Source organism: Duganella aquatilis (assembly GCF_009674565.1).
Lineage (GTDB): Bacteria > Pseudomonadota > Gammaproteobacteria > Burkholderiales > Burkholderiaceae_D > Rugamonas > Rugamonas aquatilis.
Genome location: NZ_WKJL01000005.1, coordinates 54,621 through 111,832 on the forward strand (window position 1 = coordinate 54,621; position 57,212 = coordinate 111,832).

The window sequence follows — 57,212 nt, forward strand, 5'->3', positions numbered from 1 at the left end:
GGCTTCGGCCGCGAGGGCCAGTACGCCGGCAGGCGCCGGCTGCGCGGCCGGGAACAGCGCGTCGTGATTGCGTTCGATCAGGCCCGTGTCCAGATCGGCAGTGGCGAAGGCCTGGCCTTCCACCAGGCGTTTCAGGAAGGCGATGTTGGTGCTCAGGCCGACGATCTGGTACTGCGCCAGCGCCTGCGCCATGCGGGCCAGGGCCTGCTTGCGGTCCGCGCCCCAGACGATCAGCTTGGCGATCATCGGATCGTAGAACGGCGAAATCGCATCGCCTTCGCGCACGCCGGAATCGATGCGCACCGCCGCCGGCGTCGCACCGCCAAGTTCAAACGCGACGGCGTCCGGCGAGCCCAGATGGCGCAGCGTGCCGATCGACGGCAGGAAGCCCTTCTCCGGATTTTCGGCGTAGATGCGCGCCTCGATGGCGTGGCCGTTGATGGCCAGTTCGTGCTGCTGCTTCGGCAGCGGTTCGCCGGCCGCAACGCGCAGCTGCCATTCAACGAGGTCGGTCCCGGTGATCATCTCGGTCACCGGATGTTCCACCTGCAGGCGGGTGTTCATCTCCATGAAGTAGAACGTGCCGTCCTGGTTGGCGATGAACTCCACCGTGCCGGCGCCAACGTAGCCCACGGCGCGCGCGGCGGCAACGGCGGCTTCGCCCATCGCCGCGCGGCGTTCGGCCGGCATGTTCGGCGCCGGCGCTTCTTCCAGCACCTTCTGGTGACGGCGCTGCACCGAGCAATCGCGCTCGAACAGGTAGATGCAATTGCCGAGCGTATCGGCAAACACCTGGATTTCAATGTGACGCGGACGCTGAAGGTATTTCTCCGCCAGCACCTTGTCGTCGCCAAAAGAACTGATCGCCTCGCGCTTGCAGGACGCCAGCGCCTCCTTGAACTGCGCCGAGTTCTCGATGACGCGCATGCCCTTGCCGCCGCCGCCGGCCGATGCCTTCAGCAGCACCGGGTAGCCGATCTTGTCGGCCTGGCCGTGCAGGAAGTCCGCGTCCTGCTGCTCGCCGTGATAGCCCGGCACCAGCGGCACGTTGGCCTTTTCCATCAGCGACTTGGCCGCCGACTTGGAACCCATCGCGCGCATGGCCGATGCAGGCGGGCCAATGAACACCAGGCCCGCTTCGGCGCAGGCGTCGGCGAATTCCGCATTTTCCGACAGGAAGCCGTAGCCGGGATGGATGGCTTGCGCACCGGTGGCCCTGGCGGCGGCGATGATCTTGTCGCCGCACAGGTAGCTTTCCTTGGCGGCGGCAGGGCCGATCGGCACCGCTTCGTCGCAGACGGCGACGTGCTTGGCGTTGGCGTCCGCTTCGGAGTACACGGCCACGGTCTTGATGCCCATGCGGCGCGCGGTAGCGGCTACACGGCAGGCGATTTCACCACGGTTGGCGATCAGAATTTTTGTAAACATCGTCTCTCTCTTGACAGCTTATTTGATAAATTCGCTGGAAGTTTTTTTATGGTGATGCTGTGTGAAGCTTGCTTTTAGCAGCCGCACTTCTCTTTTGGTGCGGAGTCCAATACGGCGCCGCGGGTTTTCAGACCCAGTTTTTCCAGCAGCGCGCGGTCGTCGTTCGCTTCCGGATTGTCAGTGGTCAGCAGCTTGTCGCCGTAGAAGATCGAATTGGCGCCGGCCATGAAGCACATCGCCTGCACCGCTTCGCCCAGCTCGCGGCGGCCAGCCGACAAGCGCACGCGCGCCTTCGGCATGGTGATGCGCGCCACGGCAATGGTGCGCACGAACTCCAGCGGGTCCAGGCGGTCCATGCCATACAGCGGCGTGCCTTCCACCTGTACCAGGTGGTTGATCGGCACCGATTCCGGATACGGATTCAGGTTCGCCAGCTGCGCGATCAGGCCGGCGCGCTGGTCGCGCGATTCGCCCATGCCGACGATGCCGCCGCAGCAGACTTTCAGGCCGGCTTCGCGCACGTGGCCGAGCGTGTCCAGGCGGTCCTGGTAGTCGCGGGTCGAGATGACGTTGTCGTAGAACTCGGGCGCGGTGTCCAGGTTGTGGTTGTAGTAGTCCAGGCCCGCATCCTTCAGGCGCTGCGCCTGATGCTCTTCCAGCATGCCCAGGGTGGCGCAGGTTTCCAGGCCCAGAGCCTTCACCGAGCGTACCATCTCTTCGACCTTGTCCATGTCGCGGTCTTTCGGGCTGCGCCAGGCGGCGCCCATGCAGAAGCGGGTGGCGCCGTTGTCCTTGGCCTGCTGGGCCGCATCGAGGACGGTCTCGATGTCGAGGATCTTCTTGGCTTCGACGCCGGTGTCGTAGCGCGCGGCCTGCGGACAGTAGCCGCAGTCTTCTTCGCAGCCGCCGGTTTTAATCGACAGCAGCGTCGCCAGTTCCACGTCGCCGTCCGGGAAGTTGGCGCGCTGCGTTTGCTGCGCGCGGAACATCAGCTCATTGAACGGCAGCTCGAACAGCGCCAGCACTTCTTCGCGCGGCCAGGTGGCGGCCGGTGGCAGGGTGATGGCCGCCGTCGGGCGGTGCAGGGAAACGACTTTCGGTTCTTGCAGGGTATTCTGGGACATCGTGATTCCTTCTTCGTTCAAATTGGGTTTGGCAGCGGCCAGTGAGGCAGCTGCGTAAAATCGATATGGTCCGCGGCCGCTTCGGCGGTCGGCTGTTCCAGGCGCGGCACGCGGCCCAGCAGCGGCGCGGGAATGCGCTGCGCCAGCGCGGCGACGTTTTCGTCGGCGAAGGCCATGTCGGCCTGGGTTTCGTTCGCCACCCAGCCGACGAGCTTCAGGCCGCGCGCCAGGATGGCTTCCACCGTCAGCAGCGCGTGGCTGATGCAGCCCAGGCGCAGGCCGACCACCAACACCACCGGCAGCGCCAGTTGCTCGGCCAGGTCGGCGGTGTCGAATTCGTCGTTCAGCGGCACGATGAAGCCGCCCACGCCTTCCACCACCACCGCATCCGATGCGGCGTTGATTTCCACGTAGGCAGCCAGGATCGGCACCGGCGAAATGCTGATGCCTTCCAGCTCGGCGGCGATGTGCGGCGCGGCCGGTTCCCTGAACAGGAACGGCGTGGTGATCGACTGCGGCAGGTGGACATTGCCGGCGGCGGCCAGCTGGTCGCAATCGTCGTTGTGCCATTTGCCGTCGCGCAGTTCGGCGCCGGCGGCCACCGGCTTCATGCCGCAGGCGCGCACGCCGCTCTGCACCAGGGCGTGCAGCATGGCGGAGGAAATCAGCGTCTTGCCGATTTCGGTGTCGGTGCCGGTGACGAAGCAGTTGAAGCGCGGCGGTATGCCGCCGCCTGCCGCCGCCGGCTGCGTTTGTGGAGCGATTGCTAACACTGGGTCGTCCAGACTCATGCCGAATCCCTTTCCAATGTATTCAGTGCTGCGATTAATTTGGCCACTTCCGTGCTGGTATGCCCTGCTGAGAGAGTCACGCGCAAACGCGCGGTGCCTGGCGCCACGGTCGGCGGACGAATCGTGCCTACCCACAGGCCCTGCTCGTAGAGGGCTGCACCGGCGCGCATGGTTTCGGCATTATCGCCGATCAGGACAGGCTGGATCGCAGTCTTCGAGGGCAGGCGCCGCCAGCGCTCAAGGCGCAGGCCTTCATCCAATTGTGCCACCAAAGCCTGCAAATGAGCGCGCCGTGTGGCGCCTTCGTCGCCTTCCAGCAGATCGAGGCTGGTCAGCAGGGCGTGCGCCAGCGCCGCCGGCGTGGCGGTGGTGAAGATATAGGGACGGGCTTTCTGGATCAGCGTTTCAATCACCGTTTCATGCGCGGCGACGAAAGCGCCGCCCACGCCGGCCGCCTTGCCCAGGGTGCCCATGTAGACCAGGTAGGGCGAGCGCAGGTTGAAATGCTCCAGCGCACCGTGGCCCCTGGGGCCCAGCGTGCCGAAGCCGTGGGCGTCGTCCACCACCAGCCAGGCGTTGTGCTGTTCGCACAGGGCCAGCAGCGCGGGCAGCGGCGCCAGGTTGCCGTCCATGCTGAACACGCTGTCGGTGACTACGACCTTGGTAGCGGCGTTGCTGGCCTTGAGCAGGGCTTCCAGGGCTTGCAGATCGGCGTGCGGGTAGATGTGGGTTTTCATGCGCGACAGGCGCGCACCATCGATCAGCGAGGCGTGGTTCAGCTCTTCGGAGAAGATTTCCGCCTCGCGGTCACCCGCGGTCAGGCCGGTGATGACGGCCAGGTTGGCCATGTAGCCGGTGCAGAAGGTGATGGCGCGCGGCGCTTCCAGATGGTCGCCGATGAATTCCACCAGCCGCTCTTCCAGCATCGCGTGGGCGCGCACATGGCCGCTGATCAGGTGCGAGGCGCCGCTGCCGACGCCGTAGATCGCCGCGCCTTCCTGCAGCGCGAGCTTGATCTTGCGGTGGTTGGCCAGGCCCAGGTAGTCGTTGCTGCAAAAGGCCAGCAGTTCGCGGCCTTCCACCAGCACGCGCGGTCCGCATGGCGAATCGACCGTGCGGCGCTTGCGGATCAGCTGCTTGTCGTCCAGCGCTTGCAGCTGCTGACTGAGTTGTTTGAGCAGTTCCATCGTCAGCCCGCCAGCACTTTGTTGAACACCGCCAGCGTGTTGGCGGCCAGGCCGTCGATTTCCTCATCGCTGAGGATATATGGCGGCATCATGTAGACGGTGGAGCCGATGGGACGCATCAGCAGTTCGTGCTCGGTCGCGGTGGCGAAGAAGCGGCGCGAGAAGTCCTTCGGCGCGTCGATGGCGTCGAACGCCCAGATCATGCCGCGCTGGCGGAAGTTGCGCACCTGCTCGTGCTGCGCCAGCGGTTGCAGCGCGGCGGTCAGGCGCGCGGCCTTGATCTTGTTGGCGTTCAGTACATCGTCTTCTGCGAAGATCTGCAGCGTCGCCAGTGCGGCGCGGCAGGCCAGCGGATTGCCGGTGTACGAGTGCGAGTGCAGGAAGCCGCGCGTGACGTCGTTGCTGTAGAAGGCCTGGTAGATCTCGTCGCGCGTCATCACCAGCGACAGCGGCAGGTAGCCGCCGCTGATGCCTTTCGACAGGCACAGGAAGTCCGGCCACACGGCGGCCTGTTCGCAGGCGAAGAAGGTGCCGGTGCGGCCGCAGCCAACGGCGATTTCGTCGAGGATCAGGTGGACGTTGTGCTTGTCGCACAGCGCGCGCACCAGTTGCAGGTACAGCGGATCGTGCATCGCCATGCCGGTGGCGCATTGCACCAGCGGCTCGATGATGATGGCAGCGATCTTGTCGGCGCGTTCGGTGAACAGGCGCTCGACATCGGCGGCGGCGCGGCGCGCGACATCCTGCGCCGTCTCGCCGTCGGCGGCCTGACGCGCATCCGGCGACATCACGGTCTGCGAGGCGCGCAGCAGCGGGCCGTAGGCGTCCTTGAACAGTGCGACGTCGGTGACAGCCAGCGCGCCGATGGTCTCGCCGTGGTAGCTGCCCTTGAGGCAGACGAATTCCTGCTTGTCCGCGCGGCCGTTGTTGCGCCACGAGTGGAAGCTCATCTTGAGCGCGATTTCAACGGCGGAAGCTCCATCGCTGGCGTAGAAGCTGTGGCCCAGCACATGGCCGGTCAGCGCCGACAACTTCTCGGACAGTTCGATCACCGGTTCGTGCGTGAAGCCGGCCAGCATGGCGTGTTCCAGCGTATCCAGCTGGTCTTTCAGCGCGGCGTTGATGCGCGGATTGGCGTGGCCGAACAGGTTCACCCACCAGGAGCTGATCGCGTCCAGGTAGCGGCGGCCTTCATGGTCGTACAGCCACGCGCCCTTGCCCCGGCTTACCGGGATCAAAGGGACGGTTTCGTGGTGCTGCATCTGGGTGCACGGATGCCATACGCTGCGCAAGCTGCGTGCTACCCAGTCGCTTTGTGTATTCAATTCCAAAACTGCTCCATTAATTCAACCAGGCGGACTTGCGCTTCTCCAGAAACGACGCCACGCCTTCGCGCCCCTGGTCGGAGGCGCGGATTTGCGCGATGCGCTCGGCCGTATCGGCCAGCAGCGCATCGTTGACGGGTTGCCCGACCACGTCGCGCACCAGCAGTTTGGCCTGGCGCACGGCGTTCGGACTGTTATTGACCAACGCCTTGACGATCTCCGTCACCTTGGCGTCGAGCGTCTCCGTACTCACTACTTCGTGGGCGAAGCCGATGCGCAGCGCTTCCCGCGCGCCAAAACGCTCGGCGGTCAGGAAGTAGCGGCGCGAGGCGTTCTCGCCCATCGCCTTGATCACATACGGCGAAATGGTGGCCGGGATCAAACCCAGCTTCACTTCGCTCAGGCAGAAATTCGCTTCTTCCACCGCGACGATGATGTCGCACGCGGCGACGAGGCCCATGCCGCCGGCGTAGCAGTCGCCCTGCACCTTGGCCACCACCGGCTTGGGGCACAGGTAAATCGTGCGTAGCATTTCCGCCAGTTGCAGCGCGTCGGCCTGGTTCTCGGCGTGCGTGTAGCCTGCCATTTTCTTCATCCAGTTCAAATCGGCGCCGGCGCAGAAGGCCGGGCCGTTCGCCGCCAGCACAATCGCGCGCAGCGCGTCATCTTCGCCGAGTTCACTGAAGGCCTGCTTAATTTCAGTGATGGTGGTCTCGTTGAAGGCGTTGCGCACGTCCGGGCGGTTCAGCGTGACGGTGGCGACGTAGCCTTCACGGCTAATGCTCAGGGTTTCAAAAGCCATGATCAATCCTTGGAGGTGATTTCGGTCGGCATGCCGACGGATTTCAGGAAGCGTTCCGTGTCCGGCCACCAGATGGCGACGCCGTCCGGGCTGGCGCTCATGCCATGCGCGTCCTTCTTGAACGGGCCGTAGGCCACCAGCTGCGCCTTGCCGCCGGCGCCGGTGTAGGCCTTGTACATGTCGGACGCCAGCTGCGGACCGAAGTGCTTGTCGTTGGCGCCGTAGAACCAGATGCTCGGTATGGTGCTGGTCGCGCCCCACTGCCTGAAGGCCGACACCAGCGCGCCCTGCCAGTCGCAATGCGAGCGGCTGTTCACGCCGCCGGCGAAGTTGATGATGCCGCGCACGCCGTGGATCGGATGGCTGCCGGCGGCAATCGCCGTCAGGCCGCCGTGCGACTGGCCGGCGAGGATCACGTGTTCCTGATCCGCCCACGGCTGCTTCATCACATACTGCATGGCGAAGAACAGCGAGTTGGCCTGCTGCTCGCCGTTGTCCTTGGCCTCGCAATGCGAGTTGACGTAGGTGCCGCCCGAACCGGCGAAGCCCATGCGCATCGGGATCACCACCGCGTAACCGCGCTTGACGAATTCCTGGCTGATGACCGGGAAGGTGGCACGCTTCTGCAGATGGGCGTCGCCGCCGTCTTTGCCGTGGTTCATGAACAGTACGGGGAAGGGGCCGGCGCCCGGCGGCTTGTAGATGGTGGTTTGCAGCGTGATCTGCGCACCGCCGATATCGGCGGGTACGGCCACGACCTGTTCGGGCAACATCATCATGGCTACATCCGGAAGACACCGAACTTGGTGTCTTCAATTTCCGCGTTGAGCGCGGCGGACAGGCCGAGGCCCAGCACCGTGCGCGTGTCGGCTGGATCGATCACGCCGTCGTCCCACAGCCGCGCGGTGGCGTAGTAAGGGTGGCCCTGATGTTCATACTGTTCCTTGATCGGCTGCTTGAACGCGGCTTCCTCTTCCGCCGACCACGAACCGCCCTTGCCTTCGATGCCGTCGCGCTTCACTGTCGCCAGCACCGACGCCGCCTGGTCGCCGCCCATCACCGAGATGCGCGCATTCGGCCACATCCACATGAAGCGCGGCGAGAAGGCGCGGCCGCACATGCCGTAATTGCCAGCGCCGAAGCTGCCGCCGATGATGACGGTGAACTTCGGTACCGCGGCCGTCGCCACCGCCGTCACCATCTTGGCGCCGTTGCGGGCGATGCCTTCGTTTTCGTACTTGCGGCCGACCATGAAGCCGGTGATATTTTGCAGGAACACCAGCGGGATCTTGCGCTGTGCGCACAGCTCGATGAAGTGCGCGCCTTTCAGCGCCGATTCGGAGAACAGGATGCCGTTGTTGGCGATGATGCCGACCTTCATGCCGAAGATGTGGGCGAAGCCGCACACCAGCGTGGTGCCGTAGCGCGCCTTGAATTCATCGAACTCGCTGCCGTCGACGATGCGGGCGATGACTTCGCGTACATCGAACGGCTTGCGGGTATCGACCGGGATCACGCCGTACAGCTCCGACGCCGCATAGGTCGGCTCCACGGCTGCGCGCAAGGCGCCCTGCTGCGGCTTGGTGCGGTTCAGATTCGAGACGATGGTGCGCGCCAGCGACAGCGCGTGCAGGTCGTTCTGCGCCAGGTGGTCGGCCACGCCGGACAGGCGCGTATGCACATCGCCGCCGCCCAGGTCTTCCGCCGTCACCACCTCGCCGGTGGCCGCCTTCACCAGCGGCGGACCGCCGAGGAAGATGGTGCCCTGTTCCTTGACGATGATGGATTCGTCGCTCATCGCCGGCACGTAGGCGCCGCCGGCGGTGCAGGAGCCCATCACCACCGCGATCTGCGGAATGCCCTTGGCCGACAGGTTGGCCTGGTTATAGAAGATACGGCCGAAGTGGTCGCGGTCCGGGAACACGTCGTCCTGGTTCGGCAGGTTGGCGCCGCCCGAGTCCACCAGGTAGATGCACGGCAGCTTGTTCTGGTCGGCGATTTCCTGCGCGCGCAGGTGCTTCTTGACCGTCATCGGATAGTAGGTGCCGCCTTTGACGGTAGCGTCATTACAGACGATGACGCATTCCTGGCCGGCCACGCGGCCGATGCCGGTGATGATGCCGGCCGATGGCGCGGCGTCGTCATACATGGCGTAGGCCGCCATCTGCGACAGTTCGAGGAAAGGCGTGCCGGGATCGAGCAGCATCTGCACGCGGTCGCGCGGCAGCAGCTTGCCGCGCGCCACGTGCTTGGCCGAGGCCGCTTCGCCGCCGCCGAGGGCGATCTTCGCGACCTTGTCGCGCAAATCGTCGACGACGGCCTGCATGGCGGCGGCGTTGGCCTTGAAATCCTCGCTACGAGGGTTGAGCTTGCTTTCGATTTGCGGCATGGTTTTTCCTTTGCGTGTGGTCTCGCACACGTCGTAATGATTTATTCTGGAAAACTACCGTCAACGTAAAACCAGCGCAGGCCGCCTTCGGCCGGCTCGCGGACGAAATTGCTCACTTCGTGCAGACGCTGCGCCCGGCCATTGATCTTGAACCGGGCGACGAATTCCACCGTGTCCTGGGTAAGATCAGGTGCGTCTGCTTTACGTTGACGTAAACGTAAAGCAGATTTTACCTCAAGTCCCAGCCACTGTACTTTTTCCTCGTCGCTCATGATCGCTTCGGTCGGACGGGTGCTGGCGTGCCAGGTGGCCAGCAGGTAAGGCTCGTTGCGCTGGCCGTAGGCGGTATAGCGCGAGCGCATCAGTGCTTCGGCGGTTGGCGCGATGGCCGCGCCGGCTATGTAGGGGCCGCAGCAAGTGGCAAGCGAAGGGCCGCCACAGGGGCAGCCGGCGGGCGCGGTGGACTTCTTGGACATGGGCGGAAACAGTCTGGGCTGGTGGTGCAAACCCCGCATTATCCGCCAAATAGGCGCATTCCGCCGGGTCCGGAGTTACGCTACTTGTAGAAATATTGTTGCTTCATACCTTGGAAGGCGTACACCGTTTACCGCATCGCTATTACACTAGCGGAGTGAGGAGAATTGAATGAGCCAGACCAGTTTTGAATTCAAGGCGGATGCCAACGACAGTTCGCCGTTGTACATGCAAATTGCCCGTAAATTGAGCGACGATGTGCTCAATGGCCGCTATCAGGTGGATCAGGCGCTGCCGTCGGAACGGACCTTGTCGGAACTGTTAAACGTTTCGCGGGTTACTGCGCGCAAGGCGATCGACCAGCTGGTGGACCAGGGATTGGTGGTGCGCCGCCGCGGATCGGGCAATTATATTGCGCCGCGCATCGAGCAGCCGCTGTCCAACCTCACCAGTTTTTCGGAGCAATTGCAGCAGCGCGGCCACATTCCGGGATCGCGCTGGCTCAAGCGAGCGATTGTTACACCAACGCCGGAAGAACAACTGAGCCTGGGCCTGTCGCCGTATTCCAAGGTGGCGCGGCTGGAGCGTCTGCGCCTGGCCGACGACGTGGTGATGGCGTACGAGGTGTCGGTGCTGCCGCAGACGGTGCTGAACGACCCTAACGCGGTGGGCAACTCGCTGTACCAGTATCTGGACAGCATCAACAAGGCGCCGGCGCGGGCCTTGCAGCACATCCGCGCGATGAATGCGTCGGCCGACCTGGCGGCGCAGCTGGGCGTGCCCGAGGGGCAGGCGGTGCTGTACATTACCCGGATCGCCTACCTGGATTCGGGCGAGGCGATGGAGCTGACCCATTCGTATTGCCATAGCGACCATTATGATTTCGTGGCGGAGATGCGTCGCGCCAACTGAGTCTGCCCATGCTCAAGACTGAACGCCCGAGTACTCAGCACAGCCAACTGGACCTTTACTCGGTGGAGGAGCTGGTCGATGTGCTGGTGGACGACCAGGCGCTGGCGGCGCAGGCCGTTAAGGCGGCCTCTTCCAGCATCAGCGCGGCCGTGACGGCGATGGCGTCGCGCATCGCGGCGGGTGGCCGGCTGGTGTACGTGGGCGCCGGCACCTCCGGGCGGCTGGGCATATTGGACAGCGTCGAACTGCCGCCAACCTTTTCCTGGCCGCCGGAGCGGGCGATGTCCTTGCTGGCCGGCGGTCTGGGGGCGATGTTCCAGGCGGTGGAAGGCGCGGAGGACGACCGCAACAAGGGCGCCGCCGATCTGCGGCTGCTCTATCCCAATTTCAACGATGTGATCCTGCTGTTGGCCGCCTCGGGCACTACGCCGTATGTGCTGGGTGCGCTGCAGGCGGCGCGCACGGTGGGCGCGCTGACGATCGGCATCGCCAACAATCCCGGTACGCCGCTGATGGTGGGCGCCGACATCGGCATCTGCCTGGACACCGGCGCGGAAGTCATCTCCGGCAGCACGCGCCTGAAAGCGGGCACGGCGCAAAAAATCGCGCTGAACACGCTGAGCAGCGCGCTGATGGTGCGGCTGAACAAAGTCTACGGTAACCTGATGGTGGACCTGCAAGCGACCAACGCCAAGCTGATCGAACGCGCCGTCCGCCTGACCGTGCACGCCACCGGCGCCGACGCCGAAGCCGCGCGCCAGGCGCTGGAGCAATGCCAATACCAGGTCAAAGTCGCCATCATCATGCTGAAAAAAAGCCAGACCGCCGCCGACGCCCAAGCCCTGCTCGACCACCACACCGGCAACCTCCGCGCCGCCCTGAAATAAATCCGGGGTCAGTTCTGCCAATCGCACACGAGCTCATGTACCAATGGCAGAACTGACCCCGGAGTGAAAGGTTTTATGAAGCAACAACGTAGTGCGTGGACCTGGGTGCCGAGTGTGTCGTTTGGACAGGGGGTGCCGTATGTCGCGGTGATGATGCTGTCGACGGTGATGTACAAGAATCTCGGCATTTCGAACGCTGATCTGGCGTTTTATACGGCCTGGCTGTATCTGCCGTGGGTGGTGAAGCCGTTGTGGTCGCCCATCGTGGAGCTGTTCGGCACCAAGCGGCGCTGGACGGTGTTGATGCAGCTGGTCGGCGGCGCCGGCCTGGCGGCGGTGGCGCTGACCTTGCATGCGCCGGATTTCTTCCGCTGGACCCTCGTCATCTTTTGGCTGATGGCGTTTTCTTCCGCCACGCACGATATCGCTTCCGATGGCTTTTACATGCTGGGCTTGCCGACCCAGCGTCAGCAGGCGGCCTTCGTCGGCGTGCGCAGCGCGTTCTACAAGCTGGCGATGATCAGTGGGCAAGGCGGGCTGGTGTATCTGGCCGGCGAGCTGATGAAGTCTACCGGCGATCCGGTCCACGCCTGGTCGGCGGTGTTTGCGCTGATGGCGGCGCTGTTCCTGGCGCTGTGCGCCTATCACCAGCTCATGCTGCCGCGCCCGGAGGCGGACCGGCGCCACGTCACCGGCGCGCTGTGGCAGGACTTTGTCCACACTTTCCGCAGCTTTTTCCAGAAGCCGGAGATCGTCACCACGCTCGGCTTCCTGCTGCTGTACCGCCTCGGCGAGGCGCAATTGCTGAAGATGGCGGCGCCCTTCCTGCTCGATCCGCGCGCCAAGGGCGGTCTCGGCCTCAGCACTTCGGATTTCGGCCTGGTCTACGGCACCATCGGCGTGTGCGCGCTGGTGCTGGGCGGGCTGGCCGGCGGCGTGGCGGTGTCGCGCTTCGGCCTCAAGCGCGCGCTGCTGCCGATGGTGTGCATCATGCACGTGCCGGACCTGGTGTTTGTCTACCTGGCCACGGCGTTGCCGGACAATCTGATGCTGGTGTCGCTGTGCCTGGCGGTGGAGCAATTCGGCTACGGTTTCGGCTTTGCCGCCTTCATGCTGTACATGGTGCTGGTGGCCGACGGCGAGCATAAGACCGCGCATTACGCCATGTGCACCGGCTTCATGGCCCTCGGCATGATGTTGCCGGGCATGGTCAGCGGCTGGATACAGCAGCAGCTTGGTTATCAACATTTCTTCATCTGGGCCTGTATTTCGACCTTGCCGGCCTTTGTGATGGCCGTCCGGGTGCGCATTCCTGCTGAATTCGGTCGTGAATAGCCATTACAATACGTTCTCAACTGATGCGGAGAGTGGTTTTGGTTTTTAATGCGAAGAAGCGGCTGACCTTGTCGGTCGGTGTGGCGGCTGGCGTGGCGGCGCTGCTTGAGGGATGTTCCAGTACGCCGTCCGCGCCGGCGCCCGACGCCGGCACGGCGTCCGCGCGTCCGCCGGAACCATCGCCACGGCCGACGCCTGGCGGTCCGGTCGCGGCTGCCGCGCCGTCCGATCCCAACATGCCGCCGCCGGCGCCGCGCGAATTCCGCGCCGCCTGGGTGTCCACCGTGGCCAATATCGACTGGCCCAGCCGCAGCAACCTGACGACGGCCAAGCAGCAAACCGAAGCCCTCGCCATCCTCGATCGCGCGCGGGCCATGAATTTGAACGCCATCGTGCTGCAGGTGCGCCCGAGCGCCGATGCGATTTATCCGTCCGAGCTGGAACCGTGGTCGGAATTCCTCACCGGCCAGCAGGGCCGCGCACCGGCGCAGCCGTGGGATCCGCTGCAGTTCTGGATCGAGCAGGCGCACGCGCGCGGACTGGAACTGCATGCGTGGTTCAATCCCTACCGCGCGCGCCATGCGACGGCCAAGTCGCCGCTGGCCGCCAACCATATCGGCCGCACGAAGCCGGAGGTGGTCAAGCCTTACGGCCGCTATCTGTGGATGGATCCGGGCGAAGCCGCCGCCTCGCAGCACACGCTGGATGTGGTGCTGGACGTGGTGCGCCGCTACGATATCGACGGCGTGCATATCGACGACTACTTCTATCCATATCCGATCGATACGCCGAATGCGGCCGGGCCGGAAGGCGTGGCGCTGGACGGCGGCGTCGGCGCCAAGCAGGAACTGGAGTTCCCGGACCAGCTGTCGTGGCAGCGCTATCTGCTGGCCGGCGGCACGCTGGACCGCGCGCACTGGCGCCGCCAGAACGTCAACTCGCTGATCGAGGCGATGTACCTCGGCATCCGCAAGGAGAAGTCGTGGGTGCGTTTCGGTATCAGCCCGTTCGGCATCGGCCGCCCGGATCGCCGGCCGGCCGGCATCATCGGTTTCAGCCAGTACGACAAGCTGTATGCGGATGCGGAACTGTGGCTGGCCAACGGCTGGCTCGATTACCTGGCGCCGCAGCTGTATTGGCCGGTGGCGCAGGCGCCGCAGGCCTTCGATGTGCTGCTCGATTACTGGCTGGCGCAGAACACGCGCGGCCGCCACGTCTGGCCCGGCCTGTACACCAGCCGCATCGACAACAGCATCAAGGCCTTCGCGCCGGAGGAAATCGTCAAGCAGATCGGCGTCACGCGCAGCCGCAGCGGCGTGCGCGGCCACCTGCACTTCTCGATCGCGGCGCTGATGGAAAACCGCAAGGGCATCACCGATCAGCTGAAAACGCAGTCGTATCAAACCGCCGCGTTGACGCCGCCGACGCCGTGGCTGGGCGCCGATGCGCCGGCCGCGCCGCAGGCGGCCACGCGGCGCGAGGGCAATGGCGTGGCGCTCAAGCTGTCCGCCAGCGCCGGCAAGCCGGTGGCGCATTATGCGATCTGGTCGCGCTACGGCGCCGAGTGGCGCTTCGCGGTGGCGCCGGCATCGCGTCCGGTGCTGCTGCTGGCCGACGATGCGGCGGGCGGCGCGGCGCAGGCCGTGGTGGTCAGCGCGGTCGACCGGCTGGGCAATGAAAGCGAACGTATTAACGTCTATAACGTGAACCTACGGAGCTGATGATGAGCGATCTCGGTCTGGGCATCGATGCAGGTGGCACGCAAACCCGCTGGGCGCTGGCCGATGCGGCGGGCGCCATTGTGGCCGAGGGCAGCGTCGGCGGCATGTCGGCCACGCAGATGGGCAGTACCGCCGGCCGCGATGCGGTGCGCGGCATCTTCGCCATGCTGGCCACGCAGGTGCTGGCGGCCGGGCAGCCGGTACGCGTCTGCGCCGGCCTGACTGGTTTTGACGGCGTCGGCACGCAAGCCACGCAGCTGCTGGCGGAGGTGCTGAAGCTGGCGCCATCGGCCATCAGCATGCGCAACGACGTGGAGATTGCCTACCTGGACAGCTACGCGCCGGGCGAAGGCTATCTGGTCTACGCCGGCACCGGCTCCATCGCCGCGTGGATCGACACCGACGGCCAGTTCCACCGCGCCGGCGGCCGTGGCGTCACGCTGGATGATGGCGGCGGCGGTTTCTGGATCGCGCGCGAAGCCATGCGTCACATCTGGCGCCTGGAGGACGAGCATCCTGGCGTGTGGCAGCAATCGGCCATGGCGCGCGCGGTGTTTGCGCAGATCGGCGGCAGCGACTGGGCCTTGTCGCGCCAGTTCATCTACGGCCAGGATCGCGGCGCCATCGGCAGTCTGGCGCTGGCTGTCGCCGCCAGTGCCGATGCCGATCCGGTGGCGCGCGCCATACTCGAACAGGCGGGCCGCGAACTGGCGCGCATCGCGCTGGCGCTGGTGGGCCGCTACGGTGCGCGGCCGATTGCGCTGGGCGGACGTGCGGCGCATCTGCATCCGCTGATCGCGCAGAGCATGCGCGCGGCGCTGCCGGCCGAGCTGTCGCTGACGCCGCGCCACACGCTGGCGCACCACGCGGCGGCGCGGATTGCTCTACACTCCCATCATTGAATCGATTGCCGAGGCTACCCATGAAGATTGTTCCGCTGCTTGCCCTGACTGCCTTGGTGGCTGGTTGCGCCACGGCGCCACCGCCGGCCGCGCCGCGCTTCGACCATTCGCAGACCGCGCGCGGACAGAGCGATCGCATCAAGTACATCATCGTTCACTACACGGTGAGCGACACGCCGCGTTCCGTCAAGACGCTGACCACCACCGACGTCAGCGCGCATTATCTGCTGACCGATACGGAGCCGCCGTTCTTCTACACGCTGGTGGACGAGTCGCGCCAGTCGAACCACGCGGGCTACAGCAGCTGGAAGATCTACAACCAGCTCAACTCCGCGTCGATCGGCATCGAGATCGTCAATCCGGGCTTCAAGGAGACGCCGGAGGGCCGCGTGTATGCGCCGTTCAAGCAGGCGCAGATCGATCAGCTGATTTTGCTGTTGAAGGATATCGTCAAGCGCCACAATATCGCGCCGGGAAATATCCTCGGCCACAACGAGATCGCGCCGCAGCGCAAGCAGGATCCGGGGCCGCTGTTCCCGTGGAAGCAGCTGGCCGATGCCGGCCTGATTCCGTGGCCGGAACCGAGCCGCGTGGCTGCGCGCCTGCCGGGCTTCCAGGAACAGCTGCCGGAGGTGACGTGGTTCCAGCGCAAGCTGGCGGACCATGGTTACGCCGTGCCGCAGAATGGCGAGCTGGATCAGGCTACGCGCAATGTGATCTCGGTGTTCCAGACCAAGTACCGCCCGGCGCTGTATGACGGCACGCCGGATGCGGAAACCGCCGCGCTGCTGGATGTGCTGACCACGCCGATTCCGGCCTTGCCGGCTGCGCCGGCGACACCAGCGCCGGCCGCTCCCGCCGAGTAGCAGCACACCGACCGCCATGAACGCGCCGACCGTCCCCTGCGAAGCGATCCACGGCCATCCTGATTTCCGCCGGCTGGACAGCATCGCAGGCATCGCGGTCGACCTGCGCTACGCCACGGCCGACAATTTCGTCGGCCGCGATCTGTACTCTCCGCTGGATTGCCACTGGCTGCACAAGCATGCTGCCGCCGCGCTGGAACAATCGGTCGCCTGGCTGGCCGCGCACAAGCCGGAATACACGCTGCTGGTGCTGGACGCCCTGCGTCCGCAACGCGTGCAGGAGCAGCTGTGGACCACACTGCAAGGCACCGATCTGCTGGCCTACATCGCCGAGCCGGCGCGCGGCTCGATCCACTCCTTCGGCATGGCGCTCGATCTCACGCTGCTGGATGCGCAAGGCCGTGAACTCGACATGGGCACCGGCTTCGACGACATGAGCGAACGCTCGCATCCCGCGCTGGAAGCCGACATGCTGGCCGCCGGCGAACTGAGCGCGCAGCACCTGGACAACCGCCGCTGGCTGCGCGACGCCATGCTGCACAACGGCTGGCATGGCATCAACACCGAATGGTGGCACTTCGATTGCGGCGACCGTCTGCACGTGCGCCGCCACTACATGCGCGTGCTTTAGTTCTTCTCCAGCTGCGCCATGATCTCCTGCGCCGCCTTGACGCGCGCCGGGATCGGATAGTTTTTGTTCGCCAGGATGACGATGCCGATTTTCTTCTCCGGCACAAACGCCACGTAAGCGCCAAAGCCGCCGGTGGCGCCGGTCTTGTTGTACCAGGTGTTGTCCGAGGCCGGCTTAGGTGGCGTCAGCAGTTTCACCGGATTGGCTTCGCGGCTCATCTTGTTGGAATTGCCGGCCTGTAGCATTTCCGGCGACACCGGATATGGATACTGCTCCCAGCCCAGTCCCTGCACCATGCCGCCGATCTGATAGTAGCCCACATGCGTGCCTTCGATGGCACGGCGCAGCGTCGCATCCAGATGTCCAGGATCGATATTCGCCTGCACGTAGCGGATCATGTCCGACACGCTGGAACGTACGCCGTAGGTCTGCGCCGAGAACAGCTCGGGGCCCATGCGCACCGCCTTGTTCTCCTGGTTGTAGCCCCAGGCGTAGTTGCCGACCGCGTTTTGCGGCATGCGGATGTAGGTGCCGTTCATGCCCAGCTTGGGCAGGATATCCTTTTCCAGCACATCTTCCGGATTGCTCTTCAGCGCCAGGCCGGCCAGGTAGCCGAACATGCCCAGGCTTGGATTGGAATACTCGCGGATCTTGCCCGGCGCCGCCTTCGGCTTGAACTTGCCGTAGTAGGCCAGCATGCCGGCTTCGTCGTCGGTCACGCTGTCCGGGAATTGCAGCGGCAGGCCGCCGGCGGTGTAGGTGCCGAAGTTGAGCACCGTGGCCTTGTCGAGCGCCGTGCCTTTCAGCTTCGGCACGTAGCGGCTTGGATGATCGTCCAGCGACAGCTTGCCCTGCACCAGCGCATACGAAGCCACGGTGGCGGTAAAGGTCTTGCTGACCGAGCCCAGTTCGAACAGCGTCGTCTCGCTCACCGGCGTGCCGGTTTCCTTCGAAGCGAGGCCATAGCTGAAGAACGCAGGCTTGCCGTTGACCGTGACGGCGACGGCGATGCCCGGCACGTCGTACTCCTTCATGATCGGCTTGATGGCCTGATCGACTACCGTTTGCAGGTCGGCGGCGCCGGCGACGGATGTGCAGCAGCATGCTGCGATGGCATAGGCCATGCGGCTCAGTGTAGACAAGATGTCTCCTTGGGTGGGTGGTGGTTAAAGCGTGTCGAGTTGCGTGGCGACGTCGCGCAGGAAGGCTTGCCTGGTGCGCAGGCCGGCGTAGGCTTCCTGTCGGTGGTCCAGCACCATGCGGGCGAACACGATGGTGCGCGTGCCCTTGGTGGCCCAGCCGACGTACCAGCCGTACTGGCGGGTGTTGTCGTCGCGGCCGTCGGCCAGCACCGGAGAGGCGGTGCCGGTTTTGCCGGAAATGGTCCAGCCGTTGTCCAGCGCTTGCGGATTCAGGATGCGGGCCGTCATCTCGTAGGCGTGGGCCGATACCGGCAACTGGCGGTTGACGATCTTGCACAGGAAGTCGACCTGCTCGTCCGGCGAAATCGCCAGCGAGGAGGCGATCCACGACTGCATCAGGCCATTGTGCTTGCCGGCGTCGCCGGAGACGTCGCGGTTGCCGTAGCCGAAGCTGTCGATGTAACGCTGGAAGCGCGCTTCACCCAGTTTGGTGGTGACCTGCTGCGCGTACCAGACGTTGGAGTATTTGATCCAGCTGGTGGGATCGGTGTCGACGCGCCACTCGCTGTTCCAGCTGGTGTAGGACGGCTTGTAGGGCAGCAGCGGCGTGTGTTCGTCGATCAGGTGGCCGCTGTCATAGCCCATCAGGCTGACGACGATGTTGAAGGTGGATGCCGGCGTGGCGCGCGCATCGCACTGGCCGTCGTGGCGCAGGCGCTGGCCGGTGGCGGCGTCCATCAGGGTGGTGCAGGACAGCAGCGTGGGGCTTTGCGACGCCAGCGACGGTTGCAGCGCCAAGCTGGTCGCCAGCACGGCGGCCAGGCCGGCCAGCGTGGCGATGCGCACCCATGGTCCCTGCGGCGCCTTGTCCGGATTGCGGATCAGCGCGATGCGGTCGGCCAGCGTGGCCGGTGTGACGTTGCCGAAGGCGAGCGCGGTGGATATCGGCGCCTGCTGCAGCTTCAGTTGCGCCACCAGCGCCGCGGCGTAGGCCTTGCGCTGCGCTTGCGGACGGCCTTGCAGCACTTCGCGGTCGCAGCCCAGTTCCTGCGCCCACGAGAGCTGGGTGCGCAGCAGCCGCATGAAGGGATTAAACCAGAGCAGCGTTTGCAGCACGATGCCGGCGCTGGCCCATTGCAGGTCGTTGCGGCGCCAGTGCGTCAGTTCGTGTTCGAGGATCATCTGGCGCTGGTCGGCATCGAAAGCGCGCAGGTGCAGCGGCAGCAGCAGGCGTGGGCGGAACAGGCCAAACAACATGGGAGAAATCGGCGCGTCGACTTCGATGGTGTCGACCGGGGCGACGCCGCTCTTGTTGCCGGCGACGGCCAGCGCATGCAGTGCGCGGCGCGTGTGCAGCAGCTGGAGCAGCGTGTAGGCCAGTCCCAACGCGTACAGCAGCAGCCAGCCTTGCGCGGCCCAGGCAAGATAGGTTTGCGGCGTGGTGGCGACCGCAGGCGCTGGCGTGACGGCGGCCGGCGTTGCGACGTCGTTGCCAGTGCGCGGAGCGGCGGCTGGCGTGGAGAAGCTTTCGATGTCGATCGGCGGCAGCATGCGCAGGCGTTCGCTCTGCGGCAGCAGGATCAGCAGGAAGGCCAGCACCACCGTGCATTGTCCCAGCAGCCACACCGAACGCTGCGCGGCGACGCCAGGCAGCCAGTGCCGGCACAGCGCTGTCACCGTCCACACGCCCAGGCCGGCGGCCACGCAGCCGCCGCTGGCCAGCGCAAAGCGCAGGGCTAGCGGCTCAAAACCGGCAAGGGTGGCGAAGATAGACAAGGCAAGCTCCATGTGCGACTGTTGCCACCATTATGCGACAACTGTCGCAAACAGGTCAAGCGCTGATTTTCAGCCGTTTCAGCGGTCGACGTTGGCCATGCGCTCGGCGCTGTAGCGCGGGCCGGACACCTGTTTCAGCGCGCTTTCCAGCGTGGCGATTTCGCTGGCGCTGAGCACGACGTCGGCCGCTGCGGCGTTCTGTTCCAGGTTGGCGCGGCGGCGGGTGCCGGGAATCGGCACGATATCGTCGCCCTGCTGCATCACCCAGGCCAGCGCCACCTGACCGGCGGCCAGACCGCGTGCGGCGGCGACATCGCGCACCACCTGCGCGGCCTGCATGTTGGCGTCGAAGTTGGCGCCTTGCATGCGCGGGTCCTGGTTGCGGAAGTCGGTCGGTGGATATTCTTCCGCGCGCCTGGCGGTGCCGGCCAGGAAGCCGCGTCCCAGCGGGCTGAATGGCACCAGGCCGATGCCCAGCTCGCGCAGCACGGGGATGATGTCGTCTTCCAGGTTGCGCTCCCACAGCGAGTATTCGCTTTGCAGCGCGCTGATCGGGTGTACCGCGTGCGCACGGCGGATGTTGGCCACGCCGGCTTCTGACAGGCCGAGGTAGCGTACCTTGCCCTCTTTCACCAGTTCGCCCATGACGCCGACCACCTCTTCAATCGGCACCTTGGGATCGATGCGGTGCTGGTACAGCAGGTCGATGTAATCGGTGCCGAGGCGGCGCAGCGAACCTTCGACCGCGACGCGGATGTGCGCCGGGTCGCTGGTGACGGCATTGCGCACGCCTTCGCGGATGTCGAAGCCGAACTTGGTGGCCAGAATCACTTCGCTGCGGCGGCCCTTGAAGGCGCGGCCCAGCAATTCCTCATTGTGGTACGGCCCATAGACTTCCGCCGTGTCGAAGAAGTTGATGCCCAACTCAATGGCCCGGTGCAGCGTGGCGATCGACTCGCCCTCGTCCGCTGCGCCATACACATTGCTCATGCCCATGCAGCCCAGGCCCTGGGCCGAGACGGTTAATCCTTGCTTACCTAATGCGCGCTTTTTCATGATCGACGTAGTAATCGTAAAGTTCAATGAGTTTGGACTGGCAATCCTGGGCCAGCACCAGACGGGAATCGCTAAAGCGTAGCATTGTTTCGCGAGGTTTGATCAGCTCGGTCCAAATGCCTGAGCGGTTGGGAGTGCCGGGCTGGCTCATCAAGTTTGAAAGTCGTTCCAATTCATCGCGTAAGCTGCTCATTGTGCTTTTCACGACTTTGGCGTCCAAAGTACGGAAAAAATCAGTCACACGAGTGAAATCGCTGCTCAAAAGCTTGAAGCCAAAATAGCGCGCGTCCGGAGAAAAAATGACTACGCCGACGTTGGCGAATTCTCCGGTTTCGATAAACGGTGTGAATCGAACGATGGCGTAGTGACAAGCGGCAGTCATGATGGAATTTGCCAAAAGACATCAGTTGAAACCCGATCCAGCAACGTTTTGACGGCTTTAAAGGGGAAGTGCGCCGGTATGGTTTGTTCCGCATCGATGAAGTCCCATTCCTCGGGAAGCGTATCACAAATGCCCGGCCAGTATTTCAGTGCTGCCGTCAGGCGTAAATGGTAGGCATCACGCAGCTGAAGATCTGCAAATAGAGCTTCAGCCTCGCTGGAAAAAACATGCATGCGGAAGAATTCTGCCGGGTCAAAGTCTGGATCGAATGCCAGATTGTGGTCGATTATTACCAGTTTGCCGACCTCAGTAGGCTTCCATAAAAGATTGGGATTGCCTCCGACCTCGGTCATATTGCGGTCGGCATTGTTTATCCACCAGTCAAACAGCAGTACGTCACGGCGCAGACTAAGCGGGATATATGAGAGATGCGTGCGGTTAAGTTCAGTAGTGCCAATTCGGGAAGAAGCAAAGGCATGGCCTCTTCCCAAGTCTTGATAAGCGCCTGATAAATCTGCTTCTATCAGCTCGTCGGGCACGGTCGCGATGGCATAAGGTGCAATGGGGAGCCCGAGCTGGCTCCCCAGCTCGGCACATAGCCATTCTGCAATCAGGCCGCGGCGAGTAGCGGCCTTGCCTTTGACGAAATAAATTTCACCGTCATCACATCGGCAGATGTAAGGCTCGGTGCGGCCTTCCTGAGAGCGTCCCAATATCTCGATAACGGTGAGCGGCATCATGCCTCCACGTAAAGAGCCTCAGCGGTTGCCGGAACGCGCGACCCAGTCGATCAGTTCATCCAGGACGGCGCGGCCGGCGCCGTTGGCGACGTGTTCGTCGTTGAGGATGGCGACCACGATGCAGGGCTGATTGTTGGCGTCGGGCACGTAGCCGGCGATGGCGATAACGCCTGTCAGGCTACCAGTTTTTATCCGCGCGCGCTGGGCGGCCGGGCTTTCCTTCAGGCGGCGGCGCATGGTGCCGTCGGTGGCGGCGATCGGCAGGCTGGAGAGGAATTCCGGCATCCACAGGCTTTTCTGGCCGGCTTGCAGCACGCCGGCCAGTTGCGCCGCCGTGGCGCGTTCGGTGCGCGACAGGCCGGAGCCGTTGTCGAGGATCAGGCCGTTGCCGTCGATGTTGTGCTGTTGTAGCCAGGCGCGGATGGCGGTTTCGGCGCGCATCGCGGTGCTGGCCTGGTTGGCGTCCGGCGCCAGCGGACGGCTGCCCAGCATCGGGTCGGCTTCCAGGCTGCCGAGGCTGAGGAAGACAGTGCGCGCCAACGTGTTGTCGGATTGCTTGTTGGTGTCGCGCAGGACTTCGGGCAACGAGCGGGAGACGTGGTCGGCCAGCAGGCGGGATGCAGTGGGCGTCGGCTCGGTGGCTTCGCGTACTTCGCCGCTGACGGCGCCGCCCAGCTTGTTCCACTCGGCCAGCAGCAGGCGCGCCAGGTAGTCCTGGCTGTCCAGCACGTTGATGCTGGTCGACTTGACGCAGTCTTTCGGGAAGGTGCCGTGCAGGACCACTTCGATGCGGTCGCCCTTGCGCGCGTAGTCCGGCGAGCGCCAGCCGTTTTCCCAGGTGGCGCAGGCGGCGTCGGTCAATTTCAGTTCCGAGCGGATGGTGACCTTGTCCAGCTCCGGCTGCATCACCAGCGCCACCTTGCTGGCGGTGGAGCGCATTTCCACTTTCAGCAGGTTGGTGTTGGCCAGCGCGGCATTCGGGATGACGTTGTAGTAGGCCCATGGATATTCATCGAACGGCGGCTGGCCCGCATCCGGCCGCGACGGCGTGAACAGCAGCCGGTCGATGACGATGTCGCCCTTGATCTTGCGGATGCCCTGGTTGCGCAGCGCTTGCAGCATGTGCGCCAGCGCATCTTCGTTGAGGTCGGCATCGGCGCCGCCGCGTACGATCAGGTCGCCTTGCAGCACGCCGTTGACCACGTCCCCGCTGCTGCGCAATTCGGTGCGGCCGCGGAAGGTGGGGCCCAGCTGTTCCAGCGCCGTCAGCGTGGTGAACAGCTTCATGGTCGATGCCGGCTGCATGCTTTGCTGTGGATTGTGCGACACCAGCACGGTATCGCCACGCAGCACCAGCACGCCGGCCGCCGACAGCGGAATATTTGACGACTGCATCAGCCGCGCCACCGGCTCCGGCAGATCGGCCGCCTGCGCGGCGCCGGCCACGATCAGCGCGGCGGCCACAACACGGCGCAAGACTTTAATGGAAGAAGACATAGGAAATCGCAATCGCGGCAAGCACGCCGGCGAAATCGGCGATCAGGCCGCAGGAGATCGCGTAGCGCGTCTTGCGGATGCCGACCGAGCCGAAATACAGCGCGACGATGTAGAAAGTGGTATCGGCCGAACCCTGGAACACGCAGGCCAGGCGGCCGACAAAGGAATCGACACCATGGGTTTGCATGGTGTCGATCATCATGGCCTTGGCCGCGCTGCCGCTCAGCGGTTTCATCAGCGCGGTTGGCAGGGCCGCAACGAAATCGGTGTCGATGCCGAGATGGCTGAACAGCCAGCCGAAGCCCTGCACCACAAAGCCCAGCAGGCCGGCGTTGCGGATCACGCTGATCGCCACCAGCATGCCCACGAGGTAAGGAATCACGGTCAGCGAGGTCTGGATGCCGCCCTTGGCGCCTTCGATAAACGCCTCGTAGACATTCACCTTCTTGCGCAGCGCGCCGATGATGAAGCCGCCGATCACCGCCATCAGCACGAAGTTGCTGAACACCTTGGAGAACGTTTCGATCTCCGGCTTGGTCAGATAGTTGGTGAAGTACCAGACCAGCGCCACGATGAAGGCGGTGATGCCCCCCAGCCAGCCCACCACCACGCGGTTGAACAGGTTGATGCGCTGGCGGATGGAGACGGCGATGATGCCGGTCATGGTCGCCACGTAGGTCGCCACCATGCAGGGAATGAAGATGTCGGACGGATCGGCGGCGCCGAGGATCGAGCGCTGCGCCATGATCGCCAGCGGAATCAGGGTCAGGCCGGAGGTGTGCAGCACCAGGAACATGATCTGCGCATCGGTCGGCTCGTCCTTGTTGGGATTGAGCGTTTGCAGGCTTTCCATGGCCTTCAGGCCGAACGGCGTGGCGGCGTTGTCCAGGCCCAGCAGGTTGGCCGAGAAATTCATCACCATGTGGCCGGTGGCCGGGTGGTTGGACGGCACGCCGGGGAAGATGCGCGAGAAGAACGGCGCGATCAGTTTGGCCAGCAGGTCGATGGCGCCGGCTTTCTCGCCGATGTTCATGATGCCCAGCCACAGCGTCATCACGCCGGCCAGCGGCAGGGCGATGTCCATCACGCCGGTGCGGGCGGAATCGAAGGTGCCGTCGATGATGCGCTTGAAGATTTCCGTATCGCCCAGGAAAAGGAACTGCGCCAGTGCGGCCAGAAATCCCACCAGGAAGAAGCCAGACCAGATGTAATTGAGCGACATTTTTCTTGTGTGCAGTGGGCGATTTGCAAAGTATAGCGGGTAAGCAAGCTCAAAAAGTTATAAGCTGCCGCTTTACAGTGCGAGGTGCCATGGGGCGGATGCTGAAAATTTGTGCAGCGGCAGTGCTGGCGCTGGCCGTCACCGCGGCCTCGGCGGCCGCGCCGAAAGTGTTGCACGCCTTCCTCAGCACCGGCGAAACCGCGCTCGATCCCGCCGTCGCTTCCGACGTCGCCAGCCTCAGCCTGCTGGAAAACCTGTTCGATCCGCTGCTGCGCTACGACTACCTGGCCCGCCCGGTCAAGCTGATCCCCAACACGCTGACCGCCATGCCAAGCGTGGAAGACGGCGGCCTGAGCTATACCTTCCACCTGCGCCAGGACATCTATTTCACGCCGGACGCCGCCTTCAACGGCGTGCACCGGCAGGTGACGGCGGAAGACTATGTCTACAGCTTCAAGCGTCTTTACGATCCGGCGCTGAAGTCGCCCTGGCTGTACCTGTTCGACGGCGTGGCCGAGATCCGCGCGCTGGACAAGTTCACCCTGCGCATCCGCCTGAAGGCCGCCGATCCCAACTTCCTCTACTACCTGGCGATGCCGGCTACCGGCGTGGTGGCGCGCGAGGTGATGGAAGCCTATGGTGCGCAGGCCGGCAACCATCCGGTCGGCACCGGCCCGTTCAGGATCGGGACGTGGAAGCACAGCGACCAGATCATCCTGCTGGCCAACCGCGATTTCCGGCCGACGGAATTCGACGGCAAGCGCTTGCCGATACTGGACCGCATCGACATCAAGATCGTCGAGGAATACCAGTCGCGCGTGCTGGGCTTCCTGAACGGCGAATTCGATTTCCTGGAACAGCTGCCGGAATCGATGAAGGAAATGGTCCTCACGCCGGACGCCAGACTGAAGCCTGAACTGGCCGCCAAAGGCATCGTCCTGGCGCCGTTCCCGGTGCTGCAAACCTATTACATGTGGATGAACATGGATGATCCGCTGATCGGCGGCTACGGCAAGGACAAGGTCGCGCTGCGCCGCGCCATTGCGCTCGGCTACAACAGCGCCGAGGACGTGGCGACCATGAAGAAGGGCCTGGCCATCCCCGCCGTCACGCCGCTGCCGCCCAATGTGCTGGGCTACGACGCCCGCTACCGCAGCCCGGTCGCCTACGATCCGGCGCTGGCCAACGCGCTGCTGGACCGCTACGGCTATCGCAAGGGCAAGGACGGCTACCGCAGCCAGCCGGACGGCAAGCCGCTGATGCTGGTGATGCACAGCGAATCGTCCACCGTCGGCCGCCTGCGTGACGAGCTGTGGCGCAAGAACCTGAACGCCATCGGCCTCAACGTCACCTTCAAGAGCGACAAGAAAACCGAAATCATCAAGGCCTCCCGGCTCGGCTCGGTGATGATGTTTGAAACCAACTGGGTCGCCGATTTTCCCGATGGCGACAACTTTTACCAGCTGCTCTATGGCGCCAACGCCGGCCGCGCCAACTACGCCCGCTTCAACCTGCCTGCCTACAATCAGCGCTACGAACAAGCCCGCTTGATGGGAGATTCGCCGCAGCGCACCGCGCTGTATGATGAACTTGCGCAACTTATCCACGCCTACACGCCGTGGGTGCTGCTGACGCATCCCATTTCCGCCGACCTGCAACAGCCGTGGCTGAAAAATTACCGCCGTCACCCGGTGGAGTTCACCAACTGGCGTTATCTGGACGTGGACGCACATACCGCTCGCTGAGCCGGGCATAGAATGAGAGCATGAACCTACTCAACCGCAGGGCACTGGCCTATGTGGCCGGTCATCCCATGGATTTCACGGTGCAGTGCCTGAAAGGCTTCCGCGCCAACCAAGGCCTGCTGCTGGCGGGCGCGGTGGCGTATTACTCGCTGCTGTCGATCGTACCGCTGCTGATGCTGGTGGTGGTGGCCTTGTCGCACGTGATTCCGCCCGATGAACTGCTGGCCACCGTCGGCCGCTATCTGAACTGGCTGGTGCCCGGGCAGTCCAAGCCCATCGTGGCCGAGGTCGCGCATTTCCTCGAACACCGCGACCTGGTGGGGGGCGTGCTGGTGGTCAGCATGCTGTTCTTCAGCTCGCTCGCGTTCACGGTGCTGGAAAACGCCATGTGCGTGATTTTCAAGCACCGGGTGGCGATACGCCGGCGGCATTTCATGATTTCAGCGCTGATGCCCTACTGCTACATCCTGTCGCTGGGCGCCGGCATGCTGCTGGTGACGCTGGTGGCGGGCAGCCTGCAGGTGCTGGGGCAGGAAAGCGTGCAGCTGTTCGGCTACAGCTGGTCGCTGAACGGCGTGTCGGGCGTGCTGCTGTATCTGCTGGGGCTGGCGGGCGAGGTGCTGGTGCTGTCGTCGATTTACCTGGTGATGCCGGTCGGGCGGCTGTCCTTGTCGCATGCGCTGATCGGCGGCGTGACGGCGGCGCTACTGTGGGAAATCGCCCGGCGCATCCTGGTGTGGTACTTCTCCACGCTGTCGCAGGTCAACGTGGTGTACGGTTCGATGACCACCGCCATCATCGTCATGTTCAGCCTGGAGATCGGCGCCACGCTGCTGCTGTTCGGCGCGCAGGTGATTTCCGAATTCGAGCGCGTGGGCCGCGAACGGCCGCAGCACGCGCCGCAGCCGATGACCACCGAAGCGGTGCCGAAATAAAATTTGTGCGCCGCACAAAAAGTGTGGTACACTACGCTCGTGGTTGAGGTTTGCATGCAAACAGTCCCACGCCCGGCAGATGCGCCGCGCCCAGAGTAGTGTAAGTTCGATGGCGCAGGTGACGCAGAAGCCGGGGTTGTAGTCCCGAAGACATTAGTCGATTTACACGTCGGGGGCACCACGCAGATAGCATGGGCGCCTGAGACGCCGCCTCACCTGGCAGATAGCCTTGGAGATGGTGCGATTGAAGCATAGGTAATACATTGGAACGAAGCCCGCAGAGATGTGGGCTTTTTTTTCGTCCGCATTTTCGTCCGCCGTTTGCGCTCGCCCAAACGGCCCGGTCGGCGTCCGCCTATTCTGGCGGATGGAGGTGGATCATGGAATTTGCTTTTACGCTCAGATACCGTCTTGCCCGGCACGATTGCGACTATGACGCGCTGGCCGGGCGACTGGCGGCCTCGGACTGCGCCGATGCGGTGGTCGGCGTCGGCCGCAACGGCTATCTGGCGCTGAGCTTCCTGCGCCAGGCCGGCAGCGCCGAAGCGGCGCTCTCCGGCGCCATCGCCGACGTCGAGCGCGCCGTGCCGACCGCCGAGCTGATCGATATTCGTTCGGACTTCATGCCGAACTGATTTTCCACTTCATTTCAATACTATTTGAAATGTCGAATCGTTTCCGGTAGCATGGCCCGCATGGATACCAAACAAACCCTGGCCGCGCTGGTGGCCCTGGCGCAGGAAAGCCGGCTGGCCGTGTTCCGGCTGCTGGTGCAGAACGGGCCGCAAGGCCTGGCCGCCAGTAAAATCGGCGAGCGCCTCGATATTGCGCCGTCCTCCCTGTCCTTTCACCTGAAAGAGCTGACGCATGCGGGACTGATCGCATCGCGCCAGGACGGACGCTTCGTCATCTATTCGGCAGATATCGCCGCGATGAATGGCCTGATAAGCTTTTTAACTGAAAACTGCTGCGGTGGCGTCTCGTGCAAACCATGAACATTCTTTTTCTGTGTACCGGCAATTCGTGCCGCTCGGTGTTGAGCGAGGCGACCTTCAATCACCTGGCGCCGCCCGGGTGGCGGGCCATCAGCGCCGGCAGCAAGCCGGCCGGCCAGCTGCATCCGCGCGCGGTGGCGCTGTTGCAGCGCAAGGGCATTTCGACCGAAGGCTATTACAGCAAATCGTGGGACGACCTGCCGGTGACGCCGGACATCGTCATCACCGTCTGCGGCAGCGCCGCCGGCGAGACTTGCCCGGCCTATCTCGGCCCGGTGCTGCGCGCGCATTGGGGCGTGGAAGATCCGAGCCATCTGCCTGGCAGCGATGAGGAAATCGAGGCCGCCTTCGAGCAGACTTACCGCACCCTGCGCGCGCGCATCGAAGCCTTCCTGGCGCTGCCCGCCATCACCAAACAGGAACTGGACCGCATCGGCACGCTGGGTGCCGGATGCTGAGCGCCCTGCTGATTTTTATCGCCACGCTGGTGCTGGTGATCTGGCAGCCGCGCGGCCTGGGCATCGGCTGGAGCGCGTCGCTCGGCGCGGTGGCGGCGCTGCTGGCGGGCGTGATCCATGTCGGCGATATTCCGGTGGTGTGGCACATCATCTGGAACGCCACGGCGACCTTTGTGGCCATCATCATCACCAGCCTGCTGCTGGACAAGGCGGGCTTCTTCGAATGGGCGGCGCTGCACATGGCGCGCTGGGGCGGCGGCAGCGGCAAGCGGCTGTTCGTCATGCTGGTGCTGCTGGGCGCCGCTGTCTCCGGACTGTTCGCCAATGACGGCGCGGCGCTGATCCTGACGCCGATCGTCATCGCCATGCTGCGCGAGCTGCGCTTCTCGGCCAAGGCCACGCTGGCGTTCGTGATGGCGGCCGGCTTCATCGCCGATACGGCCAGCCTGCCGCTGGTGGTGTCCAACCTGGTCAACATCGTGTCGGCCGATTATTTCCATGTCAGCTTCGCGCGCTATGCGGCGGTGATGGTGCCGGTGAACGTGGTGTCGGTGGCGGCCACGCTGGGTGTGCTGATGTGGTTCTTCCGCCGCGATATTCCTGCCGATTACGACGTCATGCAGATCAAGGACCCGGCGCTGGCGATCCATGACCGCGCCACCTTCATCGCCGGATGGTGGGTGCTGGGCGTGCTGCTGATCGGCTTCTTCGTGATCGAGCCGATGGGCGTGCCGATCAGCGTGGTGGCGGCGGTGGGATCGGCGGTGCTGCTGGTGGTGGCGTCGCGTGGCCATCGCATCTCCACGCGCGAGGTGCTGCTGCATGCGCCGTGGCAGATCGTGATCTTCTCGCTGGGGATGTACCTGGTGGTGTACGGCTTGCGCAACGCCGGGCTGACGGCGTATCTGACCTCGGCGCTGGACTGGTGCGGCCGGTATGGCGTGTGGGGTGCGGCGATGGGCACCGGCTTCCTGACGGCGATCCTGTCGTCGATCATGAACAACCTGCCGACGGTGCTGATCGGCGCGCTGTCGGTGGACGCGACGTCGGCGCAGGGCGTGGTGCGCGAGGCGATGATTTACGCGAACGTGATCGGCAGCGACCTCGGTCCGAAGATCACGCCGATCGGCAGCCTGGCCACGCTGCTCTGGCTGCACGTGCTGGCCAACAAGGGCATGCGCATCTCGTGGGGCTATTACTTCCGCGTCGGTGTGTGCCTGACGTTGCCGGTCTTGTTTGTCACCCTGGCGGCGCTGGCCGTCCGCTTGAGCTGAGAGCGATATCATGATTCCGGATCTGCCGAACATTAACGCGGAACTGCTGGATATTCCGACCATGGAAAAGCTGGCGCCGGCCGGCGAATTGACCCATGCGCCACGCATCCTGATGCTATATGGCTCGCTGCGCGAGCGCTCGTTCAGCCGCTTTCTGACGGAGGAAGCGGCGCCCATCCCGCCTGTTCACGATACCCAACCAGTCTTCAGTACGGATGGCTTACAAGGAATTCGATGATGCCGGCCGCATGCGCCGCTCAGGCTATTATGAGCGCGTGGTGGATGTGATGGAAGAATTAGTCAAGACGACGCTATTGCTGCGCGGCCGCACGGATTACCTGACCAACCGCCACAGCGAGCGCAATGAGGTGGCGGTCAAGGCGATCAATCGCCAGATCGCAAAAATCTGAATTGACGGGATTGCTGTGGGCCAAAAACAGAAGAAGTGGATTGCTGTCGTACTGAGTATCGTTAGCGCGCCGCTGGCGTTTCTCTATCTGGACGTGCCGCGCTGGGCGGCCATCAGCTTGCTGGTGCCGCTGGCGCTCGGTATTGCGAGTTTCTTTGTGCCGGGCGATTACACGGCGGCTGCGCTTGGCGTGGTGTCATGGGCGTTGATCGTGGTGTGGATATGGCTCGCATATCGCTTTGCCGCCGCTAAAACCGGTGAGGAGATCCGCCCCTGGTATTCGCGCTGGTATGGGCTGCTCGCCGCGGCGGCAGCGGTGACTGTATCGGTGGGCGTGCTGCGGATTTTTCTGTACGAGCCGTTCCGCGTGCCGTCGACCGCGATGACGCCTACCCTGACGCGTGGCTCCAACCTGCTGGTGCAGAAGTGGGGTTACGGCCATTACAGCACGATGGGCTTCCAGTTTGGCCACGGCACTGCATCGGCGGCGGTGAAGCGCGGCGATATCATCGTCTTCGACTGGCCGGTCGATCCGAAGCAGACCTACATCAAGCGCGTGGTGGGCCTGCCTGGCGATACAATTGTCTATCGCGACAAGCACGTGCTGGTGAATGGCGTCGATACGCGCGGCGAGGAACTTAAGGAATATCTGGATAGCGAGCGGCTGGTTTATCTTCATCGTTACCGCGAGCGCCTGGACCAGGTCGAGCATGACATCCTGATCAAGCCGGAAGCGCCGCCACGGCAGAATAGCGACGCGGTGCCGGAGCATTGCACGTACGAGCGGGAAGTCTTCAGCTGCACGGTGCCTGCCGATAGCTACTTCGTCATGGGCGATAACCGGGACAATAGCCTGGATAGCCGCTACTGGGGTTTTGTGCCGGCCAAGTCGGTCATCGGCAAGACGGTTTATGTGGTGGCGCCACGTCATTAAGGAGTTGAAATTGGATGCACATATCAAGCCGGTGGAATTGGAAAAGGCGTATCGCCTGTTGAACCATGGGCCGACGGTGCTGGTGTCGGCCAGCCATGGCGGCGTACGGAATGTGATGTCGGCCGCATGGTCATGCGCGCTGGATTTCGCGCCGCCCAAGGTGACGGTGGTGCTGGACAAGGCCACCGCCACGCGTCCGCTGGTCGAGCAGAGCGGCTTCTTTGCGCTGCAGGTGCCGAACATGGCGCAGCTGGAGCTGACCTACAACGTCGGCCACGCCAGCATGACCGACATGCCGGACAAGCTGCAGAAGTTCGGCGTGGAGCTGTTCCAGGCCGATGGCTACGACGTGCCGCTGGTGGCCGGATCGTCAGCATGGCTGATCTGCAAGGTGATTCCCGAGCCGCGCAATGAACAGGTGTATGACCTGTTCATCGGCGAAGTGGTGGCGGCGTATGCCGACACGCGCGTCTTCAACAACGGCCACTGGGAATTCGAAAAAGCCGATCCACGCTGGCGCAGCCTGCACTACATCGCCGGCGGCACCTTCTACGCCATCGGCGACGAGGCGGTGGTCAAGACTTAAAGCGCGCGGGCGATGAGGATTTTCTGGATGTCGCTGGTGCCTTCGTAGATCTGGCACACGCGGGCGTCGCGGTAGATGCGCTCCACCGGGAAGTCGCTGACGTAGCCGTAGCCGCCGTGGATCTGGATGGCGTCGGAGCAGACTTTCTCCGCCATCTCGGAGGCGAACAGCTTGGCCATCGCGGCTTCCTTCAGGCATGGCAGGCCGGCGTCTTTCATCGACGCGGCGTGCAGGATCAGCTGGCGCGCGGCTTCGATCTGCATCGCCATGTCGGCCAGCTTGAATTGCACCGATTGGTGTTCGAAGATCGGCTTGCCGAAGCTTTCGCGTTCGCGCGCGTAGCTCAACGCCGCTTCATACGCGGAGCGCGCCATGCCCACCGATTGCGAGGCGATGCCGATACGGCCGCCCTCCAGGCCGGACAAGGCGATCTTGTAGCCCTGGCCTTCTTCGCCGATCAGGTTCTCCGCCGGGATGCGGCAGTTCTCGAACAGGATCTGCGCGGTATCCGATGAATGCTGTCCCATCTTCTGCTCGATGCCGGCGACGATGTAGCCCGGCGTGGCGGTCGGCATCCAGAACGCGCTGATGCCCTTCTTGCCAGCGCTCCTGTCGGTCACCGCCATCACAATCGCCACGTCCGCGTGCTTGCCGCTGGTGATGAATTGCTTGACGCCGTTCAGCACATAGTGATCGCCATCGCGCGTGGCGGTGGTGCGCAGGGCGGCGGCGTCGCTGCCGGTATGCGGCTCGGTGAGGCAGAAGGCGCCCAGCATGTCGCCTTGCGCCAGTGGCCGCAGCCATTGTTCCTTCTGCCGCGCGTTGGCGTACATCATGCCGATGCTGCACACCGGGCAGTTGTTGACGGAGATGACGGTGGAGGTGCCGCCGTCACCGGCTGCGATTTCTTCCAGCACCAGCGCCAGCGACACGTAATCCATGCCGGCGCCGCCGAGTTCTTCCGGCACCGCGACGCCGAAGGCGCCCAGCGCCGCCAGTTCCTTCAATTCCTCCTTGGGGAAGTGATGTTCCTTGTCCCAGCGGGCGGCGTTGGGGGCGAGACGCTCCTGCGCAAAGGTGCGCAAGGCGTCGCGGATCATTTGATGTTCCTGGCTCAGTATCATGTGCAGTCTCGTTGTTACCAGCCGATGGTTTCGCCATCGTAGGTTTGATACACCGCCTGGTCGGACGCGGGCAGCGCCGCCAGCGTTGCGCGGATGCCGCTCGCGCTTTCCTCGACTGAGAGGTCGGCGCCGGCGCCGCCCATGTCGGTACGCACCCAGCCCGGATGGAAGGCGATGCAGGTTGCGCCCTGCTTGCCGAAGGTCAGCGCGGTGTCGATCAGCACCGAATTCAGCGCGGCCTTGCTGGCGCGGTACAGCGAACCGGCCGGCGAGGTGCGCTCGCTCAGTGATCCCATGCGCGAGGACAGCACCGCCAGCTTGCCGTTGCCGCGCGACGCGCATACCAGCGGCGCGATCACCGGCAGCAGGCGCATGGCCGCCAGCACGTTGGTGTGCATGACGCTGTCGAAGTCCGCCTGCGACGGGAAGCCGTCGTGGCGCGGGCCGTAGACGCCGGCGTTGAGGATGGCGACATCCAGCTCTTCGCCGTCCAGCTTCCAGCCGACGCCGGCCACCGCTTCGACGTTGGTGACGTCCAGCTTGTGCGGTTCGGCGCCCAGCGCCGCCAGCGCATCGCAGTCTTCCTGCTTGCGCGCGGTGGCGATCACGCGCCAGCCGTCGTTACGGTATTGCCTGACCAGCTCCAGGCCGATGCCGCGCGATGCGCCGATGACCAGTGCGGTCGGCATTAGAGCAGCTCCACGGCCATGGCGGTCGCTTCGCCGCCGCCGATGCACAGCGCCGCCACGCCCTTCTTGCCGCCGGTGCGCTTCAGGGCGCCCAGCAGGGTGACGATGATGCGGGCACCGGAAGCGCCGATCGGATGGCCCAGCGCGCAGGCGCCGCCGTGGATGTTGACCTTCTCGTGCGGGATGTCGAGGTCGCGCATGGCGGCCATCGGCACGGCGGCAAAGGCTTCGTTGATCTCGAACAGGTCGACGTCCTGGCTGCGCCAGCCGATTTTCTTGTACAGCTTTTCGACAGCGCCGATGGGCGCGGTGGTGAACAGGTTCGGTTCCTGCGCAAAGGTGGCGTGGCCAAGGATGCGGGCGATCGGCGTCAGGCCCAGTTCCCTGGCTTTCGATTCGCGCATCATCACCAGCGCGGCGGCGCCGTCGTTGATCGAGGACGACGAGGCGGCGGTGATGGTGCCGTCTTTCTTGAACGCGGCGCGCAGCGTCGGGATTTTTTCAACCTTGGCTTTCAGCGGGCCTTCATCCTTGTCGATGACGGTGTCGCCGGCGCGCGAGGTGACGGTGACCGGCGCGATCTCCCACTTGAAGTAGCCTTCGCTGGTGGCGACCTGCGCACGCTTCACCGATTCGATGGCGAAGTTGTCCTGCGCCTCGCGGGTGAATTCGTACTTGGCCGAGCACTCTTCGGCAAAGGTGCCCATCGAGCGGCCCTCGCCGGTTTTCTCGTTGCGCGAGTAGGCGTCTTCCAGGCCGTCGTACATCATGTGGTCGAACATCACGCCGTGGCCGATGCGGTAGCCGCCGCGCGCTTTCGGGATCAGGTAGGGCGCGTTGGTCATGGACTCCATGCCGCCGGCCACCACCACGTCGGCGCTGCCGGCCACCAGTTGGTCGTGCGCGAAGATCGCGGCCTGCATGGCCGAACCGCACATCTTGGACAGCGTGACGGCGCCGGTGGACGTCGGCAGGCCGGCCTTCAACAGCGCCTGGCGCGCCGGCGCCTGGCCCTGGCCCGCCATCAGGCAGTTGCCGAAGTAGACGTGTTCGACCAGCTTGCCGTCGATGCCGGAGCGCTCGACGGCCGCCTGGATCGCGACCGCGCCCAGGTCATGCGCGGCCTTGCCGGAAAAGTCGCCCTGGAAGGCGCCCATGGGGGTGCGGGCCGCGCCCACGATGACGATAGGATCATTCATTTCAGTTCTCCGTTATTTGGTTTCCGCGAACAGCTCGCGGCCGATCAGCATGCGGCGGATTTCGCTGGTGCCGGCGCCGATTTCATACAGCTTGGCGTCGCGCCACAGGCGGCCGACCGGATATTCGTTGATGTAGCCATTGCCGCCCAGCGTCTGGATCGCTTCGCCGGCCATCCAGGTCGCCTTTTCGGCGCTGTACAGGATGGCGCCGGCGGCGTCCTTGCGCAGGTTGCGGATCTGCTCCGGCGTGGTGACGCGGTCGCAGGCCTGGCCGACCGCGTACACATAGGCCTTGGACGCCATCATGGTCGAATACATGTCGGCGATCTTGCCCTGCATCAGCTGGAATTCGCCGATCGGCTGGCCGAACTGCTTGCGGTCGTGGATGTAGGGCACCACCACGTCCATGCAGGCCTGCATGATGCCCAGCGGGCCGCCGGACAGCACGGTGCGCTCGAAATCGAGGCCGGACATCAGCACGTTGACGCCCTTGCCCAAGCCGCCCAGCACGTTCTCGGCCGGCACTTCGCAGTTGTCGAACACCAGTTCGCCGGTGTGCGAGCCGCGCATGCCCAGCTTGTCGAGCTTCTGCGCGATCGAGAAGCCCTTGAAGCCTTTTTCGATCAGGAAGGCGGTCATGCCTTTCGGGCCGGCTTCCAGGTCGTTCTTGGCGTAGACCACCAGCACGTCGGCGTCGGGGCCGTTGGTGATCCACATCTTGGTGCCGTTCAGCACCCAGCGGTCGCCCTTGAACTCGGCGCGCAGCTTCATGCTGACCACGTCGGAGCCGGCGTTCGGCTCGGACATCGCCAGTGCGCCGATGTATTCGCCGGAAATCAGCTTGGGCAGGTATTTCTGTTTCTGTTCTTCGGTGCCGTTGCGCTTGATCTGGTTGACGCACAGATTCGAGTGGGCGCCATACGACAGGCCGACCGAGGCCGAGGCGCGCGAGATTTCCTCCATCGCCACGATATGGGCCAGGTAGCCCATGTTGGCGCCGCCGTACTCTTCCGGTACGGTGATGCCGAGCACGCCCAGCTCGCCCATCTTGCGCCACAGATCCATCGGGAACTGGTCGCTGCGGTCGATTTCGGCCGCGCGCGGGGCGATTTCGGCGGCGGCGAACTGCTGCACGGCTTCGCGCAGCGCGGCGATATCCTCGCCATGGTCAAAGGTCAGGCCTGGGAGATGGAGCATGTCATCCTCATTCTTCTGTTTTGTCTGGAGCGGCCATGATACGCCGATGTGACGTTAACGTAAACGTCAACCGGGGTCAGTTCTGCCAATCGCACACGGACTCATGTACCAATGGCAGAACTGACCCCGGTTTGGGTTTGGGCGGCCAGCATGCGCTTGCATTCGTCTTCGTGCGCCTGGATCTCGGCCAGCGACATTTCGATGTCTTCGCGCTGCTGTTCCAGCGTTTCGCGGTGCTGCGCCAGCACCGTCAGGAAGCGGTGCATCTGGGCCACGGAATCCTTGGGCGTCTCGTACATGTCGACCAGGCTCTTGATCTCGGCCAGCGACAGGCCGAGGCGCTTGCCGCGCAGGGTCAGCTTGAGGCGGGTGCGGTCGCGCGGCGTGTAGACGCGGTTGCGGCCGCCGGCGCCCTCGCGGGACGGGCTGAGCAGGCCCTGGTCTTCGTAAAAGCGGATCGCGCGCGCGGTGATGTCGAATTCGCGCGCCAGTTCGGTAATGGTGTAGGTGGACATGGGGCTTTCTGCGGTGGTTTCCGTTTACGTCAACGGCAACTCATTGTAGCGCGAAAAACACCGTTTAGATGTAGAGTCGGTGGCACGGCGTGACCGCCGGGATGCGGGATGGTATCGTGCGACGTGAAAGCCTGCGGCGCAGCATGATACCCATCCCGCGCGTTCTGGCCGAATAAAATTTGTTCCATTATTCCACTGACGTTGATACTGGCAGAGGATAAAATGTTAATTTCAAAATCCCGTGACGTCACAGTTTTCGCGCATCGCGCAGAGACTGACTTTCATGCAGCAACGTGAAATAGTGTAACTATGAATTCTTCTAATGAACGCGAAAGCTTTAGCCAGCGACTCCAACAGGCTCTCAAGAATGCCCATTATTCGCCCGACAGTCCGACCCGGCTTGCGCGCGAGTTCAACATCCGTTTCGATGGCCGGCCCATTACCGTGCACGCCGCGCGGAAATGGCTGGTAGGCGAGGCCATTCCGACGCAGGAGAAACTGCGCATGATCGCCCAATGGCTGGGCGTCCCGGCCGAGTGGCTGCGCTTTGGCGGTCCGGAAGACGGCGCGCCGGCCAGCGACAACGCCGCCAGCCTGTCGCGCTTCGAGTCGGCCGACGTCAAGCTGATCGCCGATTTGCAACGTCTGGATGAGCATCACCGCCAGATTGCGCGGGAATTTATCCGCATGCTGGTACGGGTTAACTACCAAAAGTAGTCATTTTTACGTAGTACTACGCAAAGCGGTGGACTTGTCAGTACCACCGGCCTGTGAAACTAGTTTCAGAGGAGACCGGTTTTTGTTCGGACCAGGGCGCGCCACCGGCAGCGCCCTTTTTATTTTCGCCACCTTTGCGAATTGTCATGGTGTCGACATGGATTTAAGGCACAATAGGACAGTACCTATTTTTTGGGGAGTCATGCTTTGAGCCGTCTTATGAAAAGCAATTACAGCAATGTCGCACAGCTGAAAGATTTAATGACCGCCCCGCCGATGACCGCCGAACAACATGCCGAAGTGATGCGCAAGCGCATCGCGCATCGTCGCATGGTGGAAGAAGCGCGTGAATTGAAGCGTGCCAGCAGTTCGTATTTCGACAAACGTTAAGCGCGCACGTTAAGCGTCGCCGGCAGCCTGCCCTTTGAGGCCGGCCCAGCGTGGCGCCAGCGCATGCTCTATGCCGAACAGGTCGATGACGCGGGCCACCGTGTGGTCGACCATCTCCCCGATGCTTTGCGGATTGTGATAAAAGCTCGGCAGCGGCGGGAAGATGATTCCGCCCATTTCCGTGACCGCCGTCATATTGCGCAAGTGCGCCAGGTTGAACGGCGTTTCCCTGACCATCAGCACCAGCCGGCGGCGCTCCTTGAGCACCACGTCGGCCGCGCGCGCGATCAGGTTGTCGGACAGGCCGTGGGCCACCGACGCCAGGGTTTTCATCGAGCAGGGAGCGATCACCATGCCGTCGCTCTGGAACGAGCCGCTGGCGATCGAGGCGCCGACATCGCGCACCTTGTGCACCACGTGGGCCATGGCTTCCACTTCGCGCCGCTGCAGCCCGGTTTCCTGGTGCAGCGTGAGGACCGCGGCCTCGGATACGATCAGATGCGTCTCCAGGCCGGGCAGATGTTGCAAATGTTGCAGCAGACGCACGCCATACACCGCGCCGGTGGCGCCGGTGATGGCGATGACGATCCGCCGCGGACGATCAGGCATCCAGCAGGGCTTTCAGCTCGCCCGACTCGAACATCTCGTTCATGATGTCGGAACCGCCGATGAACTCGCCCTTGACGTAGAGCTGAGGAATGGTCGGCCAGTTCGAGTAGTCCTTGATGCCCTGGCGGACTTCCGGATCTTCCAGCACGTTGACGGTGGCAATGTTCTCGACGCCGCACGCTTTCAGGATCTGGATGGCGCGACCGGAGAAGCCGCATTGCGGGAACTGGGCGGTGCCCTTCATGAACAGCACCACCGGGGTGTTGGTCACGGTTTCTTTGATCCAGGTTTGTACGTCGCTCATAGCTGCCTCGGTGAATAAATGTTAGATGCCGACATTTTATAAGAAATGTGCTCCCCACGTATTTGACGCCGGAAAAAATCCCTGTATTATGTATATCGATAACCGATATACCGAATGACGATGCAATGACCGACATCCTCTACAGCAAATACCTGCCGCTCTCGGAAGCGACCTTTTACGTGATGCTGGCGCTGACCCGGCCGATGCACGGCTACGCCATCATGCAGAAGGTGGAAACCATGAGCGGCGGCAGCGTCACGCTGGGACCGGGCACGCTGTACGGCGTGTTCGGCACGCTGGAAAAGCAGGCGTTGATCGTCAAGGTGGCGGAAGAGGAGCGGCGCAAGGTGTATGCGCTGACCGAGCTGGGCAAGGCGGTGCTGGCGGAGCAGGTGCGCCGGCTGGAAATCATGGTGAGCAATGCACGGGCATTGCTGGATGTCGCGACGGAGGCGGTGTGAAGACGGTACGGAAACTCAAGCTGTGGTTTGTCTGGCAGGACGAGCAGCATCAGCAGTGGCTGCAACAGCAGGCGGCGCAGGGCCTGCACCTGCGCGACACCAATATCTTCGGCCTGCACACCTTCGCGCGCGGCGCGCCGGCGGACATGGCCTACCGCTGGGACGTGCGCTACATGACGCCCGACGCCGAATACCGGCAGCTGTTCCAGGACGCCGGCTGGGAGCACGTGACGTCGTCGCTGGGCTGGCACTGCTGGCGCAAGCCGCGCAAGGCCGGCGTGGCGACGGAGATTTTCACCGACAGCCGCGACCGCGCGGCCAAGTACCAGCGTGTGATCCGGCTGCTGGCGGCGGTGATGTCGCTGGAAGTGCTGACCGCCCTGCTGCTGCCGGACAGCCAGTTCTTCCAGGGCATGGCGTGGGGCATGGGCGTGACCACCGTCGTGGTTGGCGGTCTCAGCCTGTTCATGCTGGCGCGGCGGGTGAAGGCGGTGAAGCACGCCTGAGCGGCCTGCCTCACCTTCAGTGCTTCTGATTTACCCGCGCAGCTTGGCGAAGGCGGCGGCCATGCTGCCGCCGATGGCCGCTTCGCGCGCGGTCTGCTTCTGCTGCTGGCCCATGGCGCGGCGGTCGTTGCGGTCGCCGCGCTGCTGCGGCTGCGAACCGGCTTGCGGCGCGCTGTCGCTCAGGCGCATGGTCAGGGCGATGCGCTTGCGCTTCTCGTCCACTTCCAGCACTTTCACCTTGACCACCTGGCCGGCCTTGACCACCGTGTGCGGATCCTTGACGAAGGTGTTGGACAGCGCCGAAATGTGCACCAGGCCGTCCTGGTGCACGCCGATGTCGACAAACGCGCCGAAGGCCGCGACGTTGGTGACCACGCCTTCCAGGATCATGTCCGGACGCAAATCCTTGATTTCCTCCACGCCTTCCTTGAAGGTGGCGGTGGTGAATTCCGGACGCGGATCGCGGCCCGGCTTTTCCAGTTCCTTCAGGATGTCGGTGATGGTCGGCACGCCGAATTTCTCATCGGCGTACTTGGCCGGCTGCAGACGCTTGATCAGCGCGCTGTCGCCGATCACGGCCTTGATGTCCTTCTGGATGTCGCCCAGGATTTTTTCCACCAGCGGGTACGATTCCGGGTGCACCGCCGAGGCGTCCAGCGGATTCTCGCCGCCGGTCACGCGCAGGAAGCCGGCCGCCTGCTCGAAGGTCTTGTCGCCCAGGCGCGGCACGGATTTCAGCGCCGCGCGCGAGGTGAACGCGCCCTTGACGTCGCGGTAGGACACGATCGCCTGCGCCACCGACGCCGACAGGCCCGACACGCGCGCCAGCAGCGGCGCCGAGGCGGTGTTGACGTCGACGCCGACCGCATTCACGCAATCCTCGACCACGGCGTCCAGCGAGCGCGCCAGCTGGGTCTGCGAGACGTCGTGCTGGTACTGGCCGACGCCGATCGATTTCGGATCGATCTTGACCAGCTCGGCCAGCGGATCCTGCAAACGGCGGGCGATCGACACCGCGCCGCGCAGCGACACGTCCATGTCCGGCAGCTCGCGCGAGGCGAATTCGGAGGCCGAATACACCGAGGCGCCGGCCTCGGAGACGACGATCTTGCTCATTTTTTGTTCAGGGAAGCGCTTGAGCAGGTCTTGCGCCAGCTTGTCGGTTTCGCGCGAGGCGGTGCCGTTGCCGATCGAAATCAGCGACACATTGTGCTTGGCGGTCAGCTTGCCCAGCGTGTGCAGCGAGCCTTCCCAGTCGTTTTTCGGCTGGTGCGGGTAGATCACGGCAGTGTCGACCACCTTGCCGGTGGCGTCCACCACGGCAACTTTAACGCCGGTGCGCAGGCCAGGGTCCAGGCCCATGGTGGCGCGCTGGCCGGCCGGGGCCGCCAGCAGCAAGGCTTTCAAGTTGGTAGCGAAGACGTTGATGGCGTCCAGCTCGGATTTCTCGCGCAGGCCGCCCATCAGTTCGGTTTCCAGGTGCATGAAACTCTTCACGCGCCAGGTCCAGCGCGCGGTGTCGGCCAGCCACTTGTCGGCCGGGCGGCCGGCGCTCTTGATGCCGAAACGGGCGGAAATGCGGCTTTCGCACGGATTGTGCGGCGCGTCCCACTTCGGTTTCTCGGCTTCGGTGTCGAGGCGCAGGGTGACGTCGAGGATGCCTTCGCGGCGGCCGCGCATCAGCGCCAGGGCGCGGTGCGACGGCACGGTGGCCAGGTTTTCCGAATAATCGAAGTAGTCGGCGAATTTTTCGCCTTCTTCTTGCTTACCTTCAATAACCTTCGATTCGACGATGCCATGCTCTTGGACATATTCACGCAGCGACTGAAGCAGGGTAGCATCTTCGGCAAAGCGTTCCATCAGGATCTGGCGGGCGCCGTCGAGGGCGGACTTGGTGTCGGCCACGCCGGGATTGTTGCCGTCGGCGGTGGTGAAGGCCTCGCGCAGGAACCTGGCGGCCTCGGTTTCCGGATTCAGGTCCGGGTTGGCCAGCAGGCCGTCGGCCAGCGGCGCCAGGCCGGCTTCGATGGCGATCTGAGCCTTGGTGCGGCGTTTTTGCTTGTAAGGAAGATATAAGTCTTCAAGACGGGTCTTGTCTTCTGCGTGCATGACAGCATCTAACAACTCTGGTGTCATCTTGTTTTGCTCGGTAATCGATGCCACGATACTGGCGCGGCGGTCTTCCAGCTCGCGCAGGTAGCGCAGGCGCTCTTCGAGCAGACGGAGTTGGATGTCGTCCAGGCCGCCGGTCACTTCCTTGCGGTAACGGGCGATGAAGGGAACGGTGGCGCCTTCGTCCAACAGGGCGACGGCGGCGGCTACCTGGGCCGGTTTGGCGGAGAGTTCCAGGGCGAGACGTTGTTCAATGGAAGGCAGCATGGTGGTAATTCCTAGACAGACAAGCCCGGAATAATACGATATCGGCGCCAGCTTGCCATCCTTTTGCCTTGGGAACGTGGGGAAGCCCACTTTAATCAGCAGGTTTTAGCAAGAATACGTAAACACGAACGCTTCAATGGCGGATAATATTGCCTGTTGCCGTTTTTGAACCATCTTTGAACAACAATGCGACCTATGGATTTTACCCGCGACGACGCCCCTGCCGCCCCTGCTGCTCCAGCACCGGCCCCAACGCGCCCTGCGCCGCCCGCGAATCAATTGTCGTACGCTGTCGCCACCTGGCTGCAGCGTGTGGATGCGGCAGCGCACCCGAAAGCCAAACTGACGCCGCCGCCGGTCGACAACGACCCCAAGCAAACGCAATACAAACTGATTTACGTGATGGCGCCCACCAGCGGCGGCCGTCACGTGGCCCTGTGCCTGTACAAAGCCCGCCTGCGTCCGAACGGCGACGTGGCGGCGGCCAGTCCGGTCAGCGAGGTGTTTTCGCTGCTGTCGACGCCGCCCACCTTCATGACGCCCAACGATGAAGACCTGATCCGCTTCTTCGTCGCCATGCGCAGCGGCCAGAATTCCCAGACCGGCTCGGCCACCGAACCGCGCGGCAAGATCGGCGCGGCGCTGCTGAACATGCTGGCGGAGCAGGACAAGCTGCTGTGGGCCAATTCCTGGGCCGACGTCGGCAACGGCCTGGTCTACCCGCTCAAGGGCGGCGTGCTGCGCGAAGCCAACCTGGCCTGGCGCGAAGAAGGCAAGGGCCTGCGTCTCGGCTGGCAGGTGGCGCCGCCGCCGGGCGCCAAGCATGTCGGCGCCGACCAGGTCGACTACATGCTGCCGACCGATCCGCCGTGGTATATCGATAACCTGTCTTGCGGCGTGCTGCAACTCAACCAGGGCGGCGCGACCATCCCGCTGGCCGATTTGCAGGCGCTGGTGGCGCAAGCCCCGCTGCTGACCAATAACGACAAGATGCGCGTCTCGCAGCTGCTGCTGGCGCACGGCCTGCAAGGCCTGATGCCGCTGCCGCAGCCGCTGCCGCAGCGCATCCGCGACGACGTCAAGCCGCGTCCGGTGCTGACGCTGGACGCCGCCATGCTGGCCGACGGCTCGCTGCAACGCTGGAACGACTTCGCCGTCCTGTCCTTCGACTATGACGGCGAGCGCGTCTCGTTCGACCCGTCGCAGCGCGTGGTGCGCCAGAAGGGCGAGGTCACCGAAATCATCCAGCGCGACAGCGCCGCCGAGGACGAAGCGCTGGCGCTGCTCAACGAGCGCCATTTCGTCGCCCCAACCACGTTGCCGCTGAGCAGCGTCAAGGGCGGTTTGTTGCTGCCGACCCAGGCCGAGTGGATACGCTTTGCCCGCGACGGCATCGCCGCGCTGAAGGAAGCCGGCTGGAAAATCGAAAAAACCGCCAAATACCGCTACGACACGCAGGAAGTCGGCGACTGGTACGCGGAAGTGGTGGAAGACCCGGCCGACGGCGGCCACGCCTGGTTCGACCTGGAACTGGGCATCATGGTCAACCAGGAGCGCGTGCCGCTGCTGCCGGTGCTGGTGCAGCTGATCCGCAACGCGCCCAACGATTTCAATCCGAAAGTCATCGCCAACCACTGCGACGAGGACCAGATGCTGGCCACGCTGGCCGACGGCAGCCGCGTCGCCCTGCCGTGGGGCCGCGTGCGGCCTATCCTGGCCACGCTGGGCGAGTTGTATTTCAGCGACAAAATCAAGAACTCGGTGCACATGGCAACGCTGGAGGCCGCGCGCCTGGACGAGCTGGCCCGCAACGTCGACATGCAATGGACCGGCGGCGCGGAGCTGCGCGACATGGGCGCGCGCCTGAACCAGTTCGGCGCCGTCAAGCGCATCGCCACGCCGGCCGGCCTGCAAGCCACGCTGCGCGACTATCAAACCGATGGTCTGTCGTGGATGCAGTTCCTGCGCGAATACGGCTTTGCCGGCATCCTGGCCGATGACATGGGCCTGGGCAAGACCGTGCAGACGCTGGCGCACATCCTGGTGGAAAAAGAAGCCGGCCGCCTGACCGCGCCGGCGCTGGTCATCGCGCCAACCAGCCTGATGGGCAACTGGCAGGAAGAAGCCGCGCGTTTCGCGCCCGGCCTCAAAGTGCTGCTGCTGCAAGGCAAGGACCGCATGGGCCAGTTCGACCAGATCGACGAAGCCGACCTGGTGCTGACCACCTATGCGCTGCTGCCGCGCGACGAGGAAAAACTGCGCGAGCACGATTTCCACCTGGTGATCCTGGACGAATCGCACTACATCAAGAACACCCGCTCGAAGGCGGCCCAGAGCGCCGGCCTGCTGCGCGCGCGTCACCGCCTGTGCCTGTCCGGCACGCCGCTGGAAAACCACCTCGGCGAGCTGTGGTCGCAATTCCACTTCCTGCTGCCCGGCCTGCTGGGCGACGAGAAGGGCTTCAACTCGGTGTTCCGCCACCCGATCGAACGGGCCGACGATCCGCTGCGCCGCGCGCTGCTGAACCGCCGCATCAAGCCTTTCCTGCTGCGCCGGACCAAGGACAGCGTGGCGAAAGAGCTGCCGCCGAAGACCGAGATGGTGCGCAAGGTTGAACTGACCGGCGCCCAGCGCGACCTGTACGAAACCGTGCGCCTGGCGATGGACCAGAAAGTACGCGAGGAAATCGACCGCAAGGGCGTGGCGCGCAGCCAGATCGTCATCCTGGAAGCGCTGCTCAAGCTGCGCCAGGTGTGCTGCGATCCGCGCCTGGTCAAGTCGACCACCAAGAAACAGCAGGCGGCCGGCTCGGCCAAGCTGGCCGACCTGATGCAGATGGTCGAGGACTTGCTGGAAGAAAAGCGCAAAATCCTGGTGTTCTCGCAGTTCACCAGCATGCTGGAACTGATCGAGCAGGAGCTGGAAGCGCGCGACATCCCGTACGCGTTGCTGACCGGCGACACCAAGGACCGCAGCGCCCAAGTGGCGGCCTTCCAGCAGGGCGCCGTGCCGATCTTCCTGATTTCGCTGAAAGCCGGCGGCGTCGGCCTCAACCTGACGGCGGCCGACACGGTGATCCACTACGATCCATGGTGGAACCCGGCGGCGGAAAACCAGGCCACCGACCGCGCCTGGCGTATCGGGCAGGACAAGCCGGTGTTTGTGTATAAACTGATCGCCAAGGGCACGCTGGAAGAGAAGATCCAGGTCTTGCAGCAGAAAAAGTCCGATCTGGCGCAGTCGATCCTGGCGGATGGCGAGTCGCAGAAAATGGCGCTCACCCAGGAAGATCTGCAACAAATATTCGCACCTTTGGTGGAGTAAATCATGGCGCAGACGATAGCGGAACTCCAGGCGGCACTACAGCAGTCGCAAGCAAACGAGAGCCGCTACCGGCTGCTGCTGGAACACAGCAACGAAATCAGCTGGATGGCCGACTGCGCCACGCTCCAGCTGACCTGGTTGAGTCCGGCGGCCGAACGCCAGTTCGGCTACACGCTGGACACCGCCCAGGCACTGTCCCAGAGCCTGCTCCATGATTTGCCGGCGCGCCTGCAGCGCTATGCCGAAGGCGATTTGAGCCGGCGTCGCTTGCTGCGTGAAACCGAGCTGGAGCAGGCAGACGGCCACGTGGTGCCGGTGGAAATCGAATCGACGCTGGTCCTCGACGACCACGGTGCGCCGGCCACGGTGGTCGGCGTGGTGCGCGACCTCAGCGCCCGACGCGAGCTGGCGGCGCAGCAGAAAAAATTCGCCTCCATGCTGTCGCACGAATTCCGCACGCCGCTGTCGACCATCGACGGCGCCGTGCAACGTCTGGAAATGACCGGCGCCCACCACGACGAAGGCACGCGCAAGCGCTACCGCAAGATCCAGACCGCGGTCGACCGCATGCTGGCGATGCTGGACGAATACCTGTCGCCGGAGCGCATGGCCAGCATCGGCCGCGAGCGCCAGCCCAACGAAATCAATCCCGCCACCCTGCTGGAAACCGCCGCCGAACAGGCGCGGCAGCGGCGCAAAACCGTCACGGTGCGCAGCATCGGACTGCCGCAGTGGATGCGTTGCGACCCGGCCGGCATGCGTTTATGTCTGGAAATGTTGTTGGACAATGCAATAAAGTACACAGACGATAATATTCCGATAGAATTAGTAGGCAGAATTGCAGCGGAAGGTGGCGTCGAGCTGCTGGTGCGCGATCATGGCGCCGGCATTCCGGAAGCGGAGTTGCCGCACGTTTTCGACAAAGCCTTCCGAGGTAGCAATGCCGCTGGCGTGGCGGGATCGGGCCTGGGCCTGTACATGGCGCGTTCCATTGTTGATGTGCACGGTGGCACTGTTACTGCGAGAAATGTTTCTGAAAGCGGCACGGAATTTCGGATTTGGCTGCCTATCGCGGCCAACGCCGGGAAAAGCCTTGCGCGTGGTGAAGTCAGCAGTGATAATTCCCTGGACGCAAGCTGATTGTCCCAGGTCTGGGCACAATTGCTCAACAATTGAAACGAAGTGGCGCATCAATGACGCAAATACTCATCGTGGAAGACAATCTGGACTATGCCGAGGAAATGGCAGAGTTTCTGACTGAGCTTGAACACGAAGTGCACATTACCAACAACGCCAGCGATATGTGGTCGGCCCTGAGCCAGGGCAATGTCGGCGTGGTTGTGCTGGATCTGGGCTTGCCGGACGAGGACGGTTTCAACGTCATCCCGCGCATGCGCCAGCTGTATCCGCAAATCGGCTTGCTGGTGCTGACCGGGCGGGTGGCGTTCGACAACCGCATCCTCGGCCTGCGCCTGGGCGCCGACCACTACCTGACCAAGCCTATCAAATTCCCGGAACTGGCGGCGCACATTGAAGCGCTGGACCGCCGCGTGGGCCCGCAGGAGACCGTGCCGCTGCCAAGCAAGTGGACCCTGAAGGTCAGCGCCCGCCAGCTGGAACTGCAGGGCATGGCGATTACGCTGACCGAGAAAGAGTGCAATTTCCTGCATCTGCTCACGATTAATACCCGTCCGGTGCCACGGCAGGTGATTGTGGCCGGGATAGGCGGCGATGATCCGGATGCCGGGCGTCGCGTCGACATGCTGGTGTACCGCCTGCGCAAGAAGGCGCGGACCGGGCTGGGGCAGGATCTGCCGCTGCGCAGCGCGTATGGCGAGGGTTACAGCCTGTCCGCCAGCTTCAACCTGTCGTAACCCCTAGGCGATAGAGGGGTCTGACCCCGTACGGGGTCAGACCCCGCAGCGGACCGCCGTGCGGGGTACAAATCGGGACGGAGTCACGTTATGTCGTTACGCCGCCGATTTTAATGGGGACGGAGTCATATCCAGGGGTAGAATCTGGGGTCCACAGTCACCCCTTTATCCCGTATGGCCCGCCTGCCCCGCCTAATTGTTCCCCACCAGCCCCACCACGTCATCCAGACCGGCCTCAACAACCAGGACGTGTTCCTGGACGCCGAAGACTACCAGGCCTTCCTCGGCTGGTTGCGTACCGCCGCCAAAACCTACAAAGTCGCCGTCAACGCCTACTGCTTGATGCCCAACCACGTGCATTTGCTGGTCACGCCGTCCGACGACAACGGCCTGGGCCAGATGATGCAGTGGATCGGGCGCTATTACGTCCCCTATTTCAATCAAAAGTATGTCCGTAGTGGAACTTTGTGGAACGGACGCTACAAAACCTCGCTGATCGACGCCGACGTTTATTTCATGCTGTGCAGCCGTTACATCGAATTCAACCCGGTGCGCAACGGCATGGTCAGCCGCGCCGAGGACTATCCGTGGTCCAGCTACTGCCACCACGCCGGCATCCGCCCGGACGGACTGGTCACCGACCACGCCAAGGTCTGGGAACTGGGCAACACGCCATTCCAGCGCGAAGCAGCCTACAGCGCGCTGTCCGAGCCGCCATTGACGCCGGAGGAAATCACTTTAATCAGCAAAGCCCTGCTCAAAGGCTGGCCGCTGGGCTCGCAGCAGTTCCAGACCGCCCTTGAAAAGAAGGTGAAGCGCCAGGTATTGCCGGCAAAACGGGGCCGGCCATTCAAAATAAAGCCTGCCGCCGAATAAGGCTTCACTCTGTCCCCAATTAAAAAAATAAGCTTCTGAGGAAAATTTAATTCGACTCCGACCCTAATTGTTATTGTTGAAGTTTACGCTGCGTTGCACTAACCTTGTTTTTCAAGCCAATTAGTCCGGAGTTAGCCATGCACGCCCAAGGTCTGTACGATCCATCCAATGAACACGATGCCTGCGGCGTCGGTTTCGTCGCCCACATCAAGGGCAACAAGAGTCACTCGATTGTGGAACAGGGTCTGCTGATCTTGAAGAATCTGGACCACCGGGGCGCGGTGGGCGCGGATCCGCTGATGGGCGACGGCGCCGGCATCCTGATCCAGATCCCGGACCAGTACTACCGCGACGAGATGGCCAAGCAAGGCATCGAACTGCCGCCGCCAGGCGAATACGGCGTCGGCATGGTATTCCTGCCGAAGGAAAACGCTTCGCGCATCGCCTGCGAACAGGAAATCGAGCGCGCCGTGCGCGCCGAAGGCCAGGTCGTGCTGGGCTGGCGCAATGTGCCGGTCGACTGCGACATGCCGATGTCGCCGACCGTGCGCGCCAAGGAACCGGTGATCCGCCAGATTTTCATCGGCCGCGGCGCCGACATCATGGTGACCGACGCGCTGGAGCGCAAGCTGTACGTGATCCGCAAGTCGTCCGGCCACGCCATCCAGGCGCTGAAGCTGATGCACGGCAAAGAATTCTTCGTGGCCTCGCTGTCGGCCCGCACCATCGTCTACAAGGGCCTGCTGCTGGCCGACCAGGTGGGCGTCTACTATAAAGACTTGCAGGACGCGCGCTGCGTGTCGGCGCTGGCGCTGGTGCACCAGCGCTTCTCGACCAACACCTTCCCGGAATGGCCGCTGGCCCACCCGTACCGCCTGATCGCCCACAACGGCGAGATCAACACCGTCAAAGGCAACTTCAACTGGATGCGCGCCCGCGAAGGCGTGATGAAATCGGCCGTGCTGGGCGAAGACCTGCAAAAGCTGTTCCCGCTGATCTACGAAGGCCAGTCGGACACCGCCTGCTTCGACAACGCGCTGGAGCTGCTGCTGATGGCAGGCTATCCGATCGCCCAGGCGATGATGATGATGATCCCTGAAGCCTGGGAAAATCACGGCACGATGGACGACAATCGCCGCGCGTTCTACGAATATCACGCCGCCATGATGGAACCATGGGACGGCCCGGCAGCCATGGCCTTCACCGACGGCCGCTACATCGGCGGCACGCTGGACCGGAATGGCCTGCGTCCTGCACGTTACATCGTGACCGACGACGATCTGGTGGTGATGGCGTCGGAATCGGGTGTGTTGCCGATTCCCGAGTCGAAAATCATCCAGAAATGGCGTCTGCAGCCAGGCAAGATGTTCCTGATCGACCTGGAAGCCGGCCGCATCATCGACGACAAGGAGCTGAAAGACACCTACGCCAACGCCAAGCCGTACAAGGCCTGGATCAACGCGGTGCGCATCAAGCTCAACGAAATCAAGCTCAGCGAAAGCCAGCTGGCGCACAACCGCGCCAAGGACAAGACGCCGGCGCAGGGCGAAAAAGCCGTGCCGTCGCTGCTGGACCGCCAGCAAGCCTTCGGCTACACCCAGGAAGACCTGAAATTCCTGATGGCGCCAATGGCCGCCGCCGGCGAAGAAGCCACCGGTTCGATGGGCAACGACTCGCCGCTGGCCGTCATGTCCAACAAGCTGAAGCCGCTTTACAGCTACTTCAAGCAGCTGTTCGCCCAGGTGACCAACCCGCCGATCGACCCGATCCGCGAAGCGATGGTGATGTCGCTGGTGTCGTTCATCGGCCCGAAACCGAACCTGCTGGACACCAACAACGTCAATCCGCCGATGCGCCTCGAAGTGTCGCAGCCTATCCTCGGCTTCGACGACATGGAGCGCCTGCGCAACATCAGCCTGCATACCGGCGGCAAGTTCAAGTCGTACGAACTGGGCATCTGCTACCCGCTGGCCTGGGGCAAGGAAGGCGTGGAAGCCTGCCTGGCCTCGCTGTGCGCGGAAGCCGTGGATGCGGTCAAGTCCGGCCACAACATCCTGATCGTGTCGGACCGTTCGGTCGGCCCGGACCGCGTGGCGATTCCTGCCCTGCTGGCCACCTCGACCATCCACCAGCACCTGGTCAGCAAAGGCCTGCGCGCCTCGACCGGCCTGGTGGTGGAAACCGGCTCGGCCCGCGAGACCCACCACTTCGCCCTGCTGGCCGGCTACGGCGCGGAAGCCATCCACCCGTACCTGGCGATGGAAACCCTGGCCGAACTGGCGCACGGCATGCCGGGCGATATGTCGGCTGAGAAGGCCATCTACAACTTCACCAAGGCGGTCGGCAAAGGCCTGATGAAGGTCATGTCGAAGATGGGCATCTCGACCTATATGTCCTACTGCGGCGCGCAGATCTTCGAGGCGATCGGCCTGAACAAGTCGCTGGTCGACAAATACTTCAAGGGCACCTCGTCCAACGTGGAAGGCATCGGCGTGTTCGAAGTGGCGGAAGAAGCGCTGCGCCTGCACAACCTGGCCTTCGGCGACGATCCGGTGCTGGCCAACCACCTGGATGCCGGCGGCGAATACGCCTTCCGCGTGCGCGGCGAAGACCACCTGTGGACGCCGGACGCGATCGCCAAGCTGCAACACTCGACCCGCGCCAACAATTTCTCCAGCTATAAAGAGTACGCGCAGATCATCAACGACCAGAGCAAGCGCCACCTGACGCTGCGCGGCCTGTTCGAGTTCAAGATCGATCCGACCAAGGCGATTCCGCTGGACGAAGTCGAGCCGGCCAAGGAAATCGTCAAGCGTTTCGCCACCGGCGCGATGTCGATGGGTTCGATCTCGACCGAAGCCCACGCCACGCTGGCCGTCGCCATGAACCGCATCGGCGGCAAGTCCAACACCGGTGAAGGCGGCGAAGATCCATCGCGCTACACCATGGAGCTGAAAGGCATCAAGATCAAGCAGGGCGAGACCATGGCCTCGGTCATGGGCAAGGAACAGATGGTGGTCGATATTCCTCTGCAAGAGGGCGACTCGCTGCGTTCGCGCATCAAGCAGGTGGCGTCGGGCCGTTTCGGCGTGACCGCTGCCTACCTGAACTCGGCCGACCAGATCCAGATCAAGATGGCGCAGGGCGCTAAACCGGGCGAAGGCGGCCAGCTGCCGGGCCACAAGGTGTCCGAATACATCGCCACGCTGCGCTTCTCGGTGCCGGGCGTGGGCCTGATTTCGCCGCCGCCGCACCACGACATCTACTCGATTGAAGATCTGGCGCAGCTGATTCACGATCTGAAAAACGCCAATCCGCGCGCTTCGATCTCGGTCAAGCTGGTGTCGGAAGTGGGTATCGGCACGGTGGCCGCCGGCGTCACCAAGGCCAAGGCCGACCACGTGGTGGTGGCCGGCCATGACGGCGGCACCGGCGCGTCGCCGCTGTCGTCGGTCAAGCACGCCGGCACGCCGTGGGAGCTGGGCCTGGCGGAAACGCAGCAGACTCTGGTGCTGAACGGCCTGCGCAGCCGTATCCGCGTCCAGGCCGACGGCCAGATGCGTACCGGCCGCGACGTCGTCATCGCCGCCATGCTGGGCGCCGACGAAATTGGCTTCGCCACGGCACCGCTGGTGGTCGAGGGCTGCATCATGATGCGCAAATGCCACCTGAACACCTGCCCGGTCGGCGTCGCCACGCAAGATCCGGTGCTGCGCGCCAAGTTCTCGGGCAAGCCTGAGTACGTGGTGAACTACTTCTTCTTCGTTGCCGAAGAGGCGCGCCAGCTGATGGCGCAGCTGGGCATCCGCACCTATGACGAACTGATCGGCCGCGTCGACCTGCTGGACAAATCCAAGGCGATCTCGCACTGGAAAGCCAAGGGCCTGGACTTCAGCAACATCTTCTACCAGCCGGAAGTGCAGGAAGGTCATTCGATCTACCACACCATGGACCAGGATCACGGCCTCGACAAGGCGCTCGATCACAAGCTGATCGCGCAAGCCAAGGCGGCGCTGGAAAAAGGCGAGCGCGTATCCTTCATCTCGCCGGTGAAAAACCTGAACCGCACTGTCGGCACCATGCTGTCGGGCGAAGTGGCCAAGCGCTACGGTCACGCCGGCCTGCCGGACGACACCATCCACATCCAGCTGCAAGGCACGGCCGGCCAGTCGGCATGCGCCTTCCTGGCGCACGGCATCACCATCGACCTGGTCGGTGAGGGTAACGATTACGTCGGCAAGGGCTTGTCGGGCGGCCGCATCATCGTGCGTCCGAACACCGAGTTCCGTGGCTGGGCGGTGAACAACATCATCATCGGCAATACCGTGCTGTACGGCGCGATTTCCGGCGAAGCCTTCTTCAACGGCGTGGCCGGCGAGCGTTTTGCGGTGCGTAACTCGGGCGCCACCACCATCGTCGAAGGCACCGGCGACCACGGTTGCGAGTACATGACCGGCGGCACCGTGGTCGTGCTGGGCAACACCGGCCGCAACTTCGCGGCGGGCATGTCGGGCGGTATCGCCTACGTGTACGACCCGGACGGCGATTTCGAATCGCGCTGCAACACCGCTATGGTGTCGCTGGAACGCGTGCTGAGCGCCAAGGAGCAGTCGGTCGACAGCGCCACCTTCCACGTGCAGCACAAGGACCACGGCCGCGAAGCCGATGAAGTGATCCTGAAACGTCTGATCGAGCGTCACTTCAAGCATACCGGCAGCACGCGCGCGCGCCTGTTGCTGGATAACTGGGCCGACAGCCGCGGCAAGTTCGTCAAGGTATTCCCAAGCGAATACAAACGCGCCCTGGCCGAAATGGCCGAGGACGTGGCGAACGAAGCCGCCGCCGCTCAACCAGTTGCTGCTTAAGTCAGCGTCACCGTCAGCGTTACAAGATTACGAAGGAAAAATATCGTGGGTAAAATCACCGGCTTCATGGAATTCCAGCGTCAGGAAGAAAGCTATCTGCCGCCAGCAACGCGTTTGAAAAACTATGCGGAGTTCGTCATTCCGCTGACCAACGAGCAGGCCAAGGTCCAGGGCGCGCGCTGCATGGACTGCGGCATCCCGTTCTGCAACAACGGCTGCCCGGTCAACAACATCATCCCGGACTGGAACGACCTGGTGTATCGCGGCAACTACCGCGAAGCGCTGGATACGCTGCATTCGACCAACAACTTCCCGGAATTCACCGGCCGCATCTGCCCGGCGCCCTGCGAGGCCGCCTGTACGCTGGGCATCAGCGAAGATCCGGTCGGCATCAAGTCGATCGAACACAAGATCATCGACGAAGGCTGGGAACACGGCTGGGTCATTCCCCAGCCGGCCGCCAGGCAGACCGGCAAGAAAGTCGCCGTGGTCGGTTCCGGTCCTGCCGGCCTGGCGGCGGCGCAGCAGCTGGCGCGCGCCGGCCACGCCGTCACGGTGTTTGAGAAATCCGACCGCATCGGCGGCCTGCTGCGCTACGGCATTCCAGACTTCAAGATGGAAAAATCGCACATCGACCGCCGCGTCCAGCAGATGGAAGCCGAAGGCGTGGTGTTCCGCACCAGCGTGTTGATCGGCAAGGACTTCCCGGCCAACGTCAACAACATGGCCAAGGAAACCATCTTCCCTGAAGATCTGCAGAAAGACTTCGACGCCGTGGTGCTGGCCGGCGGTTCCGAGTCGCCGCGCGACCTGCCGGTGCCGGGCCGCGAGCTGAAAGGCGTGCACTTCGCCATGGACTTCCTGCCGCAGCAAAACCGCGTCAACGCCGGCGACAAGCTGAAAGACCAGATCAAGGCCACCGGCAAGCACGTGGTGGTGATCGGCGGCGGCGACACCGGTTCCGACTGCGTCGGCACCTCGAACCGCCACGGCGCCGCCTCGGTGACCCAGTTCGAACTGATGCCGATGCCGCCGGAGCAGGAAAACAAGCCGCTGGTGTGGCCGTACTGGCCGACCAAGCTGCGTACTTCCTCGTCGCACGAGGAAGGCTGCGAGCGCGACTGGGCAGTGGCCACCAAGCGCCTGGAAGGCAAGGGCGGCAAGGTCGAGAAGCTGATCGCCTGCCGCGTCGAGTGGAAGGACGGCAAGATGAGCGAAGTGCCGAACTCGGAATTCGAGATGAAAGCCGACCTGGTGTTCCTGGCCATGGGCTTCGTGTCGCCGGTCGCCACCATCCTCGACGCTTTCGCTGTTGACAAAGATGCACGCGGTAACGCCAAGGCCACCACGGATGGCGAGGGCTGCTACAAAACTTCCGCAGCCAAGGTATTTGCCGCCGGCGACATGCGCCGCGGCCAATCCCTGGTGGTATGGGCCATCCGCGAAGGGCGCCAGTGCGCGCGCGCGGTGGATGAGTTCCTGATGGGCAGTTCCGAGTTGCCGCGTTAAGTATTCGCACGGTAAGCAGGCGCTGCCTGGCTTTCTGCCGGACACGGACGGGTGATCCCCGACCGTCTCCGGTTTTTTTGCGCCAGCACATGCTGCGCTGCACCAATGTAACATTTGGTGCCCGGTGTAAATTGCTGACTTTGGGTTCAGTAGTGTTGTATTATCTGTATTCTTGTCAGCTTCGCGCCCCTGCCCGGAGCCACCTTCAGCAGAGATTGACGTTTCTGCACTACAATACGGCATTCAAAAAAATGAGTTCAGTCGTGCCAAATTTAGTCGAAATCCGTGATTTACACTTCTCCTATGGAAAGCGGGCCATCCTGTCCGGTCTCCAGATGGACTTCCCGCGCGGGAAGGTGGTTGCAATCATGGGCGGCTCCGGTAGCGGCAAGACCACGGTATTGCGCCTGATCGGCGGCCAGCTGCGTCCGCAGCGCGGCCAGGTCAAGGTGCAGGGCCAGGTGGTCCACAAGCTGAATACCGCCGGCTTATATCTGTTGCGTCGCAAGATGGGCATGCTGTTCCAGCATGGCGCGCTGTTTACCGACCTGTCGGTATTCGAGAACGTCGCCTTCCCGCTGCGCGAGCACACCGATCTGCCGGAAGAGCTGATCCGCAACCTCGTCTTGATGAAACTGCAGGCCGTGGGCCTGCGCAACGCCGCCAAGCTGAAGCCGGGCGAAATCTCCGGCGGCATGGCGCGCCGCGTGGCGCTGGCGCGTTCGATCGCGCTGGACCCGGAACTGATCATGTATGACGAGCCGTTCGCCGGCCTGGACCCGATCTCGATGGGCGTCACCGCCAACCTGATCCGCAACCTGAACACGGCGCTCGGCTCGACCACGATCCTGGTGTCGCACGACGTCAAGGAAAGCTTCGCCATCGCCGATTATGTTTATTTCCTGTCGCAGGGCAAAATCGTCGCCAGCGGCACGCCGGCCGAGATGCTGGTGTCGACCGATCCGTATGTGAAGCAGTTTGTGAACGCGGAAGCGGACGGTCCGGTGCCGTTCCACTATCCAGGCAAGTCCCTGGCCGACGATCTGGGCCTGGGAGTGCATGTATGAGTGTGAAGAACTGGTTGTCCCGCCTGGGCGCGCCGCTGCGCGACTACGTGGAAAGCATCGGCTATGGTTTCCGGACCTTCGCCAACATGCTGGGCGTGTCGCCCGGCCTGCTGCGCCGTCCCGGCCTGGTGATCGAGCAGCTGCATTTCATCGGCAATTACTCGATGCTGATCATCACCCTGTCCGGCCTGTTCGTCGGCATGGTGCTGGGTTTGCAGGGCTATTACACGCTGAACAAGTATGGCGCCGAGCAGTCGCTGGGCCTGCTGGTGGCCCTGGGCCTGACCCGCGAACTGGGGCCGGTGATCACCGCCCTGCTGTTCGCCGGCCGCGCCGGCACCTCGCTGACCGCCGAAATCGGCCTGATGAAGGCGGGCGAGCAGCTGTCCGCCATGGAAATGATGGCCGTCAACCCGATCCAGCGCGTGCTGGCGCCGCGCTTCTGGGCCGGCGTGATCTCGGTGCCGCTGCTGGCGTCGGTGTTCAGCGCCGTGGGCGTGCTGGGCGGCTGGCTGGTCGGCGTGCAGCTGATCGGCGTCGACGATGGCGCGTTCTGGTCGCAGATGCAGGGCGGCGTGGATATCTACAAGGATATCTTCAACGGCTTCGCCAAGAGCGTGGTGTTCGGCATCGCGATTACCTTCATCTCCCTGTACCAGGGCTACGAAGCGCAACCGACGCCGGAAGATGTGGCGCGCGCCACCACCCGCACGGTCGTGATTTCATCGCTGATGATCTGGTGGCTGGACTTCATGATGACGGCGCTGATGTTCAGCAAATAAAAGATTAAGAACTGAGGAATAATTATGCAACGCAAATCTCTGGATGTCTGGGTTGGTCTGTTCATCGTTGTCGGCGTGGCCGCCCTGATGTTCCTGGCCCTCAAGGCCGGCAACATGGGTTCCATGTCCTTTGCCAAGACCTATGCGATCACCGCGAAATTCGACAACATCGGCAGCCTGCGTCCGCAGGCGGCGGTCAAGGCGGCCGGCGTGGTCATCGGCCGTGTGGGAGAGATCAAGTTTGATGACAAGAGCTATCAGGCGCTGGTAACCTTGAATATGGAAGAGAATTACAAATTCCCGAAAGACAGCTCGGCCAAGATTCTGACCGCCGGCCTGCTGGGAGAACAATACGTCGGCATCGAAGCCGGTGGCGATACCAACAATCTGGCGGCCGGCGACAAGATCGCCCGCACCCAATCGGCAGCCGTGCTGGAAGACCTGATCAATCAGTTCATCTACAGCAAGGCCGCAGAAGGAAAGGACGACAAATAAATGAGCCGTACCGTACAACACATCCGTCAGGCAGCGCTGGCGCTGGGCGTCACCGCGATGCTGGCCGGCTGCGCCGGCCCGAACCCGCGCGACCCGTATGAAGGCTTCAACCGCGCCATGTTCGACTTCAACGATACGGTCGACACCTATGCGCTGAAACCGGTGGCCAAGGGCTACAAGACGGTCACGCCGCAGTTCGTCCAGACCGGCGTCGGCAACTTCTTCGGCAATCTGGGCGACGCCTGGACCGCCGTCAACAACCTGTTGCAGGGCAACGGCGCCGACGGCATGTCGGACGTCACCCGCTTCGCGCTGAACTCGACGCTGGGTATCCTCGGCCTGTTCGACATCGCCACCGAAGCCGGCCTGCCGAAGCACAAGGAAGATTTCGGCCAGACGCTGGGC

The 57,212-nt window shown here is 63.6% G+C and carries 53 protein-coding genes and 2 pseudogenes (2 of these 55 cut by a window edge); 30 read left to right on the top strand and 25 right to left on the bottom strand.

Annotated elements, in window-relative coordinates:
- The 9 genes from GJ698_RS09615 to GJ698_RS09655 all read right to left on the bottom strand — a co-directional run.
- Positions 1–1,428, bottom strand: partial view of an acetyl/propionyl/methylcrotonyl-CoA carboxylase subunit alpha gene (locus GJ698_RS09615; RefSeq protein ID WP_154357403.1) — the 5' portion only. It extends 504 nt beyond the left edge of the window; only the first 1,428 of its 1,932 coding nucleotides appear in the window; the start codon lies at positions 1,426–1,428; its stop codon lies off the left edge, out of view.
- A 74-nt stretch (positions 1,429–1,502) separates the two neighbouring features.
- A complete protein-coding gene (gene bioB, locus GJ698_RS09620; protein WP_154357404.1) occupies positions 1,503–2,552 on the bottom strand; it encodes a biotin synthase BioB in 1,050 nt (349 codons plus the stop codon).
- Positions 2,553–2,569: 17 nt separating this feature from the next.
- On the bottom strand, positions 2,570–3,343 hold the full coding sequence (gene bioD, locus GJ698_RS09625; RefSeq protein ID WP_154357405.1) for a dethiobiotin synthase: 774 nt from the start codon (positions 3,341–3,343) through the stop codon (positions 2,570–2,572).
- Positions 3,340–4,530, bottom strand: coding sequence for an 8-amino-7-oxononanoate synthase (gene bioF / locus GJ698_RS09630; RefSeq protein WP_154357406.1), 1,191 nt, complete (start codon positions 4,528–4,530; stop codon positions 3,340–3,342). The genes bioD and bioF overlap by 4 nt, the downstream gene beginning before the upstream one ends.
- A 2-nt stretch (positions 4,531–4,532) precedes the next feature.
- The gene (gene bioA / locus GJ698_RS09635; protein WP_208023800.1) at positions 4,533–5,861 is read right to left on the bottom strand and encodes an adenosylmethionine--8-amino-7-oxononanoate transaminase; all 1,329 of its coding nucleotides are present in this window, start codon (positions 5,859–5,861) and stop codon (positions 4,533–4,535) included.
- A gap of 10 nt (positions 5,862–5,871) precedes the next feature.
- The gene (locus tag GJ698_RS09640) at positions 5,872–6,657 is read right to left on the bottom strand and encodes an enoyl-CoA hydratase/isomerase family protein (protein WP_154357407.1); all 786 of its coding nucleotides are present in this window, start codon (positions 6,655–6,657) and stop codon (positions 5,872–5,874) included.
- Positions 6,658–6,659: 2 nt separating this feature from the next.
- Positions 6,660–7,436: a dienelactone hydrolase family protein gene (locus GJ698_RS09645; RefSeq protein WP_154357408.1), complete on the bottom strand. Its 777-nt coding sequence runs from the start codon at positions 7,434–7,436 to the stop codon at positions 6,660–6,662.
- A gap of 2 nt (positions 7,437–7,438) precedes the next feature.
- Complete coding sequence (locus GJ698_RS09650; RefSeq protein ID WP_154357409.1) at positions 7,439–9,046, bottom strand: carboxyl transferase domain-containing protein; 1,608 nt, start codon at positions 9,044–9,046, stop codon at positions 7,439–7,441.
- Positions 9,047–9,087: 41 nt separating this feature from the next.
- A complete protein-coding gene (locus tag GJ698_RS09655; RefSeq protein WP_154357410.1) occupies positions 9,088–9,522 on the bottom strand; it encodes a YchJ family protein in 435 nt (144 codons plus the stop codon).
- A 169-nt stretch (positions 9,523–9,691) separates the two neighbouring features.
- Here GJ698_RS09655 and GJ698_RS09660 point away from each other — a divergent pair, with 169 nt between their 5' ends.
- The 7 genes from GJ698_RS09660 to GJ698_RS09690 all read left to right on the top strand — a co-directional run bounded on the left by GJ698_RS09660 (position 9,692) and on the right by GJ698_RS09690 (position 16,774).
- Complete coding sequence (locus GJ698_RS09660) at positions 9,692–10,432, top strand: GntR family transcriptional regulator (RefSeq protein ID WP_154357411.1); 741 nt, start codon at positions 9,692–9,694, stop codon at positions 10,430–10,432.
- Positions 10,433–10,440: 8 nt separating this feature from the next.
- Positions 10,441–11,319: an N-acetylmuramic acid 6-phosphate etherase gene (murQ, locus tag GJ698_RS09665; protein WP_154357412.1), complete on the top strand. Its 879-nt coding sequence runs from the start codon at positions 10,441–10,443 to the stop codon at positions 11,317–11,319.
- Between the two features lie 75 nt (positions 11,320–11,394).
- Positions 11,395–12,654 (top strand): MFS transporter, encoded by a 1,260-nt coding sequence (locus GJ698_RS09670; protein WP_154357413.1) that lies wholly within the window; start codon positions 11,395–11,397, stop codon positions 12,652–12,654.
- Between the two features lie 32 nt (positions 12,655–12,686).
- Positions 12,687–14,375: a glycoside hydrolase family 10-like protein gene (locus tag GJ698_RS09675; protein ID WP_371865220.1), complete on the top strand. Its 1,689-nt coding sequence runs from the start codon at positions 12,687–12,689 to the stop codon at positions 14,373–14,375.
- Between the two features lie 2 nt (positions 14,376–14,377).
- Entirely contained in the window at positions 14,378–15,277 is a 900-nt protein-coding gene (locus GJ698_RS09680) for an N-acetylglucosamine kinase (protein ID WP_154357603.1), read from the top strand.
- Positions 15,278–15,297: 20 nt separating this feature from the next.
- Complete coding sequence (locus GJ698_RS09685) at positions 15,298–16,143, top strand: N-acetylmuramoyl-L-alanine amidase (RefSeq protein WP_154357415.1); 846 nt, start codon at positions 15,298–15,300, stop codon at positions 16,141–16,143.
- Positions 16,144–16,159: 16 nt separating this feature from the next.
- Positions 16,160–16,774 carry a M15 family metallopeptidase gene (locus GJ698_RS09690; protein WP_154357416.1) on the top strand — a complete coding sequence of 205 codons (615 nt, stop codon included), beginning with the start codon at positions 16,160–16,162 and terminating at the stop codon, positions 16,772–16,774.
- Here GJ698_RS09690 and ampC read toward each other — a convergent pair.
- The 8 genes and pseudogenes from ampC to GJ698_RS09725 form a co-directional block, all read right to left on the bottom strand.
- Positions 16,771–17,898, bottom strand: coding sequence for a class C beta-lactamase (gene ampC / locus GJ698_RS09695; RefSeq protein ID WP_154357604.1), 1,128 nt, complete (start codon positions 17,896–17,898; stop codon positions 16,771–16,773). The two genes, GJ698_RS09690 and ampC, sit on opposite strands and share 4 nt — an antisense overlap.
- Before the next feature lie 42 nt (positions 17,899–17,940).
- Positions 17,941–18,738 (bottom strand): class D beta-lactamase, encoded by a 798-nt coding sequence (gene blaOXA / locus GJ698_RS31395; RefSeq protein WP_371865235.1) that lies wholly within the window; start codon positions 18,736–18,738, stop codon positions 17,941–17,943.
- 69 nt (positions 18,739–18,807) lie between these two features.
- Positions 18,808–19,704, bottom strand: a pseudogene (locus GJ698_RS31400) (M56 family metallopeptidase); the annotation flags it as partial.
- A gap of 66 nt (positions 19,705–19,770) precedes the next feature.
- Positions 19,771–20,748: an aldo/keto reductase gene (locus GJ698_RS09705; RefSeq protein ID WP_154357418.1), complete on the bottom strand. Its 978-nt coding sequence runs from the start codon at positions 20,746–20,748 to the stop codon at positions 19,771–19,773.
- Complete coding sequence (locus GJ698_RS09710; protein WP_166454842.1) at positions 20,726–21,130, bottom strand: DUF3037 domain-containing protein; 405 nt, start codon at positions 21,128–21,130, stop codon at positions 20,726–20,728. Before GJ698_RS09710 ends, GJ698_RS09705 begins: the two co-directional genes overlap by 23 nt.
- Entirely contained in the window at positions 21,127–21,870 is a 744-nt protein-coding gene (locus tag GJ698_RS09715) for a HipA family kinase (RefSeq protein ID WP_154357420.1), read from the bottom strand. The genes GJ698_RS09710 and GJ698_RS09715 overlap by 4 nt, the downstream gene beginning before the upstream one ends.
- 18 nt (positions 21,871–21,888) lie before the next feature.
- Positions 21,889–23,367 carry a D-alanyl-D-alanine carboxypeptidase/D-alanyl-D-alanine endopeptidase gene (gene dacB, locus GJ698_RS09720; RefSeq protein WP_154357421.1) on the bottom strand — a complete coding sequence of 493 codons (1,479 nt, stop codon included), beginning with the start codon at positions 23,365–23,367 and terminating at the stop codon, positions 21,889–21,891.
- Positions 23,351–24,589 carry a spore maturation protein gene (locus tag GJ698_RS09725; protein ID WP_154357422.1) on the bottom strand — a complete coding sequence of 413 codons (1,239 nt, stop codon included), beginning with the start codon at positions 24,587–24,589 and terminating at the stop codon, positions 23,351–23,353. Before GJ698_RS09725 ends, dacB begins: the two co-directional genes overlap by 17 nt.
- A gap of 98 nt (positions 24,590–24,687) precedes the next feature.
- Here GJ698_RS09725 and GJ698_RS09730 point away from each other — a divergent pair, with 98 nt between their 5' ends.
- The 9 genes and pseudogenes from GJ698_RS09730 (at position 24,688) to GJ698_RS09770 (ending at position 31,925) form a co-directional block, all read left to right on the top strand.
- Positions 24,688–26,334: an ABC transporter substrate-binding protein gene (locus GJ698_RS09730; protein WP_154357423.1), complete on the top strand. Its 1,647-nt coding sequence runs from the start codon at positions 24,688–24,690 to the stop codon at positions 26,332–26,334.
- A 20-nt stretch (positions 26,335–26,354) separates the two neighbouring features.
- Positions 26,355–27,269, top strand: a complete 915-nt coding sequence (locus GJ698_RS09735) for a YihY/virulence factor BrkB family protein (RefSeq protein WP_154357424.1) — start codon at positions 26,355–26,357, stop codon at positions 27,267–27,269.
- A gap of 380 nt (positions 27,270–27,649) precedes the next feature.
- The gene (locus tag GJ698_RS09740) at positions 27,650–27,904 is read left to right on the top strand and encodes a hypothetical protein (protein ID WP_154357425.1); all 255 of its coding nucleotides are present in this window, start codon (positions 27,650–27,652) and stop codon (positions 27,902–27,904) included.
- A gap of 60 nt (positions 27,905–27,964) precedes the next feature.
- Entirely contained in the window at positions 27,965–28,264 is a 300-nt protein-coding gene (locus GJ698_RS09745) for an ArsR/SmtB family transcription factor (RefSeq protein ID WP_154357426.1), read from the top strand.
- Positions 28,261–28,722 carry an arsenate reductase ArsC gene (locus GJ698_RS09750; RefSeq protein ID WP_154357427.1) on the top strand — a complete coding sequence of 154 codons (462 nt, stop codon included), beginning with the start codon at positions 28,261–28,263 and terminating at the stop codon, positions 28,720–28,722. Before GJ698_RS09745 ends, GJ698_RS09750 begins: the two co-directional genes overlap by 4 nt.
- Positions 28,716–29,996 carry an arsenic transporter gene (locus GJ698_RS09755; RefSeq protein ID WP_154357428.1) on the top strand — a complete coding sequence of 427 codons (1,281 nt, stop codon included), beginning with the start codon at positions 28,716–28,718 and terminating at the stop codon, positions 29,994–29,996. Before GJ698_RS09750 ends, GJ698_RS09755 begins: the two co-directional genes overlap by 7 nt.
- A gap of 10 nt (positions 29,997–30,006) precedes the next feature.
- Positions 30,007–30,406 (top strand): annotated as a pseudogene (locus GJ698_RS09760) (hypothetical protein).
- 15 nt (positions 30,407–30,421) lie between these two features.
- Positions 30,422–31,339: a signal peptidase I gene (gene lepB, locus GJ698_RS09765; protein ID WP_154357429.1), complete on the top strand. Its 918-nt coding sequence runs from the start codon at positions 30,422–30,424 to the stop codon at positions 31,337–31,339.
- 10 nt (positions 31,340–31,349) lie between these two features.
- Positions 31,350–31,925 (top strand): flavin reductase family protein, encoded by a 576-nt coding sequence (locus GJ698_RS09770; protein WP_154357430.1) that lies wholly within the window; start codon positions 31,350–31,352, stop codon positions 31,923–31,925.
- Here the strand turns inward: GJ698_RS09770 and GJ698_RS09775 are convergent.
- From GJ698_RS09775 to GJ698_RS09795, 5 genes are all read right to left on the bottom strand, one after another.
- Positions 31,922–33,049 carry an acyl-CoA dehydrogenase family protein gene (locus GJ698_RS09775; RefSeq protein ID WP_154357431.1) on the bottom strand — a complete coding sequence of 376 codons (1,128 nt, stop codon included), beginning with the start codon at positions 33,047–33,049 and terminating at the stop codon, positions 31,922–31,924. The genes GJ698_RS09770 and GJ698_RS09775 overlap by 4 nt on opposite strands.
- Positions 33,050–33,063: 14 nt before the next feature.
- Positions 33,064–33,738, bottom strand: a complete 675-nt coding sequence (locus GJ698_RS09780; protein ID WP_154357432.1) for an SDR family oxidoreductase — start codon at positions 33,736–33,738, stop codon at positions 33,064–33,066.
- Positions 33,738–34,937 carry an acetyl-CoA C-acyltransferase gene (locus GJ698_RS09785; protein WP_154357433.1) on the bottom strand — a complete coding sequence of 400 codons (1,200 nt, stop codon included), beginning with the start codon at positions 34,935–34,937 and terminating at the stop codon, positions 33,738–33,740. The genes GJ698_RS09780 and GJ698_RS09785 overlap by 1 nt, the downstream gene beginning before the upstream one ends.
- 12 nt (positions 34,938–34,949) lie before the next feature.
- A complete protein-coding gene (locus tag GJ698_RS09790) occupies positions 34,950–36,134 on the bottom strand; it encodes an isovaleryl-CoA dehydrogenase (RefSeq protein ID WP_154357434.1) in 1,185 nt (394 codons plus the stop codon).
- 101 nt (positions 36,135–36,235) lie between these two features.
- The gene (locus GJ698_RS09795; RefSeq protein ID WP_154357435.1) at positions 36,236–36,649 is read right to left on the bottom strand and encodes a MerR family transcriptional regulator; all 414 of its coding nucleotides are present in this window, start codon (positions 36,647–36,649) and stop codon (positions 36,236–36,238) included.
- Positions 36,650–36,958: 309 nt separating this feature from the next.
- Between GJ698_RS09795 and GJ698_RS09800 the strand changes: the two genes are divergently transcribed.
- Both GJ698_RS09800 and GJ698_RS30460 read left to right on the top strand, forming a co-directional pair.
- Complete coding sequence (locus tag GJ698_RS09800) at positions 36,959–37,366, top strand: hypothetical protein (protein ID WP_154357436.1); 408 nt, start codon at positions 36,959–36,961, stop codon at positions 37,364–37,366.
- 219 nt (positions 37,367–37,585) lie between these two features.
- Entirely contained in the window at positions 37,586–37,756 is a 171-nt protein-coding gene (locus GJ698_RS30460) for a hypothetical protein (protein ID WP_166454843.1), read from the top strand.
- 9 nt (positions 37,757–37,765) lie between these two features.
- Here GJ698_RS30460 and GJ698_RS09805 read toward each other — a convergent pair whose 3' ends face one another.
- Together GJ698_RS09805 and grxD are read right to left on the bottom strand one after the other, a co-directional pair.
- A complete protein-coding gene (locus tag GJ698_RS09805) occupies positions 37,766–38,365 on the bottom strand; it encodes a UbiX family flavin prenyltransferase (protein ID WP_154357437.1) in 600 nt (199 codons plus the stop codon).
- Positions 38,358–38,669, bottom strand: coding sequence for a Grx4 family monothiol glutaredoxin (gene grxD / locus GJ698_RS09810; RefSeq protein ID WP_008443113.1), 312 nt, complete (start codon positions 38,667–38,669; stop codon positions 38,358–38,360). Before grxD ends, GJ698_RS09805 begins: the two co-directional genes overlap by 8 nt.
- 125 nt (positions 38,670–38,794) lie before the next feature.
- On the opposite strand from grxD, the gene GJ698_RS09815 reads away from it, so the two are divergent.
- On the top strand, positions 38,795–39,130 hold the full coding sequence (locus GJ698_RS09815) for a PadR family transcriptional regulator (protein WP_154357438.1): 336 nt from the start codon (positions 38,795–38,797) through the stop codon (positions 39,128–39,130).
- Positions 39,127–39,636 (top strand): DUF2812 domain-containing protein, encoded by a 510-nt coding sequence (locus GJ698_RS09820; RefSeq protein WP_154357439.1) that lies wholly within the window; start codon positions 39,127–39,129, stop codon positions 39,634–39,636. The genes GJ698_RS09815 and GJ698_RS09820 overlap by 4 nt, the downstream gene beginning before the upstream one ends.
- 30 nt (positions 39,637–39,666) lie before the next feature.
- Here the strand turns inward: GJ698_RS09820 and GJ698_RS09825 are convergent, their stop codons facing one another.
- Positions 39,667–42,015 (bottom strand): Tex family protein, encoded by a 2,349-nt coding sequence (locus GJ698_RS09825; protein WP_154357440.1) that lies wholly within the window; start codon positions 42,013–42,015, stop codon positions 39,667–39,669.
- A gap of 195 nt (positions 42,016–42,210) precedes the next feature.
- Between GJ698_RS09825 and GJ698_RS09830 the strand changes: the two genes are divergently transcribed.
- The 10 genes from GJ698_RS09830 to GJ698_RS09875 form a co-directional block, all read left to right on the top strand.
- Positions 42,211–45,339, top strand: coding sequence for a DEAD/DEAH box helicase (locus GJ698_RS09830; RefSeq protein ID WP_154357441.1), 3,129 nt, complete (start codon positions 42,211–42,213; stop codon positions 45,337–45,339).
- Between the two features lie 3 nt (positions 45,340–45,342).
- Positions 45,343–46,479, top strand: coding sequence for a PAS domain-containing sensor histidine kinase (locus GJ698_RS09835; protein WP_154357442.1), 1,137 nt, complete (start codon positions 45,343–45,345; stop codon positions 46,477–46,479).
- Positions 46,480–46,532: 53 nt separating this feature from the next.
- Complete coding sequence (locus tag GJ698_RS09840; protein ID WP_154357443.1) at positions 46,533–47,213, top strand: response regulator transcription factor; 681 nt, start codon at positions 46,533–46,535, stop codon at positions 47,211–47,213.
- A gap of 174 nt (positions 47,214–47,387) precedes the next feature.
- Entirely contained in the window at positions 47,388–48,089 is a 702-nt protein-coding gene (locus GJ698_RS09845) for a transposase (RefSeq protein ID WP_154357444.1), read from the top strand.
- A gap of 137 nt (positions 48,090–48,226) precedes the next feature.
- Positions 48,227–52,954: a glutamate synthase-related protein gene (locus tag GJ698_RS09850; RefSeq protein WP_154357445.1), complete on the top strand. Its 4,728-nt coding sequence runs from the start codon at positions 48,227–48,229 to the stop codon at positions 52,952–52,954.
- A 45-nt stretch (positions 52,955–52,999) separates the two neighbouring features.
- Positions 53,000–54,463 (top strand): glutamate synthase subunit beta, encoded by a 1,464-nt coding sequence (locus tag GJ698_RS09855; RefSeq protein WP_371865221.1) that lies wholly within the window; start codon positions 53,000–53,002, stop codon positions 54,461–54,463.
- 251 nt (positions 54,464–54,714) lie between these two features.
- A complete protein-coding gene (locus tag GJ698_RS09860) occupies positions 54,715–55,530 on the top strand; it encodes an ABC transporter ATP-binding protein (protein ID WP_154357446.1) in 816 nt (271 codons plus the stop codon).
- Positions 55,527–56,312 (top strand): lipid asymmetry maintenance ABC transporter permease subunit MlaE, encoded by a 786-nt coding sequence (gene mlaE, locus GJ698_RS09865; RefSeq protein WP_154357447.1) that lies wholly within the window; start codon positions 55,527–55,529, stop codon positions 56,310–56,312. Before GJ698_RS09860 ends, mlaE begins: the two co-directional genes overlap by 4 nt.
- 24 nt (positions 56,313–56,336) lie before the next feature.
- Positions 56,337–56,807, top strand: a complete 471-nt coding sequence (gene mlaD, locus GJ698_RS09870; protein ID WP_154357448.1) for an outer membrane lipid asymmetry maintenance protein MlaD — start codon at positions 56,337–56,339, stop codon at positions 56,805–56,807.
- A protein-coding gene (locus GJ698_RS09875) for an MlaA family lipoprotein (protein WP_154357449.1) crosses the window boundary here: on the top strand, positions 56,808–57,212 show its 5' portion. Its footprint extends 402 nt past the window's final position; 405 of the gene's 807 nt are visible here — the first part of the coding sequence; the start codon lies at positions 56,808–56,810; the stop codon falls past the right edge of the window.

Coding starts and splice junctions, on each gene's coding strand:
- GJ698_RS09705 (WP_154357418.1), bottom strand. CDS start 20,748: ATGAAAAAGCGCGCATTAGGTAAGCAAGGATTAACCGTCTCGGCCCAG.
- GJ698_RS09815 (WP_154357438.1), top strand. CDS start 38,795: ATGACCGACATCCTCTACAGCAAATACCTGCCGCTCTCGGAAGCGACC.
- GJ698_RS09780 (WP_154357432.1), bottom strand. CDS start 33,738: ATGCCGACCGCACTGGTCATCGGCGCATCGCGCGGCATCGGCCTGGAG.
- murQ (WP_154357412.1), top strand. CDS start 10,441: ATGCTCAAGACTGAACGCCCGAGTACTCAGCACAGCCAACTGGACCTT.
- bioF (WP_154357406.1), bottom strand. CDS start 4,530: ATGGAACTGCTCAAACAACTCAGTCAGCAGCTGCAAGCGCTGGACGAC.
- GJ698_RS09825 (WP_154357440.1), bottom strand. CDS start 42,015: ATGCTGCCTTCCATTGAACAACGTCTCGCCCTGGAACTCTCCGCCAAA.
- GJ698_RS09860 (WP_154357446.1), top strand. CDS start 54,715: ATGAGTTCAGTCGTGCCAAATTTAGTCGAAATCCGTGATTTACACTTC.
- dacB (WP_154357421.1), bottom strand. CDS start 23,367: ATGTCTTCTTCCATTAAAGTCTTGCGCCGTGTTGTGGCCGCCGCGCTG.
- GJ698_RS09745 (WP_154357426.1), top strand. CDS start 27,965: ATGGATACCAAACAAACCCTGGCCGCGCTGGTGGCCCTGGCGCAGGAA.
- GJ698_RS09660 (WP_154357411.1), top strand. CDS start 9,692: ATGAGCCAGACCAGTTTTGAATTCAAGGCGGATGCCAACGACAGTTCG.
- GJ698_RS09680 (WP_154357603.1), top strand. CDS start 14,378: ATGAGCGATCTCGGTCTGGGCATCGATGCAGGTGGCACGCAAACCCGC.
- GJ698_RS09775 (WP_154357431.1), bottom strand. CDS start 33,049: ATGATACTGAGCCAGGAACATCAAATGATCCGCGACGCCTTGCGCACC.
- GJ698_RS30460 (WP_166454843.1), top strand. CDS start 37,586: ATGAAAAGCAATTACAGCAATGTCGCACAGCTGAAAGATTTAATGACC.
- GJ698_RS09730 (WP_154357423.1), top strand. CDS start 24,688: ATGCTGAAAATTTGTGCAGCGGCAGTGCTGGCGCTGGCCGTCACCGCG.
- GJ698_RS09715 (WP_154357420.1), bottom strand. CDS start 21,870: ATGATGCCGCTCACCGTTATCGAGATATTGGGACGCTCTCAGGAAGGC.
- GJ698_RS09650 (WP_154357409.1), bottom strand. CDS start 9,046: ATGCCGCAAATCGAAAGCAAGCTCAACCCTCGTAGCGAGGATTTCAAG.
- mlaD (WP_154357448.1), top strand. CDS start 56,337: ATGCAACGCAAATCTCTGGATGTCTGGGTTGGTCTGTTCATCGTTGTC.
- GJ698_RS09755 (WP_154357428.1), top strand. CDS start 28,716: ATGCTGAGCGCCCTGCTGATTTTTATCGCCACGCTGGTGCTGGTGATC.
- GJ698_RS09785 (WP_154357433.1), bottom strand. CDS start 34,937: ATGAATGATCCTATCGTCATCGTGGGCGCGGCCCGCACCCCCATGGGC.
- GJ698_RS09725 (WP_154357422.1), bottom strand. CDS start 24,589: ATGTCGCTCAATTACATCTGGTCTGGCTTCTTCCTGGTGGGATTTCTG.
- GJ698_RS09710 (WP_166454842.1), bottom strand. CDS start 21,130: ATGACTGCCGCTTGTCACTACGCCATCGTTCGATTCACACCGTTTATC.
- GJ698_RS09655 (WP_154357410.1), bottom strand. CDS start 9,522: ATGTCCAAGAAGTCCACCGCGCCCGCCGGCTGCCCCTGTGGCGGCCCT.
- GJ698_RS09830 (WP_154357441.1), top strand. CDS start 42,211: ATGGATTTTACCCGCGACGACGCCCCTGCCGCCCCTGCTGCTCCAGCA.
- GJ698_RS09750 (WP_154357427.1), top strand. CDS start 28,261: ATGAACATTCTTTTTCTGTGTACCGGCAATTCGTGCCGCTCGGTGTTG.
- GJ698_RS09805 (WP_154357437.1), bottom strand. CDS start 38,365: ATGCCTGATCGTCCGCGGCGGATCGTCATCGCCATCACCGGCGCCACC.
- bioD (WP_154357405.1), bottom strand. CDS start 3,343: ATGAGTCTGGACGACCCAGTGTTAGCAATCGCTCCACAAACGCAGCCG.
- GJ698_RS09840 (WP_154357443.1), top strand. CDS start 46,533: ATGACGCAAATACTCATCGTGGAAGACAATCTGGACTATGCCGAGGAA.
- GJ698_RS09640 (WP_154357407.1), bottom strand. CDS start 6,657: ATGGCTTTTGAAACCCTGAGCATTAGCCGTGAAGGCTACGTCGCCACC.
- GJ698_RS09690 (WP_154357416.1), top strand. CDS start 16,160: ATGAACGCGCCGACCGTCCCCTGCGAAGCGATCCACGGCCATCCTGAT.
- GJ698_RS09790 (WP_154357434.1), bottom strand. CDS start 36,134: ATGCTCCATCTCCCAGGCCTGACCTTTGACCATGGCGAGGATATCGCC.
- GJ698_RS09845 (WP_154357444.1), top strand. CDS start 47,388: ATGGCCCGCCTGCCCCGCCTAATTGTTCCCCACCAGCCCCACCACGTC.
- grxD (WP_008443113.1), bottom strand. CDS start 38,669: ATGAGCGACGTACAAACCTGGATCAAAGAAACCGTGACCAACACCCCG.
- bioB (WP_154357404.1), bottom strand. CDS start 2,552: ATGTCCCAGAATACCCTGCAAGAACCGAAAGTCGTTTCCCTGCACCGC.
- GJ698_RS09740 (WP_154357425.1), top strand. CDS start 27,650: ATGGAATTTGCTTTTACGCTCAGATACCGTCTTGCCCGGCACGATTGC.
- GJ698_RS09795 (WP_154357435.1), bottom strand. CDS start 36,649: ATGTCCACCTACACCATTACCGAACTGGCGCGCGAATTCGACATCACC.
- GJ698_RS09800 (WP_154357436.1), top strand. CDS start 36,959: ATGAATTCTTCTAATGAACGCGAAAGCTTTAGCCAGCGACTCCAACAG.
- GJ698_RS09645 (WP_154357408.1), bottom strand. CDS start 7,436: ATGATGATGTTGCCCGAACAGGTCGTGGCCGTACCCGCCGATATCGGC.
- GJ698_RS09850 (WP_154357445.1), top strand. CDS start 48,227: ATGCACGCCCAAGGTCTGTACGATCCATCCAATGAACACGATGCCTGC.
- GJ698_RS09835 (WP_154357442.1), top strand. CDS start 45,343: ATGGCGCAGACGATAGCGGAACTCCAGGCGGCACTACAGCAGTCGCAA.
- GJ698_RS09735 (WP_154357424.1), top strand. CDS start 26,355: ATGAACCTACTCAACCGCAGGGCACTGGCCTATGTGGCCGGTCATCCC.
- GJ698_RS09685 (WP_154357415.1), top strand. CDS start 15,298: ATGAAGATTGTTCCGCTGCTTGCCCTGACTGCCTTGGTGGCTGGTTGC.
- mlaE (WP_154357447.1), top strand. CDS start 55,527: ATGAGTGTGAAGAACTGGTTGTCCCGCCTGGGCGCGCCGCTGCGCGAC.
- GJ698_RS09670 (WP_154357413.1), top strand. CDS start 11,395: ATGAAGCAACAACGTAGTGCGTGGACCTGGGTGCCGAGTGTGTCGTTT.
- ampC (WP_154357604.1), bottom strand. CDS start 17,898: ATGGCCTATGCCATCGCAGCATGCTGCTGCACATCCGTCGCCGGCGCC.